General features: G+C 63.1%; 54 protein-coding genes and 1 pseudogene (1 of these 55 running past the window's edge). 21 read left to right on the top strand and 34 right to left on the bottom strand.

The genetic code is table 11. The features are described 5' to 3' along the window. Positions 1-870 carry the 5' portion of a glycosyltransferase gene (locus AC54T3_RS05840; protein WP_496623137.1) on the bottom strand. 240 nt of this gene lie to the left of the window's left edge, so only the first 870 of its 1,110 coding nucleotides appear in the window; the start codon lies at positions 868-870; its stop codon lies beyond the left edge, outside the window. A 236-nt stretch (positions 871-1,106) separates the two neighbouring features. On the opposite strand from AC54T3_RS05840, the gene sat reads away from it, so the two are divergent. The 6 genes from sat to AC54T3_RS05810 all read left to right on the top strand — a co-directional run bounded on the left by sat (position 1,107) and on the right by AC54T3_RS05810 (position 6,690). Beyond that, complete coding sequence (gene sat, locus AC54T3_RS05835; RefSeq protein WP_496623135.1) at positions 1,107-2,294, top strand: sulfate adenylyltransferase; 1,188 nt, start codon at positions 1,107-1,109, stop codon at positions 2,292-2,294. A gap of 202 nt (positions 2,295-2,496) precedes the next feature. Continuing rightward, positions 2,497-3,348, top strand: a complete 852-nt coding sequence (locus tag AC54T3_RS05830) for an adenylyl-sulfate reductase (protein WP_496623134.1) — start codon at positions 2,497-2,499, stop codon at positions 3,346-3,348. A 39-nt stretch (positions 3,349-3,387) separates the two neighbouring features. Beyond that, positions 3,388-3,873 (top strand): adenylyl-sulfate reductase subunit beta, encoded by a 486-nt coding sequence (gene aprB, locus AC54T3_RS05825; RefSeq protein WP_496623133.1) that lies wholly within the window; start codon positions 3,388-3,390, stop codon positions 3,871-3,873. Further along, positions 3,873-5,735, top strand: coding sequence for an adenylyl-sulfate reductase subunit alpha (aprA, locus tag AC54T3_RS05820; RefSeq protein ID WP_496623131.1), 1,863 nt, complete (start codon positions 3,873-3,875; stop codon positions 5,733-5,735). The genes aprB and aprA overlap by 1 nt, the downstream gene beginning before the upstream one ends. A gap of 72 nt (positions 5,736-5,807) precedes the next feature. Next, positions 5,808-6,158, top strand: a complete 351-nt coding sequence (locus AC54T3_RS05815) for a hypothetical protein (RefSeq protein WP_496623129.1) — start codon at positions 5,808-5,810, stop codon at positions 6,156-6,158. Between the two features lie 4 nt (positions 6,159-6,162). Continuing rightward, positions 6,163-6,690 carry an FKBP-type peptidyl-prolyl cis-trans isomerase gene (locus AC54T3_RS05810; RefSeq protein WP_496623127.1) on the top strand — a complete coding sequence of 176 codons (528 nt, stop codon included), beginning with the start codon at positions 6,163-6,165 and terminating at the stop codon, positions 6,688-6,690. Here the strand turns inward: AC54T3_RS05810 and AC54T3_RS05805 are convergent. The 4 genes from AC54T3_RS05805 to cysC all read right to left on the bottom strand — a co-directional run bounded on the left by AC54T3_RS05805 (position 6,665) and on the right by cysC (position 8,655). Continuing rightward, positions 6,665-6,994 (bottom strand): hypothetical protein, encoded by a 330-nt coding sequence (locus tag AC54T3_RS05805; RefSeq protein ID WP_496623125.1) that lies wholly within the window; start codon positions 6,992-6,994, stop codon positions 6,665-6,667. The two genes, AC54T3_RS05810 and AC54T3_RS05805, sit on opposite strands and share 26 nt — an antisense overlap. 136 nt (positions 6,995-7,130) lie before the next feature. Further along, positions 7,131-7,292, bottom strand: a complete 162-nt coding sequence (locus AC54T3_RS05800; RefSeq protein ID WP_496623123.1) for a hypothetical protein — start codon at positions 7,290-7,292, stop codon at positions 7,131-7,133. Between the two features lie 161 nt (positions 7,293-7,453). Continuing rightward, positions 7,454-7,969, bottom strand: coding sequence for a metallophosphoesterase family protein (locus AC54T3_RS05795; protein WP_496623208.1), 516 nt, complete (start codon positions 7,967-7,969; stop codon positions 7,454-7,456). Positions 7,970-7,992: 23 nt separating this feature from the next. Beyond that, the gene (cysC, locus tag AC54T3_RS05790) at positions 7,993-8,655 is read right to left on the bottom strand and encodes an adenylyl-sulfate kinase (RefSeq protein WP_496623122.1); all 663 of its coding nucleotides are present in this window, start codon (positions 8,653-8,655) and stop codon (positions 7,993-7,995) included. A 229-nt stretch (positions 8,656-8,884) separates the two neighbouring features. On the opposite strand from cysC, the gene AC54T3_RS05785 reads away from it, so the two are divergent. Continuing rightward, a complete protein-coding gene (locus AC54T3_RS05785; RefSeq protein WP_496623121.1) occupies positions 8,885-9,109 on the top strand; it encodes a hypothetical protein in 225 nt (74 codons plus the stop codon). A 20-nt stretch (positions 9,110-9,129) separates the two neighbouring features. Here AC54T3_RS05785 and AC54T3_RS05780 read toward each other — a convergent pair whose 3' ends face one another. The 7 genes from AC54T3_RS05780 to uvrC all read right to left on the bottom strand — a co-directional run bounded on the left by AC54T3_RS05780 (position 9,130) and on the right by uvrC (position 19,431). Continuing rightward, positions 9,130-10,023 (bottom strand): prephenate dehydrogenase, encoded by an 894-nt coding sequence (locus AC54T3_RS05780; RefSeq protein ID WP_496623120.1) that lies wholly within the window; start codon positions 10,021-10,023, stop codon positions 9,130-9,132. 88 nt (positions 10,024-10,111) lie between these two features. After that, positions 10,112-11,230, bottom strand: coding sequence for a histidinol-phosphate transaminase (hisC, locus tag AC54T3_RS05775; RefSeq protein ID WP_496623119.1), 1,119 nt, complete (start codon positions 11,228-11,230; stop codon positions 10,112-10,114). After that, a complete protein-coding gene (gene pheA, locus AC54T3_RS05770) occupies positions 11,230-12,315 on the bottom strand; it encodes a prephenate dehydratase (protein ID WP_496623117.1) in 1,086 nt (361 codons plus the stop codon). The genes hisC and pheA overlap by 1 nt, the downstream gene beginning before the upstream one ends. A 56-nt stretch (positions 12,316-12,371) precedes the next feature. Beyond that, on the bottom strand, positions 12,372-13,553 hold the full coding sequence (locus tag AC54T3_RS05765) for a phosphoglycerate dehydrogenase (RefSeq protein ID WP_496623207.1): 1,182 nt from the start codon (positions 13,551-13,553) through the stop codon (positions 12,372-12,374). A 5-nt stretch (positions 13,554-13,558) separates the two neighbouring features. Next, entirely contained in the window at positions 13,559-14,638 is a 1,080-nt protein-coding gene (gene serC, locus AC54T3_RS05760) for a 3-phosphoserine/phosphohydroxythreonine transaminase (RefSeq protein WP_496623115.1), read from the bottom strand. Between the two features lie 46 nt (positions 14,639-14,684). After that, positions 14,685-17,366 carry a DNA gyrase subunit A gene (gene gyrA, locus AC54T3_RS05755; protein ID WP_496623113.1) on the bottom strand — a complete coding sequence of 894 codons (2,682 nt, stop codon included), beginning with the start codon at positions 17,364-17,366 and terminating at the stop codon, positions 14,685-14,687. Between the two features lie 217 nt (positions 17,367-17,583). Next, positions 17,584-19,431, bottom strand: coding sequence for an excinuclease ABC subunit UvrC (gene uvrC / locus AC54T3_RS05750; protein WP_496623111.1), 1,848 nt, complete (start codon positions 19,429-19,431; stop codon positions 17,584-17,586). 87 nt (positions 19,432-19,518) lie between these two features. On the opposite strand from uvrC, the gene AC54T3_RS05745 reads away from it, so the two are divergent. Beyond that, the gene (locus AC54T3_RS05745) at positions 19,519-20,688 is read left to right on the top strand and encodes an alkaline phosphatase family protein (RefSeq protein WP_496623109.1); all 1,170 of its coding nucleotides are present in this window, start codon (positions 19,519-19,521) and stop codon (positions 20,686-20,688) included. 65 nt (positions 20,689-20,753) lie between these two features. Further along, positions 20,754-21,569: an undecaprenyl-diphosphate phosphatase gene (locus tag AC54T3_RS05740; protein ID WP_496623107.1), complete on the top strand. Its 816-nt coding sequence runs from the start codon at positions 20,754-20,756 to the stop codon at positions 21,567-21,569. Positions 21,570-21,694: 125 nt separating this feature from the next. Here AC54T3_RS05740 and pufA (AC54T3_RS05735) read toward each other — a convergent pair whose 3' ends face one another. From pufA (AC54T3_RS05735) to AC54T3_RS05665, 15 genes are all read right to left on the bottom strand, one after another. Then, a complete protein-coding gene (gene pufA, locus AC54T3_RS05735) occupies positions 21,695-21,874 on the bottom strand; it encodes a light-harvesting antenna LH1, alpha subunit (RefSeq protein ID WP_496623106.1) in 180 nt (59 codons plus the stop codon). 87 nt (positions 21,875-21,961) lie between these two features. After that, positions 21,962-22,105: a light-harvesting antenna LH1, beta subunit gene (pufB, locus tag AC54T3_RS05730; protein WP_496623104.1), complete on the bottom strand. Its 144-nt coding sequence runs from the start codon at positions 22,103-22,105 to the stop codon at positions 21,962-21,964. Between the two features lie 174 nt (positions 22,106-22,279). Further along, positions 22,280-22,471 carry a light-harvesting antenna LH1, alpha subunit gene (pufA, locus tag AC54T3_RS05725; protein WP_496623102.1) on the bottom strand — a complete coding sequence of 64 codons (192 nt, stop codon included), beginning with the start codon at positions 22,469-22,471 and terminating at the stop codon, positions 22,280-22,282. A gap of 101 nt (positions 22,472-22,572) precedes the next feature. Then, positions 22,573-22,716 carry a light-harvesting antenna LH1, beta subunit gene (gene pufB / locus AC54T3_RS05720; protein WP_496623205.1) on the bottom strand — a complete coding sequence of 48 codons (144 nt, stop codon included), beginning with the start codon at positions 22,714-22,716 and terminating at the stop codon, positions 22,573-22,575. Between the two features lie 87 nt (positions 22,717-22,803). After that, entirely contained in the window at positions 22,804-24,204 is a 1,401-nt protein-coding gene (pufC, locus tag AC54T3_RS05715) for a photosynthetic reaction center cytochrome PufC (RefSeq protein ID WP_496623100.1), read from the bottom strand. Continuing rightward, the gene (gene pufM, locus AC54T3_RS05710) at positions 24,201-25,175 is read right to left on the bottom strand and encodes a photosynthetic reaction center subunit M (protein ID WP_496623098.1); all 975 of its coding nucleotides are present in this window, start codon (positions 25,173-25,175) and stop codon (positions 24,201-24,203) included. Before pufM ends, pufC begins: the two co-directional genes overlap by 4 nt. Positions 25,176-25,187: 12 nt before the next feature. Beyond that, positions 25,188-26,012 (bottom strand): photosynthetic reaction center subunit L, encoded by an 825-nt coding sequence (gene pufL, locus AC54T3_RS05705; protein ID WP_496623096.1) that lies wholly within the window; start codon positions 26,010-26,012, stop codon positions 25,188-25,190. A 110-nt stretch (positions 26,013-26,122) separates the two neighbouring features. Then, positions 26,123-26,317, bottom strand: coding sequence for a light-harvesting antenna LH1, alpha subunit (pufA, locus tag AC54T3_RS05700; protein WP_496623094.1), 195 nt, complete (start codon positions 26,315-26,317; stop codon positions 26,123-26,125). Between the two features lie 94 nt (positions 26,318-26,411). Beyond that, on the bottom strand, positions 26,412-26,555 hold the full coding sequence (pufB, locus tag AC54T3_RS05695) for a light-harvesting antenna LH1, beta subunit (RefSeq protein ID WP_496623092.1): 144 nt from the start codon (positions 26,553-26,555) through the stop codon (positions 26,412-26,414). 908 nt (positions 26,556-27,463) lie between these two features. Further along, positions 27,464-28,933, bottom strand: coding sequence for a chlorophyllide a reductase subunit Z (bchZ, locus tag AC54T3_RS05690; protein ID WP_496623091.1), 1,470 nt, complete (start codon positions 28,931-28,933; stop codon positions 27,464-27,466). Next, positions 28,933-30,555, bottom strand: a complete 1,623-nt coding sequence (bchY, locus tag AC54T3_RS05685; protein ID WP_496623089.1) for a chlorophyllide a reductase subunit Y — start codon at positions 30,553-30,555, stop codon at positions 28,933-28,935. Before bchY ends, bchZ begins: the two co-directional genes overlap by 1 nt. 13 nt (positions 30,556-30,568) lie before the next feature. Then, positions 30,569-31,561: a chlorophyllide a reductase iron protein subunit X gene (locus AC54T3_RS05680; protein WP_496623088.1), complete on the bottom strand. Its 993-nt coding sequence runs from the start codon at positions 31,559-31,561 to the stop codon at positions 30,569-30,571. Further along, on the bottom strand, positions 31,554-32,516 hold the full coding sequence (bchC, locus tag AC54T3_RS05675) for a chlorophyll synthesis pathway protein BchC (protein ID WP_496623086.1): 963 nt from the start codon (positions 32,514-32,516) through the stop codon (positions 31,554-31,556). Before bchC ends, AC54T3_RS05680 begins: the two co-directional genes overlap by 8 nt. A 134-nt stretch (positions 32,517-32,650) precedes the next feature. After that, on the bottom strand, positions 32,651-33,778 hold the full coding sequence (locus tag AC54T3_RS05670; protein ID WP_496623084.1) for a methyltransferase: 1,128 nt from the start codon (positions 33,776-33,778) through the stop codon (positions 32,651-32,653). A gap of 9 nt (positions 33,779-33,787) precedes the next feature. After that, a complete protein-coding gene (locus AC54T3_RS05665) occupies positions 33,788-34,681 on the bottom strand; it encodes a polyprenyl synthetase family protein (RefSeq protein ID WP_496623082.1) in 894 nt (297 codons plus the stop codon). 177 nt (positions 34,682-34,858) lie between these two features. Here AC54T3_RS05665 and crtD point away from each other — a divergent pair, with 177 nt between their 5' ends. After that, a complete protein-coding gene (crtD, locus tag AC54T3_RS05660; protein WP_496623080.1) occupies positions 34,859-36,343 on the top strand; it encodes a 1-hydroxycarotenoid 3,4-desaturase CrtD in 1,485 nt (494 codons plus the stop codon). Continuing rightward, positions 36,340-37,254 (top strand): carotenoid 1,2-hydratase family protein, encoded by a 915-nt coding sequence (locus tag AC54T3_RS05655; protein ID WP_496623204.1) that lies wholly within the window; start codon positions 36,340-36,342, stop codon positions 37,252-37,254. Before crtD ends, AC54T3_RS05655 begins: the two co-directional genes overlap by 4 nt. On the opposite strand, the gene AC54T3_RS05650 is transcribed toward AC54T3_RS05655, so the two are convergent. After that, on the bottom strand, positions 37,255-37,590 hold the full coding sequence (locus AC54T3_RS05650; RefSeq protein WP_496623078.1) for a hypothetical protein: 336 nt from the start codon (positions 37,588-37,590) through the stop codon (positions 37,255-37,257). Positions 37,591-37,692: 102 nt separating this feature from the next. Here AC54T3_RS05650 and AC54T3_RS05645 point away from each other — a divergent pair, with 102 nt between their 5' ends. After that, positions 37,693-38,988, top strand: coding sequence for a dicarboxylate/amino acid:cation symporter (locus tag AC54T3_RS05645; protein ID WP_496623076.1), 1,296 nt, complete (start codon positions 37,693-37,695; stop codon positions 38,986-38,988). 59 nt (positions 38,989-39,047) lie between these two features. Here AC54T3_RS05645 and birA read toward each other — a convergent pair whose 3' ends face one another. From birA to AC54T3_RS05625, 4 genes are all read right to left on the bottom strand, one after another. Then, positions 39,048-40,064 (bottom strand): bifunctional biotin--[acetyl-CoA-carboxylase] ligase/biotin operon repressor BirA, encoded by a 1,017-nt coding sequence (gene birA, locus AC54T3_RS05640; protein WP_496623074.1) that lies wholly within the window; start codon positions 40,062-40,064, stop codon positions 39,048-39,050. A 72-nt stretch (positions 40,065-40,136) separates the two neighbouring features. Continuing rightward, the gene (locus AC54T3_RS05635; protein WP_496623072.1) at positions 40,137-42,044 is read right to left on the bottom strand and encodes a M61 family metallopeptidase; all 1,908 of its coding nucleotides are present in this window, start codon (positions 42,042-42,044) and stop codon (positions 40,137-40,139) included. A gap of 231 nt (positions 42,045-42,275) precedes the next feature. Then, positions 42,276-44,735, bottom strand: coding sequence for a PAS domain-containing hybrid sensor histidine kinase/response regulator (locus tag AC54T3_RS05630; RefSeq protein ID WP_496623070.1), 2,460 nt, complete (start codon positions 44,733-44,735; stop codon positions 42,276-42,278). A 62-nt stretch (positions 44,736-44,797) separates the two neighbouring features. Next, entirely contained in the window at positions 44,798-46,024 is a 1,227-nt protein-coding gene (locus AC54T3_RS05625) for an EAL domain-containing response regulator (protein ID WP_496623069.1), read from the bottom strand. 235 nt (positions 46,025-46,259) lie between these two features. On the opposite strand from AC54T3_RS05625, the gene AC54T3_RS05620 reads away from it, so the two are divergent. Beyond that, positions 46,260-46,940 carry a hypothetical protein gene (locus tag AC54T3_RS05620; protein WP_496623067.1) on the top strand — a complete coding sequence of 227 codons (681 nt, stop codon included), beginning with the start codon at positions 46,260-46,262 and terminating at the stop codon, positions 46,938-46,940. A gap of 28 nt (positions 46,941-46,968) precedes the next feature. Further along, positions 46,969-47,493 (top strand): annotated as a pseudogene (locus AC54T3_RS05615) (SanA/YdcF family protein); the annotation flags it as partial. Positions 47,494-47,685: 192 nt separating this feature from the next. Here AC54T3_RS05615 and AC54T3_RS05610 read toward each other — a convergent pair. Continuing rightward, the gene (locus tag AC54T3_RS05610; RefSeq protein ID WP_496623203.1) at positions 47,686-47,814 is read right to left on the bottom strand and encodes a PLDc N-terminal domain-containing protein; all 129 of its coding nucleotides are present in this window, start codon (positions 47,812-47,814) and stop codon (positions 47,686-47,688) included. Positions 47,815-48,064: 250 nt separating this feature from the next. On the opposite strand from AC54T3_RS05610, the gene sthA reads away from it, so the two are divergent. After that, positions 48,065-49,462 (top strand): Si-specific NAD(P)(+) transhydrogenase, encoded by a 1,398-nt coding sequence (gene sthA, locus AC54T3_RS05605; RefSeq protein WP_496623065.1) that lies wholly within the window; start codon positions 48,065-48,067, stop codon positions 49,460-49,462. A gap of 9 nt (positions 49,463-49,471) precedes the next feature. Next, positions 49,472-50,968, top strand: a complete 1,497-nt coding sequence (locus AC54T3_RS05600; RefSeq protein WP_496623063.1) for a 2Fe-2S iron-sulfur cluster-binding protein — start codon at positions 49,472-49,474, stop codon at positions 50,966-50,968. 111 nt (positions 50,969-51,079) lie between these two features. Here the strand turns inward: AC54T3_RS05600 and AC54T3_RS05595 are convergent, their stop codons facing one another. Beyond that, positions 51,080-51,268 carry a hypothetical protein gene (locus AC54T3_RS05595; RefSeq protein WP_496623061.1) on the bottom strand — a complete coding sequence of 63 codons (189 nt, stop codon included), beginning with the start codon at positions 51,266-51,268 and terminating at the stop codon, positions 51,080-51,082. Positions 51,269-51,417: 149 nt separating this feature from the next. Here AC54T3_RS05595 and AC54T3_RS05590 point away from each other — a divergent pair, with 149 nt between their 5' ends. The 5 genes from AC54T3_RS05590 to AC54T3_RS05570 all read left to right on the top strand — a co-directional run bounded on the left by AC54T3_RS05590 (position 51,418) and on the right by AC54T3_RS05570 (position 56,723). Then, positions 51,418-51,609 (top strand): hypothetical protein, encoded by a 192-nt coding sequence (locus AC54T3_RS05590; RefSeq protein WP_496623059.1) that lies wholly within the window; start codon positions 51,418-51,420, stop codon positions 51,607-51,609. 88 nt (positions 51,610-51,697) lie between these two features. After that, positions 51,698-54,850 carry a type I restriction endonuclease subunit R gene (locus tag AC54T3_RS05585; RefSeq protein ID WP_496623058.1) on the top strand — a complete coding sequence of 1,051 codons (3,153 nt, stop codon included), beginning with the start codon at positions 51,698-51,700 and terminating at the stop codon, positions 54,848-54,850. Further along, entirely contained in the window at positions 54,843-56,078 is a 1,236-nt protein-coding gene (locus AC54T3_RS05580) for a restriction endonuclease subunit S (RefSeq protein ID WP_496623056.1), read from the top strand. The genes AC54T3_RS05585 and AC54T3_RS05580 overlap by 8 nt, the downstream gene beginning before the upstream one ends. 1 nt (position 56,079) lies before the next feature. Continuing rightward, positions 56,080-56,514, top strand: a complete 435-nt coding sequence (locus AC54T3_RS05575; protein ID WP_496623055.1) for a PIN domain protein — start codon at positions 56,080-56,082, stop codon at positions 56,512-56,514. After that, positions 56,511-56,723 (top strand): hypothetical protein, encoded by a 213-nt coding sequence (locus AC54T3_RS05570; RefSeq protein WP_496623053.1) that lies wholly within the window; start codon positions 56,511-56,513, stop codon positions 56,721-56,723. The genes AC54T3_RS05575 and AC54T3_RS05570 overlap by 4 nt, the downstream gene beginning before the upstream one ends. The last annotated feature ends 45 nt before the right edge of the window (positions 56,724-56,768 follow it).

Raw genomic sequence — 56,768 nt, 5'->3', positions numbered from 1 at the left:
GAAGAAATTGGTCGTCATCGCGACCAAGGTCGCCACGCTCTGACCGACGAGGAAACTGGTATCGGCCAGCTTAAAGCTGGTCCAAAGCACCAGCATGTGCACCAGCACACCGCTGGCGCCGATCAACGAAAAGGCGATGAAACGCACCGGCAGCATCGGGCCGACCCATTTCTGGATCAGCATCAGCAGATATTCCCAGACCACAGCCTCGTCGAGCTTGCTCTCCCCGGCATGGCGCGGGCGAAACCGATAGGGCAGCTCGCGGAAACGCAGCGGCCCGGGATGGGTCGCGAACAGGTCGAGCAGGAGCTTATAGCCGACCCCGCTCAGCTCGCGCGCATCGTCTTGCAACACCTCGGCGCGCAGCATGAAGAAGCCGCTCATCGGGTCCTTCAGGTCAGCCTTGATCAGGCGCTGTCCCAAGCGGGTCGCGAAGCGGCTCATCGAGGCGCGCTGATCGTTCCAATCGCCGACGCCGCCACCGGCGACATAGCGGCTGCCGATCACGATCTCCAAGGGCTCGGTCTGTAACTGCCGCAGCATCGTCGGCAACAGCGTCTCGTCGTGCTGCAGATCGGCATCCATCACCGCGACATAGGGGGCCGAGGTCGCCAGCATGCCCTCGATACAGGCCGACGAGAGCCCCCGGCGGCCGATCCGCTGCAGCACGCGGACCTGCGGGTGCGCGCGGGCGATGGCGCGAATACGCCGCGCGGTCTCGTCCGGCGAGTCGTCATCGACGAAGATCAGCTCCCAGTCGATCCCCGCCAGTACAGTCCGCAGACGCTCGACAATCACAGGAACATTCTCGGCTTCGTTATAGGTCGGAATCACGACCGCAAGGGTCGGCGCACGACATGGGCTCGACAAGGCAGCCTCCGGCATGATGGGCATCGGGTGAATGGCGCTCGCGGCGGCACCGCGCGCCGCCAGCCATAAACACGGACAGTCCTGGAATAAAAAGAAACGTTGGGCAAAACCCCATGGGATTTGGTAGTTTATCAGATTGACCGTCGTCGCGCGCGTTTTTGCGTCGATTTCCATCGACTTAACAAAGGCTTAGACAGACCGTCCAAGACGTTCCTCATGCTATGGGAGGCCAACTGATGATCAAGCCAATCGGCTCCGACGAGCTTCAACCGCGGTTTGTCTACGACCCCAAACGCCACCACCAGTTGACCCATGAGGCCGAATCGCTGCCCTCGGTCATGATCAGCTCCCAGGCTGCCGCAAATGCCGTGATGATGGGCGCGGGCTATTTCAACCCGCTCGAAGGCTTCATGAACGTGGCCGACGCGCTCAGTGTCGCCGAGACCATGCGCACGGTCGAAGGACGCTTCTTCCCGGTCCCGGTGCTGTGCCTCATCGAGTCCGCAGAGGCCATCGCGGGCGCCGAACGGATCGCCCTGCGCGACCCCAACGTCGAGGGCAACCCGGTGCTGGCGGTGATGGACGTCGCGGCCATCGAGACGGTCTCCGACGCGCAGATGACCGCGATGACGCAGCAGGTCTATGGCACCCAGGATACCGAACACCCCGGTGTGAAGACCTTCAACAGCCAGGGCCAAACGGCCCTCTCGGGGCCGATCGAGGTTCTGAATTTCTCCTATTTCCAGAACGACTTCCCGGACACCTTCCGCACCGCCGTCGAGATCCGCCATGAGATCCAGGAGCGCGGATGGCGCACGGTCGTCGCCTTTCAGACGCGCAACCCGATGCACCGCGCGCACGAGGAGCTGTGCAAGATGGCCATGGAGGCCGTTAGCGCCGATGGCGTCGTCATCCACATGCTGCTCGGCCAACTCAAGCCCGGCGACATCCCGGCCCCGGTGCGCGATGCCGCGATCCGCAAGATGGCCGAACACTACTTCCCGCCGAACACGGTCATGATCACCGGCTATGGCTTCGACATGCTCTACGCCGGCCCGCGCGAAGCGGTGCTGCACGCCTATTTCCGCCAGAATATGGGCGCGACCCATTTCATTATTGGACGCGATCATGCCGGCGTCGGCGATTACTACGGGGCGTTTGAGGCGCAGACCGTGTTCGATGAGGCGGTGCCGGAAGACGCGCTCGCGATCGAGATCTTTCGCGCCGATCACACCGCTTACTCGAAAAAGCTCAATCGCGTCGTGATGATGTGCGACGCCCCGGATCACAGCAAGGACGACTTCGTGCTGCTCTCGGGCACCAAGGTGCGGGAGATGCTCGGTCGCGGAGAAGCCCCGCCGCCGGAGTTCTCCCGCCCCGAGGTCGCGCGGATTCTGATGGACTACTATCAATCGATCGCGTGACGGCAGCCGTTAGCAATCACGGCCAAGGAGCTAGCGACGCGCTACTGGCCATTGATGCGAGATGGCTGTTATCCGACGAGAGATCGCCTGTTTAGGCGAGCCTCGTGACGAGGCCTTTTATTGATCTCCGTCGATAGCTATTTCGTTAAATCGTAATACGATTATATCGCGACACACTCGCACATATCGGAGGTCAATGATAATGATTTTCAGCAACCCGTTCTCGGAGCTGTCGGCTCTCATCTCCCCTGCCGTGATGCAGGCCTACGTCGTTCTGATGATCTTGCTGGTCATCGGCGGCACCCTGCTCGATGTCAAGCATAAGAAGAGCGCCAAATACTTCTTCGAGAAAGGACAAGCGCTGAAGAAGCTCGCCAAGCGTGAGCCCAGCAGCGCCGAGAGAATGCGCATTGCCGCCAGCACGCTCACCCACGAAGTGCTCGCCTCCGGCGAGTTCGATAATGTGGATCGGCGTAAGTCGCATCTGCTGATGATGTATGGCTTCATCCTCTTCGTGGTCTCGACCGCACTCTTGATCTTCGGTCTGCCAGTCGCCGAGGGTGGGGGCTTCAGCTTCTTACCCCTGCTGTGGCACCTCGGCGCGCTGATGATCTGCGTCGGCGGCTACTGGTTCTGGCTCAAGATCCGCGTCGACGTGCGGGCCGAAGGCCACCAGTGGTATGAGGTGGAGCGCCGCGATCTGTTCATCGTTTCATTGTTGCTCATGGCAACGTCCGCGCTGGTGTGGTCATTCCTTGAGGCGATGGGCGGTGGCTTGCTCGCCGGTCTCGCCCTGTTTGTCTTCATCGTCGCGGCCACCACGCTGTTCAGCACCGTCTTCTGGTCCAAGTTTGCTCACATGTTCTACAAGCCTGCGGCGGCGTTCCAGAAAAAGATGGCCGTGGCGGATGGCTCAAGGGACAGGCTGCCCGATCTCCCCGAACTGACCGATCCTGCTGTCAGGCAGCGGTATCCGGATATCCCGGAGTACATGGGCGACAACCCGCCCTACATGGGGCTTGGTATCAAGAGTGAGCCGCCTACCCATTACTGATCTTGATTCGATCCATCGAATCATGAGGAGGAATAGAAGATGCCGACATTCGTCTATATGACCCGCTGCGATGGCTGTGGCCAATGTGTTGATATCTGTCCTTCGGACATTCTGCACATCGATCCCGTCACCCGGCGCGCCTACAACATCGAGCCCAATATGTGCTGGGAGTGCCTGCCCTGCGTCAAGGCTTGCCCGCAAAATGCCATCGACGTGCGTGGCTACGCGGACTTCGCCCCCTTGGGCCACTCGGTTCGGGTACGCCGTGACGAGGAAAAAGGCGTCATCGCCTGGCGGATCATCTTCCGCAACGGCCGCAAGGACATGGAGTTGCTGGCGCCGATCACCACCAAGCCCTGGCGGGAGCACATTCCAAAGCTCGCCGATGTGCCAGCACCCAGCCAAGAGATGCGCGATAGCCATCTGTTGTTCAACGAACCCAAGTACATTCGCATGGATGATGGCGGCTTGCACACGCTCAAGTCCAATGGGTTAAAGATGGTCGCCGGGGTGGAGAGTTACTAATGGCTTTCAAGACAATCATCGAAGACGACATCGACATCCTGGTCGCCGGTGCTGGCCTAGGCGGCACGGGCGCCGCGTTCGAGGCCCGGTATTGGGGCCAGAACAAGAAGATCGTCATCGCCGAAAAAGCAAACATCATGCGTTCCGGGGCCGTCTCGCAGGGCCTGTACGCGATCAATTGCTACATGGGAACCCGTTTCGGGGAAAACAATCCCGAAGATCACGTCCGCTACGCACGTATCGACCTGATGGGCATGGTCCGTGAGGATCTGCTGTTCGATATGGCCCGTCATGTCGACTCGACCGTGCATCAGTTCGAGGAATGGGGTCTGCCGCTGATGCGCGACCCGAAGACCGGCGCCTATCAGCGTGAAGGCCGCTGGCAGATCATGATTCACGGTGAGTCCTATAAGCCGATCGTCGCGGATGCGGCGAAAAAGTCGGCCGACAAGGTCTTCAACCGCATCTGTGTCACCCATCTGCTCATGGATGAAAGCAACCCGAACCGCGTTGCGGGCGCTGTCGGTTTCAATGTGCGCACCGGCAACTACCATGTCTTCAAGTCGAAGACCGTGATCTGCGGTGCGGGTGGTGCGTCTAACATCTTCAAGCCACGCTCGGTTGGCGAGGGTGCGGGCCGCGTTTGGTACGCGCCTTGGTCTTCCGGCTCCGCGTACGGCCTGATGATCGGCGCCGGCGCCAAGATGACACAGATGGAAAACCGCATCGTGCTGGCGCGCTTCAAGGACGGTTACGGCCCCGTGGGCGCCTACTTCCTGCACCTCAAGACCTACACCCAGAACGGCTATGGTGAGGAATACGAGTCCAAGTGGTTCCCAGCGCTCGAGGAGATGGTTGGCAAGCGCTATCTGGACATCGAGGCGTCACACCTAACCCATCGCCCGATTCCGACCTGCCTGCGCAACCATGCGTTGATCAATGAGGTCAATGCCGGTCGCGGCCCGATCCACATGGTGACCATGGAGGCGTTCCAAGACCCGCATCTCGAAGAGATCGGCTGGCACAACTTCTTAGGGATGACCGTCGGCCAGGCCGTCCTGTGGGCGGCCACCGATGTCGATCCCAAGCATGAGAATCCGGAGCTGACGACCTCCGAGCCCTATGTGATGGGCTCTCACGCGACCGGCTGCGGCGCCTGGTGCTCGGGCCCGGAGGATGTCTCACCGCCCGAGTACTTCTGGGGCTACAACCGCATGACCACGGTCGAAGGGCTGTTCGGGGCCGGCGACGCCGTCGGCGGCACACCGCACGCCTTCTCGTCTGGCTCCTTCACCGAGGGGCGTCTTGCCGCCAAGGCCGCCTGCCAATATATCGACGACGGCAAGGCCGAAGGCATCGTCGTCTCCGACGAGCAAATCAACCGGCGCAAGGAAGAGATCTACAAGCCGATGGAGCATTACAAGGTCTATCGCAATGAGATCACGGCCGGATCGGTCAACCCGAACTACATCAACCCACGCCAGGGTCTTGACCGTCTGCAAAAGTTGATGGACGAGTACTGTGGCGGTGTCACGGTCAGCTACATGACCAACGACAAGCTGCTGAACATCGGCTTGAAGAAGATGAAGGTCATGGAAGAGGACCTGGAGAAACTGGCCGCAGAGAATATCCACGAGCTGCTGCGGGCCTGGGAACTGAAGCACCGCCACATGACCGCCGAGGCTGTCTTTCAACACACCCTGTTCCGCGAAGAGACCCGTTGGCCGGGCTACTACTATCGCGGCGACCACATGAAGGTGGACGACGAGAACTGGCATGTGCTGACGGTGTCTCGCCGTGATCCCGAGACCGGTGAATACACCATGGAAAAGGCGCCTTGTTACCACCTGGTAGACGCGTAGGATTAGGCTCATCTGGAGGCGTGGGTGCTCGCTTCGCGGGCTCCACGCCGTTTTGCACAAGAATCCCTGTGAATGAATATCAACGATCTGACTGACGAAGAGGTACTTGAGATCGCGCATCCCCTGTGGGATGACCTGATCAAGTATTCCAATGAGGGTGCTTACGGCAAATTCATCAAGAAATTCTCGTATGGCTTGTTACTTGGCCTCAATGAGGTGGAGCTGGGTAAACAGTTTGCGCACAGTGAGCTGGCCCGCAACCTGGTTGAGGAGAGAGACTTTCTTGGGCTGATCAGGCGTGGCGAGCATGTCACGGCCCTCTACCGAGTGCGCAGCCAAGCACGCGAAGGCGAGTGGCTGGGACGCATGGTCCTCGGTTACGAGAATGGAGACGTGAAGATCTTTGCCGCTTCGATTTTCTAACGCGATGAAACAGGCCAACCCACAACGCATTGAGGACGACAAATTTGTCGAGCTGACCTATCGGGTCATCGATCAGAAGACCGAGGACGTGCTGACGACCGTGGACTTTCCGTTGGGTTATGTTCAGGGTCGTAACGCGGTGCTAGCGCCACAGGTGATGGCCGAACTCGATGGCCGATCGGCGGGAGAGACGATCAGGATTCCGATCGATTGCACGGATCTCTACGGTCCGCGCGACGAATCCTTGGTCATCACCGACCGGATCGACAACGTTCCCGTCGAGTACCGGGAAGTCGGGACCGAGATCCTCATGGAAAACAACAAGGGCGAGACCAAGCGCTTCTTCGTCACCCGCATGGATGAAAAGACGCTGACCATCGATGGCAACCATCCGATGTGCGGCAGACAGGTCGTGTTCGAGCTTGAAATCCTAAGTGTGCGGGATGCGACTGAAGAAGAACTCATCGCAGGCGGCAAGGTGGACAGAGGCGCGGACACCGGCGGCCTCACGACCCGGCCGATCTGGGAGTAGGAAACAGTTTGCGCATCGCACCATAGACGTGCTCGTAGGTATTGGCGTTTTCACCGCAATGGATGAGTTCGTCGGCATCGGTGCGGAATGTCAAATAGGGATGCACCTCGCGACCATCAACCTCGATCCCCGCAACATCATCGATGACACCGGTGATGCTCAACGCGATGCTAGCGGTGAGGTCTTCTAGCTTCTCCTGCTCGACGCCCCCTTCTTGAAGCTTGATCTTGATTCTTTCGACGATCTCATTGACGAAGATCGCCTGCTGCTCGTCAAATTGCGCACCCGCCAACGTCAGTTTCACGTTTTATACCTTGGTGATCCCCTGTATCGGGCATCCCGATGCCAGTTTCGACCCCGTCATCCAATGTTCATCGCGTAAGCGAGCGGCCTAGCGAACGTTTCAGTTCACACGGCCGCCATGTTTCATGGGCGGCGTCTCAGGGTTTCTTTGGGGTCTGATAGGCGACCTCTTTCTGGAACTTTTCCCAAATCACCTCGTATCCAACATAGCCCTTTTCATTCGGCTGCATCTGACGGGTCACGCAAAATCGGCTGTGGCCGTCGGGAACCTTGGGGCGCGTCTTCTTTTGATCGCTCATCAATGACCTCTCTGTGTAGAAGGCTAGTCCGGCTTATGCACGAGACAGCAATAAGAAGCTATCCCGGCGGAACACGTCTGTCAAGCCGCCGCAAGGCAATGCAGCCTCGACAGAAACGGCTCGCTTCTCGCGGGTACACAGCGCTCAGCTCAGCGAGCTGATCAGCGCTCGAGTTCCTGGATCTCGAAGCACATCGTCTCGAGATCGCCAATCGCCCAGGTCGCCGCAGGCGCGCCAAGCCCCGCGACCGTGCCCGGATTGACCAACCAGGTCTGCCCGCCTTTTACAGTCTCTTCAAGGCTCACGAGCGGCTCGTGGCTATGACCGCAGCAGACCAGGTCGTGATCGCCGGCACGGGCAAAGGCCTGGCCGATGTGAGGATAATGCGTCATGAAAATCTTGCGGCCCCCGAGCTCCAGGCTCGCATCGTTGCCGTAGTACTGGAGCAGATCCTCGGACTCGCAAGCCAGACGCGAGATGGAGACCGGATCGCCCAGGTTGTTGCCGTGGATCACGTGAATCGGCAGCCCGAGCTTGAGCGAAGCGCGCAGGGTGTTGGTGCCGATCAGATCGCCACAGTGCAGCACGCATTCGGCGCCGCGCATCTTGGCCTCGGCGATCGCAGTGGCGAGCATGGGGCCGCGATCATGGCTGTCTGAGACGATACAGATCTTCATCATGAAAGCCCGGGGCGTTGGTGTTAACGGGTGGCGGATAGGATTCCACGCCTGATTAGGTCGTCGATGACCTCGCCGGCGAGATCCTCCGGCGTTCCCTTGCCCGCATGCAGGATGAGTTCAGGCGTTTCCGGTGCCTCGTAAGGATCATCGATGCCGGTGAAATGCTTGATCTCCCCGGCACGCGCCTTCTTGTACAGGCCCTTGGGATCACGCTGTTCGCAGATCGCGAGGGGGGTGTCGACGAAGACCTCGATGAAGTCACCCTCGCGCATCATCGCCCGCACCCGATCGCGATCCAAGCGATAAGGGCTGATGAAGGCGGTCAGCGCAATGGTGCCGGAGTCGCAGAACAGTTGCGCGACGGCACCGATGCGGCGAATATTTTCTTCCCGATCGATGGCGGAAAACCCGAGCCCGAAACGCTCGGCATAGGCCTCGCCATGGGTCTCCCGGAGCATGCCAGGGCCGGCGTTGAGCCCGTGTCGCACATTGTCGCCATCGAGCACCGCACTCTTCACACCCCGGGCCGCGAGCATATGATCCACCACATTGGCAATCGTGCTCTTGCCCGAGCCGCTAAGGCCGGTAAACCAGATCACACAACCACGATGGCCGTGCAAACGCTCGCGCTCCTCACGCGAGACCCGGTGATCGTGCCAAGTGACATTCGTATCGTTCGCCATGAAGAGATCTCGATGCAAGAAGGCTGTAGCGATGACATGGAACGGGGAAGGTTAAGGGACCAACGCGATCCTGGCAATGTTCTGGCAGCGCCCGCTTACAGCGACGGGCTCGCTTGGACCGCCCCCTGATCGGGCACGCAAACGCGCACGCAAAAAGACGCCGCGATCTAGACAAAATCCGGATGGTGTATTAGAATTTAATTATTCTCTAATTTATCGGAGTCTGGCCATGTTGTTCAATTGCCGCACCATGCGTTCCGCCGTCATCCTCTCGGGCCTGATGCTTGCCGCTGGCTTGCTGCTCGGGATGATCGCCATCTTCACGGGTCTCTCGATCGCCACCAGCCAGCTCGCGCTGGTCCTGGTACTCGGCGCCGTCTTCCTGCTCGCCGTCGTCTTCCTGGTCGCGCTGCTTCCAGGCGTCGCACGGCAGATGGATGAGTGTCGTCACTAAGCCATTAGTCGGGCGTTTTATCAGCACCGCCTGGTGCCATCACCCTCGGGCCCAACCCCATCGACATAGCGATCACGCGCCGCCCTCGCCCGCTCGAAGATCCGCAATAACGCCTCGCCATCCTCGCGTCGGATGGTCTCGGAGAGGGTCCCCATTTCAGCGCCAAAACGCGCCAGCATCGTACTCAGGGCATCGGCATTGGCGAGACAGATATCCCGCCACATCTCCGGGCTCGACGAGGCAATGCGCGTGAAATCACGGAAACCGCCGGCGGCATAACGAAAGATCTCGTCATTGCTGCGCATCCGGGACAAGGCATCGACCAGCCCGAAGGCCAGCATGTGCGGCAGGTGACTGGTCGCCGCCAAGACTTCATCGTGATGGGCGACACTCATCTCGGTGACCTCGGCGCCGACCTGTTCCCACATCGCCCGCACCCGCGCACGCGCACCGGCATCGGTCTGCGCCAGCGGGGTCAGGATCACCCGACGATGGCGATACAGCTCCGGGAACGAGGATGCAACGCCACTGTGCTCGGTGCCGGCGATCGGATGCCCAGGCACCAGCCAGGGTGGAATCTCGCCGAACACCCGCTCGGCATCGGCGACTACGCTGCCCTTGACGCTACCGCCATCGGTGACCACGGCGGTCTCGGACAACTGCCCGTGGATCCGCTCGAAGACCTTGGCGATGGCGCCCAAGGGCACCGCGATGAACACCATGTCGGCATCACGCACCGCCTCAGCGGGATCACAGCTGAAGCCATCGATCACCCCCAGCTCAAGGGCGAGTTCCAGATTCTCGCGCGAACGACCGCAGCCGATCACCTCGCCGACCGCCTCGGCCGACTTCAACGCCCGCGCCAAGGAGCCGCCGATGAGGCCGACGCCGATCACTGCAAGCCGTTCAATCATGAAGCAATCACCTGTGACAGCGTCTCAGCCGCTATGCTGGACCCGTTATTCTGGACCCGTATGCTGGCCCATCTCACTCGCCGCCTGGCTAACCCGTTCGCTTCAGCACGGCGGCAAGCGCGCTGAGCAGGCGATCGTTTTCGGCCGCCAGGCCAATACTGATGCGCAGATGCTGCGGCAGGCCATAATTGGCCACCGGACGACAGATGACCCCCTCGCGCAGCAGGGCCTGATCGATCGGCCCAGCGGGACGGCCGAGATCGACGGTCACGAAGTTGCCCACCGACGGGATCAGCGCCAATCCCAGCGCCCGCAGCCCGTCGCAGACGCGCGCCAATTCGGCCCGATTGTGTGCCAACGAGCGGCGCACATGCTCGCGATCGGCCAGGGCCGCAACGGCCGCCGCCTGTGCCGGCGCATTGACGTTAAACGGCTGTCGAACCCGGTTCAGCAACTCGGCCAGCGCCGGATGGCTCAACCCATACCCCACCCGCAAGGCCGCCAGACCATGGATCTTGGCAAAGGTACGGGTGACGATCAGGTTTGGAAAGTGGTCGAGCCAGGTCGAGGTATCCGGATACTCGGGCTCCTCGACATAATCGAAATAGGCCTCGTCGATCACCGCGATGCACTGCTCGGGCAGCGCCGAGAGAAAGGCCCGCAAGGGGTCGGCCGCGAGCCAGGTACCGGTCGGATTATTCGGGTTCGCGATCCAGACCACGCCGGTGCGCTCGCTCACCAGCGCCGCCATCGCCTCCAGATCATGCCCATAGTCACGCGCCGGCGCCACGCACGGGGTCGCGCCCACGGCGGTCGTCGCGATCGGATAGACGGCAAAAGCATGCTCGGAGAACAGCGACTCGCGTCCTGGATAGAGGAACACCCGCGCGATCTGATCCAACACATCGTTCGAACCATTGCCGAGCGTGACCTGTTCCGCCGCGAGCCCATGATGGGCGGCGATCGCCGCGCGCAGCGCGAACCCACCACCGTCCGGGTAGCGACCGAGTTCCCCCGCCTCGGCCAGGTAGGCCGCACGCGCCGCCTCGCCACAGCCGAGGGGATTCTCGTTCGAGGCCAACTTCACTGAGCCCGTAATACCAAGCTCTCGTTCCAGCTCGGAGATCGGCTTACCGGGCAGATAAGGCTTGAGCCCACCGATCTGCGGCGCCGCGAGCGCCAGATAGCGGTTGGTTGGTTCAGTCATCAAAGCACCGCCTCGGGATAGGAGCCGAGCACCTTGCACAGATTGGCCGCCTCCTTGAGTTCAGCCAGGGCCGCCGCGACCTGCGGCGATTGCCGGTGACCACAGACGTCGACAAAGAAGACATAGTCCCACACGCCTTGGCGCGAGGGCCGCGACTCGATCCGGGTCAGACTGATGCCCTGCTTGGCGAAGGGCGTCAGCAACCGATTCAAGCCGCCCGCCTCGTTGCGGCAGGACAGCAGCATGCTGGTCTTATCGTGGCCGCTTGGCGGCGAATCCTCCGGCCCGATCACCAGGAAGCGGGTGGTATTCCCCGGCTCATCCTCGATGCGCTGGGCCAGCACGCGCAGCGCATAGAGTTCGGCGGCCGCCTCGCTCGCCACCGCTGCGGTCTCCTCGGACGCCGCAGCCAACTTCGCCGCATCGGCATTGGTACTGACGGCCACGCGCTCGGCGTTGGGTAGATAGCGATCGAGCCAGCTGCGGCATTGCGCGAGCGATTGCTGGTGCGAGTAGACGCGCCGGATTGCACTCAGCTCGTCCGCCTTCGACAACAGATGATGATGGATACGCAGGGTCACCTCGCCGGCGATTTGCAGCAGCGAGCGCATGAACATATCCAAGGTGTGATTGACCACGCCTTCGGTCGAGTTCTCGACCGGGACCACGCCATAATCGCAGGCATCCGCTTCCACCTCGCGAAAGATATCGCCGATCGCGCCGAACGACTGCGCATGCACCGAGTGACCGAAATGCTTCAGTGCCGCCGCCTGGGTGAAGGTGCCCTCGGGGCCGAGATAACCGACCTTGAGCGGTTTCTCGAGCGCCAGGCAGGCGGACATGATCTCGCGAAATAGCCGCGCGATCTCCTCGTCATCGAGCGGCCCCGGGTTGCGCGCCTTGATCCGGCGCAGGATCTCGGCCTCGCGCTCGGGCCGATAGTACTTGACCGACTCGCCGCGCGCGTCCTTGATCTTGGCGACATCCTGGGCACAGGCGGCACGCTCCGAGATCAGCCGCAACAGCTCGGCATCGATCGTGTTGATGCGCGCGCGCACCTGCTGGAGCTGTTCGTCACTGGTCATGGGTACAGGCAACGCATACTCATCGCGGGAACCTCGGCTCGGCGGGCTCAGCCTCTTCAGGCCGGCGTGAATCCAGGCAGGCCACGCACCGAGAGCACGCCATCGATGTCGGCGATGCGCTGCAGGATCTCGTCGGGACAAGGCTTGTCGATATCGATCAGGGTCACGGCCAGATCATCCCGCGAGCGGTTCAGCATATCGATGATATTGAGCCCGCCTTCGGCCAGATCGGTCGAGATCTGCCCGACCATATTGGGCACATTGCGATTGACCACCACCATCCGATGGCCGTCGTTGCGCGGCAGATGGATCTCGGGGAAATTCACCGAATTGCTGATATTGCCATCCTCGAGATAGGCGCGCACCTGATCGGCCACCATCACCGCGCAATTCTCCTCGGCCTCGCGGGTCGACGCACCGAGATGCGGCAGCACGACCACGCGCGGATGCCCCTTCAGCAGATTGCTCGGGAAGTCGCAGACATACGCATAGAGCTTGCCGGCGTCGAGCGCCGTCACCGCCGCATCGTCGTCGATGATGCCGTCGCGCGAAAAGTTCAGTAAGACCGCGCCATCGGGCATCTCCTGGATGCGCTCGGCGTTGATCATGTGACGGGTCTTGTCGGTCAAGGGCACGTGGAAGCTGATGAAATCCGAGCGCGAGACCAGATCGTCGATCGACAACGCGCGCTCGACGTCGGCCTCCAGCTTCCAGGCACTGCGCACGGTGATGCTCGGATCATAGCCGATCACCTTCATGCCGAGCGCCCGCGCGGCATTAGCGACCAACACGCCGATCGCGCCGAGCCCGATCACGCCCAGGGTCCGGCCCGGCAGCTCGAAACCGGCGAATTGCTTCTTGCCGGTCTCCACGGCCTTACCGATCGCCGCATCATCGCCCTCGAGTTCGCGCGCGAACTGCCAGCCCTGCGCAAGATTGCGCGCCGCGATCAGCATCCCGGCCAGCACCAGCTCCTTGACCGCGTTGGCGTTGGCGCCCGGGGCGTTGAACACGGCGATGCCGCGCTCGGTCATGGCCGGCACCGGGATGTTGTTCACGCCCGCGCCGGCGCGTCCAACCGCCTTCAGCCGAGCGGGCACCGGCAGATCGTGCATCTTCGCCGAGCGCACCAGGATCGCATCCGGGTTGCTGAGTTCAGAGGCGATCTCATAGCGTTCACGCGGCAGCCGATTGAGGCCAGCCACGGAGATATTGTTCAGCGTCTGGATCTTGAACACTGGGCTCACCCTTTGGTCCGCTCGAACTCGGCCATGAACGCGATCAGCGCATCGACGCCTGCCTCCGGCATCGCATTGTAGATGCTCGCGCGCATGCCACCGACCGAGCGATGCCCCTTGAGCGTGAGCAGGCCGGCGTCCTTGGCGCCGGCAAGGAAGTCAGCATCGAGTTCGGGATTGGCCAATGTGAAGGGCACATTCATCCAGGAGCGCGACGCCGGCTCGACCGGGTTGGCGTAGAAACTCGAGCCGTCGATCGCGGCATAGAGCTTCTCGGCCTTGCGCCGGTTGATCTCGCCCATGGCCTCGAGACCACCGAGATCCTTCAACCATTGGAACACCAGTCCAGCCAGGTACCAGCCATAGGTCGGAGGTGTGTTGTACATCGAGCCGCTGTCGGCGTGGACACGATAGTCGAACATGGTCGGGGTGCCACTGAGCGGCTCGCCGAGCAGATCCTCGCGAACGACCACGATCGTCAGCCCGGCCGGGCCGATATTCTTCTGCGCGCCGGCGTAGATCATCCCATAGCGCGCGACATCGATCGGCCGCGAGAGCAGCGTCGAGGACATATCGGCCACCAGCGGCGCCGAGGTCTCGGGGATATAGGGGAACTCGACACCCTCGATGGTCTCGTTCGGGGTGTAGTGCAGATAGGCCGCCTCCTCGGACAGCGCCAGCTCCGCCTGCGTCGGTGCGCGCACGAACCGCTCGGGCTGGGTGCTGGCGGCAATGTGCACGGCGCAGAAGCGGTGCGCCTCGGCGATGGCCTTCTTCGACCAGCTCCCGGTATTGAGGTAATCGGCCTTGCCGGTGCGCCCCGACAGGTTCATCGGCACCATCGCGAACTGACTCGAGGCCCCGCCCTGCAGGAAGAGCACCCGATAGCCCTCTGGCACCGCCAGCAGCTCGCGCAGATCGCGCTCGGCCTGCTCGGCGATGCTCATGAACTCCTTGCCGCGGTGGCTCATCTCGGCCACGCACATCCCACTCCCGTTCCAGTCCAGCATCTCTTCCTGGGCTTGACGGAGCACCGGCTCCGGCAACATCGCCGGGCCCGCGCTGAAGTTATAGGGTCGAGACATCAGCTATACCTTTTTCTAGATTGGATCGATTAGATGTGGATGCGCTTCAGTCGACGGCGTCCCCGCCATCTGAACCAGCGTCACCCGGGCCAGCGTCACCCGGTTTAGTCTCATCCAGACCAGTCTCTTCTGGGCCGACGCCCCCAGAGCCGTCTCCTCCAGCGCCATCTCCGCTGGCGTCATCCTCGTCATCGTCGCCATTGAGAGCAATGATGCGCTCGAGGCCGGCCAAGCGTTGGTTGTCGCCGAGATTGATCAGCTTCACGCCCCAAGTGTTGCGACCGAGGATCGAGATATCATCGACGCCGGTGCGCACCAGGGTACCGGCCTCGGTGATCAGCATGATCTCATCGCCGGGCCGCACCAGCACCGCGCCGACCTGCTCGGCATTGCGCTCGCCGATGCGCATCGAGATCACGCCCTTGGTGCCACGGCCCTTGGTCGGGAACTCCTCGATCGGCGTGCGCTTGCCCTGACCATTGGCGCCGACCGTGAGGACCGTACCAGGCTCGGCTACCAGCAGCGAGATCACGCGCTGGCCCTCGCCGAGCGAGATACCACGCACGCCATGCGCGGTGCGACCCATCGAGCGCACCTCGGATTCGTTGAAGCGCACGGCCTTACCGGCAGAGCTGAACAGCATCATGTCTTGACGGCCATCGGTGACCGCGACGCCGATCAGATGTTCGTCCTCGTGCAGATCAATCGCAATGATGCCGCGTGACAGCGGACGCGAAAAGTCCGATAACGGCGTCTTCTTGACCGTACCTTTACTGGTCGCCATGAAGACGAAGCTACCCTCCTCGTACTCCGGCACTGGCAGGGTTGCGTTGATGCGCTCGTCCTTCTCCAGCGGCAGCAGATTGACGATCGGTCGTCCGCGCCCGCCATAGCTGGCCTGTGGCAGCTCGTAGACCTTGAGCCAATAGACCTTACCGTGACTCGAGAAACAGAGCACGGTGTCGTGCGAGTTGGCAACGAAGAGCCGGTCGATGAAGTCCTCGTCCTTCAGGTTCGAGGCGCTGCGACCCTTGCCGCCACGGCGCTGGGCCTGATACTCGGCGATCGGCTGTGCCTTCACATAGCCGGCATGCGAGAGCGTCACCACCACGTCTTCCGGCGCAATCAGGTCCAACAGCGAGATATCGGCCTGATCCTCGGTGATCTCGGTGCGCCGCTGATCGGCGTATTGATCGCGAATCGCGGTCAGCTCCTCGCGGATCACCTGCATCAGCCGATCCGGATCACGCAGGATCGCCAGCAGCTCGGCGATGGTCTCGAGGATGGCCTCGAACTCTTTGATGATCTTGTCTTGCTCGAGCCCGGTCAGGCGCTGCAACTGCAGGTCGAGGATCGCCCGCGCCTGACGCTCGCTGAGTCGATACAGACCATCGTCGCGCAGGCCAAACCCCGCGTCGAGGTCATCCGGACGGGTCTCATCGGCGCCGGCGCGCTCGAGCATCCCGGCCACCTCGCCAGCGGCCCAATCGCGCGCCATCAGCCCTTCGCGGGCATCAGCTGGGCTGGCCGAGGCCTTGATCAGCGCGATGACCTCATCAATGTTGGCGAGCGCGACCGTGTAGCCTTCCAGCAGATGGGCACGGTCGCGCGCCTTGCGCAGCTCATAGATGGTGCGACGGGTGACGACATCGCGGCGATGGCGCAGGAAGTACTCAAGCATCTGCTTGAGATTCAAGGTGCGCGGCTGACCGTCGACCAAGGCGACCATGTTGATGCCGAACACGGTCTGCATGTTGGTGTGCTGATAGAGGTTATTCAGCACCACATCGGGGTAATGATCGCGCTTGATCTCGATCACCACGCGCATGCCGTCCTTGTCCGACTCGTCGCGCAGCTCGGCGATACCCTCGAGCTTCTTCTCGCGCACCAGCTCGGCCATCTTCTCGAGCATGCGAGCCTTATTCACCTGATACGGCAGCTCGGTGATGACGATCGCCTCGCGCTTGCTGCGCGACTCGGTCTCCTGATGGGTGCGCGCGCGCAACCGGATGCGACCACGGCCAGTGCGATAGGCCTCGCGGATACCGCGAATGCCGTTGATGCTGGCGGCGGTCGGGAAGTCCGGGCCGGGCACGATTTCCATCAAGCGCTCGATCTCGACCAGGGGATCTTCGATGATCGCCAGACAGGCGTCGATGATCTCGCCGAGATTGTGCGGCGGGATATTGGTCGCCATGCCGACCGCGATGCCGGAGGAACCGTTGACCAGCAAGTTCGGGAAGCGCGCCGGCAGGACCGTCGGCTCCTGCTCGGACTCGTCGTAGTTGGGGATGAAGTCGACTGTCTCCTTGTCGAGATCATCGAGCAGCGAGTGCGCAATGCGCGCCATGCGCACCTCGGTATACCGCATCGCAGCCGGGGAGTCGCCGTCGACCGAGCCGAAGTTGCCCTGGCCGTCGATCAGCATGTAGCGCATCGAAAACGGTTGCGCCATCCGCACGATGGTGTCGTAGACGGCGGTGTCACCATGCGGATGGTATTTACCGATGACATCACCGACCACGCGCGCCGACTTCTTGTACGGCTTGTTCCAGTCGTTACCGAGCACGTTCATCGCGAACAGCACGCGCCGATGCACGGGCTTGAGGCCATCGCGCACATCCGGCAGCGCGCGGCCGACGATCACGCTCATCGCGTAATCGAGGTAGGACTGGCGCATCTCGTCTTCGAGATTGACCGGGAGGATCTCTTTGGCGAAGTCGGCCATCGCTTTCGTGTGTACTTCCTGAAACGGGGGATGTAAGGCGCTCGGCGAAGGGCCATCGAGCGGTATCGGCAAGCGCGGAAACGCGCGCGACATCGCCGTGATTGGCGCCACTGATGCCTGGGCGGCCGGACCAAGCGGGCCGGCGTCGCGGTCTTCCGCCGCGATCAATAAAAGCCCGTGATTATAGCACTGAGAGGAGTCAGTATCACAGAGAGAGCTAGGCGCGCTCGCGCTGCGCGTGCAGCGCATCGTGGATCTGTTGCGCCAGGGCCTGGCTGATGCCGTCGACGCGGGCAATCTCATCTGGCGCCGCGCGCACCAGCCCACGCAATCCGCCGAAGGCCCGCAGCAGGCTTTGCCGGCGCTTAGGACCGACGCCGGGGATGTCTTCCAGCATCGAGGTCTTGCGCGCCTTGTCGCGGCGCTGGCGGTGACCGGTGATCGCGAAGCGGTGCGCCTCATCGCGGATCTGTTGCACCAGGTGTAGCGCCGGCGAGTCGGCACCGGTGACGATCGGCGCCCCGCCTTTGGCCAGGCCCTCGCCCACCCCCTCGGCGAGCCAAAGCTGCTCAGCACCGGCCTTGCGATCCGGCCCCTTGGACACGCCAACCAGCTTGACCCCGTCGATGCCAAGCGCGTCGAGCACACCGGCGACCGCGCCCAGCTGGCCCTTGCCGCCGTCGATGAAGAGCAGGTCCGGCAACGGGACTTCGCCAGTCCGCACCCGCCGGTAACGCCGCAACAGCGCCTGCTCCAGCGCCGCATAGTCATCGCCCGGGGTGATGCCCTCGATATTGAAGCGGCGATAGTCCGACGTGCGCGGCCCCTCGTCGTCGAAGACGACACAGGAGGCAACCGTCAGCTCACCCCCGGTATGGCTGATATCGAAGCATTCCATGCGGCGCGGCAGAGCCTCGAGGTCGAGGAGATCGCGCAGCGCCTCCAGCCGGCGCGTATAACCGGCGCGGCTGCCGAGTCTTGTCTTCAGCGCGAAGGCGGCATTCTTGAGCGCCATCTCGACCAAGCGCGCGCGCTCGCCGCGCAGCCGATGCTTGAGCGCCACGCGCCGTCCGGCACGCTCGCTCAGCGCCGTGGTCAGGAACTCGGCCTCGTCTGGCTCGGCATTGAGCAGCACCTCGGGCGGGATCTCCTTGTCGACATAGAACTGCGCCAGGAAGCCCGCGAGCACCGCCGCTTGATCGGCATAGGCCGGCACCTGCGGGAAAAAGGCCCGGTTGCCGAGATTGCGTCCGGCGCGAATGAAGAAGACCTGCACGCAGACGGTGCCGGCCTCCTCGACCGCAGCGATGATGTCGACGTCACCGCCATCGGCGCTGATGGACTGGCGCTGTTGTATCCGCTGCAGGGTCGTGATCTGATCGCGCAGCACCGCCGCGCGCTCGAACTCCAGCGCATCTGCGGCCTGCTCCATGCGCTCGCCAAGCTCGGCGATGACCTCGCCGGTGCGCCCCTCAAGGAACTTGATGCTGTGGGCGACATCGACCGCATAGTCTTGCGGGCTGATTAAGTCGACACAGGGGCCGGTACAGCGCTTGATCTGATATTGCAGACAGGCGCGGGTACGGCTTTGGTAGAAGCTGTCGCGGCATTGGCGCACCGGGAACAGCTTCTGCAGCAGGTGCAGCGTCTCGCGCACCGCCCACGCGCTCGGGTACGGCCCGAAGTAGCGCCCCTTGCTCTTGCGCGGACCGCGATAGAACGACAGGCGCGGGAACGCATCCTGGATGCTGAGATAGATGTACGGATAGCTCTTGTCATCGCGCAGCAGCACATTGAAGCGTGGCCGATGGGTCTTGATCAGATCGCTCTCGAGCAGTAGCGCCTCGCCCTCGGTACGGGTCACCGTAACCTGGATATCGGCGATCCGCGCGACCATCAGCTGCAGGCGACGATTGAGCGCGCGCCCAAAGTAGCTGCTGACCCGGCGTTTCAGGTTCTTGGCCTTGCCGATGTAGAGCGGCGTACCATCGGCATCGAGCATGCGGTACACGCCCGGCTCGGTCGGGATCTGCAGCAGTGCGGTGCGATGATCGAAGGACGCCATAACGAGCGGTGCTAGATGCCTGAGGATTGGATGCGGCGGTGGAGCGCGAGGCTGGTCGCCACCGAACCGCTCCCGTATCCTGATTGGATGCACTCTCCAGACTATCAAGGCGGCAGCATCGTCAACCTGATGCAGTCGCTGATCCGAGCGCGCGGGCATCAGCCCGCCGATGCCGAACCCTATCCCGAGGCCAGGCTGCTGCCGGCGAGCGAGATCGCCAAAGCTCGGCATGTCGTGCTGCTGGTCATCGATGGGCTCGGCGACGATTGGCTACAACGGCACGCGCCGGACGGCCCCTTAGCGCGACATCGACTCGGCGCACTGACCTCGGTCTTTCCGCCCACTACCGCCTCGGCGATCACCACCTACCTCACCGGCGACGCGCCGCAACAGCACGGCATGACCGGCTGGCACATGTGGCTGGGAGAACTCGGCTCCGTGCTCGCGGTGCTGCCCGGCACCCCGAGGCACGGCGGCAGCGGCTACAAACAGGCGGGTATCGACCTCCGGCAACTCTATGGCCACCGCTCGCTGTTCGCCGCCCTGCACAGGCCATCGGTGGTGGTGTCGCCGCGCAAGATCGCGCGCTCGGACTACAACCTAGCCCATCTTGGGCCGGCGAGCCTGCAGCCCTACGAGGGACTCGATGGGTTGTTTCGCGCGGTCGCCAAGGCGCTGAAACGGGCTCGGGAGCCGACCACCGTCTACGCATATTGGCCGGGCCTCGATACGATCGGCCATGAACACGGGATCGAGAGTCCCGAGGCACTGGCTCATCTTGATGCGATCGAGCAGGCGCTCGGCTGGTTGCGGCAGTGCCTCGCGGGCAGCGACAGCCTGCTGTTGCTCTGCGCCGATCATGGCCAGTTGGATGTCCAGCCGGGCCAACTGCTCGAGCTTGGCAACCTACCCGAACTCGCCGACTGTCTGCGCATCCCGCTCTGTGGCGAGCCGCGCGCGGCCTATTGCTACATCCGCCCAGATCAGACCAAACGCTTCGAGCGCCTTTGCGTCGATCAGCTTGGCGTGGATTTCGAGCTGTTGCACAGTAGCACGCTCATCGAACGCGGCCTCTTCGGGCATGGCCCGCCCCATCCCCGGCTGCATGAGCGGATCGGCGATTACTGTCTGCTCGCGCGCGATCGGGCCGCCCTGCACCAACAACTGCTCTGCGATCAGCCGTTCAAGCAGATCGGCGTGCACGGTGGCCTGAGTTCAGCCGAGCTGATGGTGCCGCTGTGCTGCTTCGAGTTGTAACCTAACAGGCTTATACTCGCGCGCCCCTAGCCAGCTTCATTGGCCGCTGTTGAGGAACCCGCTGAATGGACCCCGTCCAGATCCTTCTGCTCGCCTCCGTGCAGGGCTTCACCGAATTCCTACCCATCTCGAGTTCGGCCCATCTGATCCTGACGCCGAGCCTGCTCGGCTATGCGCTGCAAAGCCTGGCCTTCGATGTCGCCGTCCACCTTGGCACGCTCGCGGCAGTGTTGCTCTATTTCCGGCTTGAATTGCTGAACATGGCGCTCGCTGTCGGAGGCTCGATTCGCCACCGCTCGCTCGATGATCCCAATGCACACCTGGGATGGATGATCCTGCTTGCAACCTTGCCGATCTTGGTCTTGGGCTTTCCACTCAAGTCCCTGCTCGAATTCATCCGCGATGACACCCGGCTGGTGGCGTTGGTGATCGCCAGCACCACGGTCGGCTTCGGGCTCCTGCTCTGGCTCGCCGATCAGCTGGGCACGCGCGAGCGCGACGAGTACAGCCTAGGCTGGGGAACCGCGCTGCTGATCGGGCTCTTCCAGGCCATCGCGATCATCCCTGGCACCTCGCGCTCCGGCATCACCATGACTGCTGGACTCTTCCTCGGACTGACACGCAAGGCCGCCTCACGCTTCTCTTTCTTGCTGTCGATCCCGACCATCCTGATCGCGGGCCTCATGGAGACCAACGATCTCATGGCGTCTCCTGAGCCGGTGGCCTGGGGTGAGCTGTGGCTGGGCGCCTTGCTCTCGTTCATCGTCGCCTATCTGACCATCCATGTCTTCCTGCGCTTCATCGAGCGTATGAGCATGCTGCCCTTCGTCCTCTATCGGCTCGTCCTGGGACTGCTGATCTATTGGATCGTCTTGTTTTAAGAGGACTCGCGATCATCCTGATTCACGCATAAAAAAAGCAGCTAATAGCTGCTTTTCGCGCCGCCCTAGGTCACCCGCGATGACGCGTGACCCAGGGCTCCATCCCGAGATAGTTGCCTCAACCGTTAAACGAGGCCGATCTGCTGGGAAGCGATCTGAGCGACGGGCGGGATGCCGTCGCCGAGCCAGTTGAAGTCCACACTGCTGAGCAGGATAAAGTGGATCAACAGCCCGAGAACGAACAAGAACACGGCGATTGCCACAAGAACACCACGCGGATCGATCATTTGCCAGAGCTTATGCATATTGAGATTCCTCTCTTCTTTAATCTGTAAGTGCGAGCACCAAGTAAAATGGTGCTCGCAATGTCAGGGTCACGCGCGCTTCAGCCTTTACAGCCAAGGACGGTAGAGCCAAGCCAGCACATGCGCGAACACGACAAGACCAAAAAAGGCGGTCATGCTGGACATGAAGATACCGTGGAACTCTTGGGCCTCTTCTTCGGTCAGGCCGGTCAGACTTTTAGTGTCAGCCATGGATTTAACCTCCGGTTTTCTAAAAGGGCCTCTCGGCCTTTGACCGCGTACACCCCCGCGGCGGGGTTGCCCCATTCGGGCTTACCGCACCAAGCGTTTCACTCGATGTCGGCACGCACCGGTAGTCGGTGCTTCGATAACAGCTCATCAATGGCTGTCATCGATCACGTCTCTTCAGTTCATCGTCCGAGCCGGCGGCATCGCCGACATGTTCGTTGCAGGTGCCTGAATGGCTTTGCTTGCAAGCCAGTTGGTATCCGGAGACGCCAACACGACGAAGTGAATCAAAAAGCCCAGCGCAGTCAGAAAAGCAAACAAGGCGACTAGCGTACGGCGTGGATCGAAAAGCTGCCAAATACGATACATCAGGTCTCTCCTCTAGAAAGGTCGGGTGAGGTGAGCAGCATGCTGCTCGAATATCCATCACCCATTCGTTCGCATTAGGGCTCTAAGCCCCAATTGGCCGCTTAGAGCCAAGGGCGGTAGAGCCATGCCAGCACATGCGCGAACACGACGAGACCGAAAAAAGCGGTCATGCTGGACATGAAGATACCGTGGAACTCTTGGGCTTCCTCTTCGGTCATGCCGGTCAGGCTTTTATTGTCAGCCATGGAAATCACCTCTGTGTTGTTCAGGTTGAAACTGTCGGTCATTGGTTCCGCCCAACTGGGCGGGGTGATCCATCACCCTGGATAGTCCTACCGAGTCTGTGGTGCCGGCGGATACTGCAGTGGGGCCGGCGGATAGCGCATCATCGACGGCGGTGGATACTGCAGCTGCGGCGGTTGCTGTTGTGGCTGCGGCTCCGTCGTGGCTTCGGCCTGAGCCTCAGCCGTGGGTGCCGATGTGTCCGCCGCTGCTTGCTCATCGGTCGCCGCTGCTTCTTCCGCTGGCGCGGCTTCTTCAGCCGGTGCAGCTTCTGCTGGTGCGGCTTCTGCTGGCGTAGCTTCCTCAGCCGGTGCAGCTTCCTCGGTTACTTCCTCAGCCGGTGCAGCTTCCGCTGGTGCGGCTTCTTCGGTTGCTTCCTCAGCCGGTGCGGCTTCTGCTTCCGCAGGCTCTTCGGCAGCCTTGGCGGCGGCTAGTCCACCTTCGGGCACTGGCCCCTGCAGCGAGGGATAGTCCTTCACCATCGGCGCACCATAGAGCGGCTTATAGGCGCCCTGATGGCAGGTGGTGCAGTACACCTTATAGACGTCACCCAAGGGGCCTTTCCGTGATTCCGGCAAGACATCGGAGAGTGGCACGACCCAATCGTTGTTCAGCGCTCTGACGTGACGGAGGGCGTACCAAGCGGTGGTCCGCTGAGGCGTACTCTGATCCCAAGCGTAGAACGAACGTGTGTTATGGCAATAGGTGCAGTTGACGCCCAGGGCATCGGACATGTGCATCATCAAGCCATAGGTCCATTCCGCCTGCTTGATCGAGCGCCGATTCCCTTGCGGCAACGCGGTCTCGCCAATGACGCGAATGTCATTGTCTTGCAGTAGGAAAGGCGTGAACGGATCATAAGGAAGTGCCGCGTAAGCCACCGTCTTCGAGCCGATGTTCTGACCCGTCGGCGCTAAGGCCGAAGGCTGCCCCGGACCTGGATCCGAGGTCCAGACGTACTCCGGCACCGGATTGCCGCGGTGACAGGTGTAGCAGGTCACGCCAGTGTCGGCGACGTGGTCTTTCCAATTGGCATTGGTGTCCTGCGTCATCTGCAGCATCTTGCGCGACGCGATCTTGGTGTAGATCCCGTCTTCCTCGAACCCGCCGTCATTGACGTGGCAGTAGTAGCAGCCTTCCTCGGGGGAGACCCAATTGGTCAGTGCAACCATCAAGCGGTTGAACTCATTGACCGTGAGATCACCGAGGACCTGGACGTTTTTGTAGACGTCTTTCGCCATCGGTCCACCCTCGGCTGCCGCCGGGATCGGATCTGGTGGCACATTGGCCTCAAGCGAGCGCTCCAGCAGCTTAGGATTGTATACCGTCTGCATGCCCAGACCACGGTAGCCGTTTTGGATGCTTTCGGGCGGTGGAGCCTCGCATCCGGCCAGGATCGCCGAAGCGCCTAAGGCCGCGAGGATCACCGTCTTACGGTTTAGGAACTTCATTGCGATACCCCCTGCAGCAGGGCCGGATCCTGGATCGTCAATTCGGACGGATACGGAGGCACGATGCCGTGCTTCATCCCCCAGAGATACCAGTTCTCGACCACCGTGCCTGTCAGCAGAATGCCGAGACCTGCGGTAATGACCGTCAGGACCGCGAACCACCAAGCCCAGCGATGGATGGATTCCATGGTGGCGTTGAAGCCCATGGTCCAGCGCCAGAACAGCATTGCACGCTCGGCCGCAGTACCACGACTGGTGATCTGGTCGATCTCACGATCGCCACCGTAGCGCGACACACCTAGGATGGTGCCACCGTGCATGGCGAACAGCACTGCCGAACCGTAGAGGAAGGCAATGGAGAGCGCGTGGAACGGGTTGTAGTAGAAGTTGCCGTACCGGATTGAGATCGCCGCTGTCCAGTCCAGATGCGGGAAGATTCCGAACGGAACCGCCTCACCCCAGCTACCCATCATCACCGGGCGAATGAAGCCCAGCACCAGGTAGAAGAAGATGGCCGCAGCAAAGGCCCAAGACACATGCGTACCGGTGCCAAGGTCGATGGCGCGCCGGTACGTCCTGACCCACCAGAGTAGGATCGATACAGTCAGGAAGAAACCGGCCATCAGCCACCAGCCACCATCACCCAAGGGCGGAATGCTCAGCCCATAGGCCGGCGGTGGCGGCTCGAGCGCGAGCCAGAAAAAGTTCTTGAAGAACTCGATCAGGCTCCAGTTCACCGAGGCCAGCATATTGAAGCCGATGATCTCGATGGCGATGAAGCCGAAGATCAGCGATGCCACGCCGGTAAAGCCTAGATAGATAGGACCGATCTGCGCGTCGCCGATCTTACCAATCCAGTAACTGAAGATCGGCTTACCGAGCCGCGCGAGACTGCCGGGTGGCAGGTCGACGCCGGGATAGGCCGGCTCGCGGACCTGAACCCGCGTAAAGATGTTTTGATACTCAGCCATGTTGGTGTCCTCTTATGACCAGAACGGCAACTCGAGCCACCAGTTCCACCACTCTGGCCAGCCACGCGTCCAGAATGGGCCACTGATCACGATACACACGGCACTCCAGAAGGCCGCATTGATCGCAAGGAACAGACCCAAACGGTGGATGCCCAGCGCGCCGATGGAGTAACCGACGAGATCGCGAAAGAAGGAGTTCTCATGCTCACCCGTCTTCACGGGCTCGCCCTTTTGCGGATTCGTCATCGACAGGATCAACGAACCGTGCAGGCCCAGCGCGAGCGCGTTGGTGAAGAAGAACGTGATCGCCAACATGTGGGCTGGGTTGTAGTGGAAGTGCAGGTATTGGTAACCTACATTCGACACCCAGTCGAGATGGCTGAAGATACCGTAGGGGAAACCATGCCCCCAGGCGCCCATCAGCACCGGCCGAACCACAGTCAGCGTGATGTAGGCAAGGATCGCAAAGCTGAAGGCGATCGGGACATGCAGCCCCATACCCAGCTTGCGAGCAATTTCAACTTGACGCAGCGCCCAGGAAACAAAGGCGCCAATCGCACAGATGGTGATGAATTGCCACAAGCCACCTTCCGTGAGTGGCGCCATCGTGAGCCCATAGCTCAGATCTGGCGGGGCAATAGAGATTTGCCAAAGGTTCCAGGTCGGGCCGATGGCCGCGCCCCAGACGATTAGCAGTGTACCTAAAGTCGCGAAGAAGACCGCCGAAACTCCGAAGAAGCCGACATAAAACGGCCCCACCCAAAAGTCGAACGTGTCCCCCCCGAGCAAGTTACCGCCGCGTACGCGGTATTTTTTCTCGAAACTCAGCATGGCCATTGAAGATTTCCTCTGCTGGGGAGGTCGTGCGAAAACGCCCTCCTCGTAGCAAGATCAACGGCAGGCGGTGCCATGCTGGCACCCGCGCTGCCGTCATCCGATAGGCCCTTTTACTGCTGCTGCGGGACGACCTGAGCAGTCTTCGCGCCTTCAATAGGAGGAATACCATCGTCGAGCCAGTTGAGCTCGGTGCTGAGCACGATCATGTGGATCGCCAGGCCAAGAAAGGTCAAGAACACCATAAGTGCGTACAGCGCGGTCACTGGATTGACTAACAGCCAGATTTTGTAGAGTTTCTCGTTCATTTCTCATTTCTCCAATATTCGGGTAGAAGGTGTGGATCAAGGGAAGCGATATCGCCGCATGATCCAAACGAAGCATTAACCTGACAACGCCGGCTTAGAGCCAGGGGCGGTAGAGCCATGCCAGGACATGTGCAAACACGACGAGGCCGAAAAAGGCGATCATGCTAGACATGAAAATGCCGTGAAACTCTTGAGCCTCTTCTTCCGTCAAACCAGTCAAACTCTTGTTGTCTGCCATGGGGTTACCCTCCGGTTCAGCTAATTAGGCCATTTGGCCATTGGCGCATGATATATGCGTCACCAGGAAGCGCCGTGACTGCGTGTGCCGCAGCGCTTTTGGACATCCGCTTAACGCGGATACTGACTTGGCTTTCACGACAGGAAGCATTCGCCCGGTGTCGCGCAAGCCCGAAAAAAAGTCTGGACTAGGCAATAAGCGACCTAGCCAAGCGAAACCACTGATGATCCGCGCGGCGCCATCCGTTCCGCTACCCGATGTCAACGCAAGGCGCGTGACCGATAACGGCCGCAGCTGGTCGAGGACGAGCGTGAAGGTGGACATGTCAGGCGAGGTGATCACGATTTGAGGTGCGTTTGGTCTTCGCTCATCCGCTGTGTGGGGGCGGCTTCGTGCCTGCTGCTGAAGGCGCCCAACGATTAAGTGTCAGTTTAGCCTGACCACACCTAATGTCAAGGCTCATTTACACACGGACTGTCAACGCAGGTTGGCAGTCTGTGTTTTGATTGACTTATCGCAGGATGAAGCTGCGGAGGTGGCCTAGAGCGGGTCATCAAGCACCGCAACGACAACGCAAAGGACGCGCGGAGCACGCGCCGGAGCCCAGACGAATAGGCAAGAGGCAGGATGAGAGCACAGGGTCGCGACCCGGAAACGAGCCCGCACCGGACAACGGGTTCGCTGCCGCTGAACGCGCGCGTCAGCCGTGTCGACGACGGCCCGTTGCGCTAGCGGATAGACGGATAGCGCCAGCAAGGGGCGATGACTAGGAGAGACGGATCAACCCGCAGCCGTAACATGCAGCGGGCTAGAGGGCGCACATTCTCTATCGGTTCAATCGGCCCTCGGGATCGGGGCCAATGTCCGATTTCATGGCAGTCGGAAGGGAGGGAGCATGAAGCGTAAAATCAGGCAGATCGCCCACGCGCGAGCTGTGCCTGGGTCTCGCGCAAGGTTGCGGCCGTGACCTGATCCTCGCCAGCCATCCGCGCCGCGCGCTCGGCTGCGTCGCGCAACCGCTTGGCGGCGGAGATGCGGGTCAGGATCGGGGTTGTCTCGAGGATCTCCTCGAGCAAGCGTTGCGCGTCCGTGTCCCAAGGCAACTCCCGGTGCATTCGCGAGGGGGTTGCCTCGACCTGATCGAGGTCGGTGCCGAGCGGCAGGATATTGAACAGCGCGTCGAAGAGCGCGTTACAGACCTCTTGGATCAGATAGGTCGCCCCCGAATAGCCCATGAACGGCGTGCCGGTGTGGCGCCGAATAATAGTCCCAGGCAGCGAGGCCGGAATAAACGCCGCGCGTCCGCCAATCTCGGCCAGGTACATGCGCTCGTTGTAGCCACCGAACAGGATCAGCGGCGTCTTCGTGTGCACGGCCTCGCGCACCGCATCGTTGTCCGGCTTCTTCCCCGGTCGACGCGGGACGGCGAAGTTGCAGGGCAAGCCCATCTCATCCTCGAGGAAATGGCGCACACCACGGGTATAGGTCTCGGTCGCGGCGATGCCGAAGCTGGCGGTGCCAAAGAAATCCTGCGTCACCGAGCGCCACAGATCCCAGATCGGCTTGATCGTGGTGTGCTTCTCGCGCTCGATGAAGGGCTCCGGGTCCAGCCCAAGCAATTCGCCAAGCGCACGCAGGAAGTTCGTCGTGCTGTGCAATCCGATCGGCGCCTGCAGATAGGGCTTCTCGAGCGCCTCGCACAGCTTGCGGCCAAACTCACGGTAGAGGCAGACATTCACCTTGGCATCGGCCAAGCGCGGCACATCGTCGAGGTGGGTACCGAGCGGGAAGGTCAGATTGACCTCGGCACCGATACCCTCGATCAGCCGACGGATCTCGGCGAGATCCGACCAGGTGTTGAACATCCCGTAGATCGGGCCGATGAGATTGACCAGCGGCTTGTCCCCCTCCTTGCGCGCCTTCGCCTTCGCCGTCTTGGCCCGCCGCTTCGCGCCGGCGGCGCCATACTGATTCCACAGCCAGACGATCGCGCGATCGGCGCTCTGCCACTGATCCTCGTCGATGGTGCGCGGCAGGAAGCGCTGGATCGGCGTGCCGGAGGGGGTCACGCCCCCGCCGATCATCTCGGCAATGCTGCCAGTGACGACCACCGCCGGTTGCTCGGGATCAAGGGTCGAGAAGGCACGACGCATCGCGTTCTCGGTGCCATCCTGCCCCAGCTCCTGCTCGCCGAGCCCCGTGACCACCACCGGCAGTTCATGCGGCGGAAGCGCATCGGTGTAATGCAACACCGCAGTGACCGGCAGGTTTTCACAGCCGACCGGCCCGTCGATGATCACCGACAGGCCCTTGACTGCCGTGAACACATAGACCGAGCCCCAATAGCCGCCCGCGCGATCGAGATCCTGAATCAGCATCAGCCCTGGCCTCCCGAGCGGGCCATCTTACGCGCGGGCTTGTTACCTGGCTTGTTCGCTGGTTTGTTCACTGTTGGGCTCGGTCGAGGGGTCGGCTGCTGATCCCAGACCCCGGCGGCGTCGCCCTCGCCAACTCCGGCGAAGAAGGCCGTCATCCGGTCGAAACGCGCCTGGTTGGCGAGCGCGGCATTGACCACCTGCGCCAGGGAGCCGGCCCCGGCCGGCCCCATCAGCGGTCGCGCCGATATCAGATTGGTGAAATAGAGCGCCGGAATCGACTGCTCCTTCGCATGTTGCACGACCGGCGTGGTGCCGATGGCCAGATCCGGCTTCACCGCGTCGACCGCCGCCTTGTCCTGCTCCAGCGTGGCGCGGAATTGGACCACGACGCCCTTGGCCTCGAGCCAGTCGCGGTCGGCCTCGGACCAGGGTGTGCGTGGTGTGGCGGTGCCGACATAGGGCACGCGGGCGCCGCTCTCGATCAGCAGGCGCGCGACCAGCAGCTCCGAGCCCTCGTAGCCGGAGACGATAATGGTGCCATCGATCGGCGCCTTCGCCATGGCCCCTTGGATCGCGGGCAGGAAGGTATTCTTGGCTGTGGCGATCCGCTCCTCGGCGACGTTGCAGGCCCTGCCGATCGCCTCGAGCCAGGCGGCGGTGCCATCGTAGCCCACCGGCGCCGAGCCGACCACAGCGCGCCCGGCCTGCTGGAACTCGCGGATCGACGCGGTGTAATAAGGATGGATGGCGGCGACGGCGGCGCAGTCTAGCGCGGCATAGAGTTCCCGCCACTCGCGCGTCGGCACCACTGGCCCGGTGGCCAGCCCCAGCGGCGCGAGCATGGCGCCGATGCCGACTGGATCGGCTGGGAACATCTCGCCGAGCAGCGTCACCGTCGGCTGCTCGCTGCGCCCACCGCGCGGCGCCTGCACCGGACCCTGCTCCGCCTCGCCGCGCGCATAGCGCAACATGGCGCTGGCCAACACATCCTTGGCCTCAGCATGGGTCGGTACCCCGAACCCTGGGACGTCGATGCCGATGATGCGCACGCCATTCTGCGCCTTCGGCAGCAAGCGCAGCGGCACGCCGGAGGCGGTCGGCACGCACAGGTTCATCACCACAACGGCATCGTACTTGTCCGGATCAGAGAGCTGCTGGACGGCCTCACGCACATCCTCGAACAGCTTGCCGGTGACCAGCGTCTCGGAATCGAAGGGGACATAGCCGACGCTGCGCCGCGCACCATAGAAGTGCGAGGTGAAGCTCAGCCCATAAACACAGCAGGCCGAGCCGCAGAGGACGGAGGCGGTGCGACGCATACGCAGACCGACGCGAAGAGACCCAAAGGCCGGACACATGGTTTGGGGCTGATCATGGGGTCCGGTGGGATAGTCGGTCGCCAAGCGCTCGAGCACTTCGCTCTTACCCGCCGCTTCTGCGGCTCGGCGCAGTTCATCGCTGCCCGCGTGGCAGCCGTGACCCTCGTCGCCGAGCGCTGCGTCGTCGCTCGGCACCGAGATCGAAGTTTGTTCCGGAGAGCGCGTGCCTGACCCGCTCTCTCGCGCGTCGCCTTCGCTGCCCGCCATCGAGAACGGAGTTGCTTGCTGGTGCACTGATTGCATCGGAGTCGCTATCTCAGGCCTCGTCGTAGACCACTTCGAGGGACGGCTTATTGAGGTTCGCCGCATTGCACATATCCTCGATGGTCGCGGGCTCGAGCACGACATCGCGCCCCACGGCATCGCTGGCGAACAGGTTGAGCAGTTCATCTTGAGTGAGCGGTTTGGCGCGCAATGGCGGCGCTTCGGCCGCATTCACGCCCAACTCCTCGAACAGCGGCGCCCAGGTCCCACCAGGCACGCCCACGATCTGATAAGCCGCGCTCTTGCGACGGATGTCGTCATCCGCCGGGATCGAGGCCAAGACCGGAATCCCGGCCTTCTGCGCCCAGGCCTGGGCCTCGCCAGTGCCGTCATCCTTGTTGATGACGATGCCGGCGACGCCGACGTTACCGCCGAGCCCACGAAAATATTCGACCGCAGAGCAGACGTTGTTGGCGACGTAGAGCGATTGCAGATCGTTGGAGCCGACGACGATGACCTTCTGGCACATATCGCGCGCGATCGGCAGACCGAAGCCACCGCAGACCACATCGCCAAGGAAATCGAGCAAGACGTAGTCGAAGTCCCATTCGTGGAAACCGAGCCCCTCGAGGATCTCGAAGCCGTGAATGATCCCACGCCCACCGCAGCCGCGGCCAACCTCGGGGCCGCCCAGCTCCATCGCGAACACCCCATCGCGCTTGAAGCAGACGTCGCCGATGGCGACCTCCTCGCCAGCGGCCTTCTTCTTCGACGAGGTCTCGATGATGGTGGGGCAGGCCTTGCCACCGAACAGCAGCGTGGTGGTATCGCTCTTCGGATCACAGCCGATCAGCAGCACCTTCTTGCCCTGCTGCGCGAGCATGTAGGAGAGATTGGCGAGGGTGAAGCTCTTGCCGATACCACCCTTACCATAGATCGCGATGATCTGGGTCTGCTTGATCGCGGGCGCCGCGCTCGACAAGGCGGCGGGCTGCTCGGGCAGACCGATGTTCACAGCGCCAGCTGTGGCGGGGGCGTTAGCCATGCATTCCTCTCCAATCGAGAACCATCTTCAGGCAGGTGGGATCATCGAAGGCCGTCTCGTAGGCAGCAGCGGCCTCGGCGGCGTCATAGCGATGGGTAATCAAGCCATCAAGCGACAGCGTGCCGGTTTCGATCAGCGTGCGCACGGCGCTCAAATCGGCATCGCGGAACTCGGCTGCGACGCGCAAGCGCAACTCGCGCATGAAGGCGGGCGGGAAGTCGAACGAGAGCGGCGCCTCGTAGAACCCAGCGAGCACAATCTCGCCACCGCGTGCCAGCCGACCGATGAGCGTATCGAGCAGCGCGCTGTCGCCGCTGACATCGCAGATCACCGCATAGTCGAGCCGCTCGTCGGTTTGGGGATCGATCACAGCGTAACCCGCCGCACCGCTCGCGCGTGTCGGGTTGGTCTCCCAGACCACCGGCGGCGGCGCCCCGAGCGCAAGCGCGACCCGCGCCAGCAGCCGACCGAGGACACCATGGCCGACGATCAGATCCGGGCAGGTCTTGCCCTCGCCGGCGATGGCATGATGGGCGGTGGCGGCAAGCGCCATCAACACGCCCTGCTCGCCCAGCGTAGCGGGGATCGGCAGCAACCGCGCACCGGGCACCACGACCCGGGCTGCGGCGCCGCCGAACAGGCCGTTGACGTCGCTATAGCAGCGCGCGCCGGGCACGAACACGAGTTCGCCCTCGCTGCGACCGCTGTCGACGCCGGCCTGTGTGACACGTCCAACCGACTCATAACCCGGCACCAGCGGGTAGCCCATGCCGGGAAACACCGGCATGCGCCCGGTCCACAGCAACCGCTCGGTGCCGGTACTGATGCCGCTGTAGTCGATCTCGACCACGCAATCGGCCTCGCCCGCCGGGGTCAGCGCGACGCGTCTGACTGCGAGCTGCCGTGGTTCATCGAGGACGACGGCTAAGGTAGAGAGTTCGGACGAGGCGTTCACGGTGTGCGTTACAGTCTATAAAGTTATAGTGTCAGTCTAGCTTGACTCGGTGCTATGTCAAGCCTGATTTACACCCTGACTGTCAACCTAGGTTGGCAGTCAGGGCTCTGATTGACGTATCGCAAGCGCGCACCTCAAACCGCCGTCGCGACCAGGAGACGGGTCTGCATCGGACGGCGGGTTGGGCGCAGTTGGATGCCGCCAAAGCCCGCCTCGCGCAGCATCGCCTCGAGTTCATGGGGCGGGCGCGGTCGGCCACTGCCCATCGCCAGCAGATAGAGGCCGAAATAAGCATCGCCGATCGGCTCGGCCCCCGGCGTCTCGGCCATGGGCTCGGCCAGCAGCAGGGTCGCGCCGCGCTCCAGCGACGCCCGCACCGCCTGCAGGATCCGCAGCGCCTGGTCGTCGTCGTGGTCATGCACCACCCGCACCAGCGAGCAGATATCCGCCCCTTGCGGTAAGGGCGTGCGCAGCAGATCGCCGCCGACGGCCTCGGCGCGCTCACCGAGCCCGAGTGCTTCAAAGCGCTGTTGGGCGCGCTCGGCAACCGCTGGCAGGTCGAACAGTCGAAGCTTGAGATGCGGCCAACGCTCGGCCACAGCAAGCAGGAAGTTGCCCTGACCGCCGCCGACATCCATCAAGCAGCGATGCGCCTGCAAGGAATAGGCATCGAGCACATCGCCAGCGACGAAGGCGTTGGACACGCTCATCAGCTCGCTGTATTCGCGCACCGAGGCATCGGCCTCCTGCGCCGGGTCGAGCGAGCTGGCATAGGCCCAATAGCGGCCCAGCTCGGTCTGCGCCTTCTCGCCGCGCAGTAGCGCCAGCGGGTTCTCGAGGTCGCGATAGAGCATCTGGTGATGCTTGACCATGGCGGCGATGCCTGGGTTAGCAAGCATCGCCGCGCCATGATTACCCAGACCGAAGCACGGCGAGCCCTCGGCATCGGCACCCCGACGCTCCAGAAGATCCAGTGCCACCGCCGCGCGCAGGAGCCGATCCGCCTGCGGCTCGGTCATCCCCATGCGGGGCGCCAGCGCGGACAGCGCCAGCGGCCCCTCGGCCAACTGGTCGACCAGCTCGAGTTCGACACAGGCATAGAGGATCTGCGAGTAGACGAAACCTGCGGTGATGTCGAAGAGCGAGCGCGCCCGGCGCCGCGCGATCGGGCGCGTGAGCGGAAAACCGGCCGCCCAACGCTGGAAACCAGGACGCGCAATCAGGCGATTACGCCATTCGCGCCAATCGAAGCGTAGTCCCATGCGTGCTGCTCAGCCGCCCGTGGCGGCCAGTCGCCGCGCGAAATCATCGGCGATTGGCGACGGCAGCAGGCGCTGCATCTCGCCGACCACCAGCGCCCGCAGCTTGTCGGCGCCCGGACAGGTCGGGATCGAGTCCAGCGCCTCGCGGATCAGGCCGACCAGGCGCTCGAGGGCGCCATCGACGCCCAGCGCCGCGACCGCGCTCGGACGCGCATGCGCCGCATCCTGCCCCACCGGCTTGCCGAGTTCCTCGGCATCGCCGGCAACATCGCGCAGATCATCGGCCACCTGATAGGCCTCGCCCAGGTTCGCTCCCAAGGTACGCCACTCGGCCGGATTGCGTCCCGCTGCGGCGGCGCCGGCCTCGGTCGCGGCCGCGAACAACGCCGCAGTCTTCTGGCGGTGATACTCGCTCAGATCGACCTGCTCCTCGCACTCCCAGGCCTGACCGGCAACGATACCATCCTTGAGGCCAACCGCCCGACCCACGATCATCAACAATGGGGCCAGACGCTCCGGATGGCGCAAGGTATGCCAGGCCAGATTCTCGAACGCGAGCACGATCAACCCATCCCCGGCCAGCACCGCGAGCCGTTCGCCATAGGCACGATGCACCGAGGGTTGTCCGCGACGCATGTCGGCATCATCAAAGCAGGGCAGATCATCGTGGACCAGCGAGGCACAATGCAGCAGCTCCAATGACGCGGCGGCCGCATCGGTCACGGCCGGCACATCGTCGCCGCAGGCCAGGGCAACAGCAAGGCAAAGACGAGGACGCACCCGTGAGGCTGGCGTCAGCACGGCATGACGCACGGCTTGGCGCAGCAGCGGCGGTGAATCATCGCCCATGCCCTTGGCGATGGCGGCCTCTAGGGCCTGCTCGATCCGCTGCAAGGCATCCATTGGTGTGTCCTCGTGATGAGTGGGTTGATCGTGATGGTGTCGGTCGGTCACACCGAGAGGTCATGTAAGATAGACAGCTCCCCAAGGAGCGTCAAACGACCGGGATCAACTCTCGCGTCAATAACACCCCAAGACAGCTGATCGGATGCGAGGTAGAAGGTGGCAACGGAGCGAGTCGTGATCGTAGGGGCCGGCATCGGCGGACTGACCTCGGCCATCGAGCTTGCCGCACGCGGGCTCGATGTGACCGTCCTCGAGCGCTCGGATGCCCCCGGCGGCAAGATGCGCGAAGTGCGGGTCGGCGAGGTGCCGATCGATGCCGGCCCGACCGTGTTCACCATGCGCTGGGTCTTCGAGGCGATCTGCGAAGCCGCCGGCAGCTCGCTCGCCGCCGAGGTCGAACTCGAACGGGCCGAGGTCTTGGCGCGCCACGCCTGGAGCGCCACCGAGCGCCTGGATCTCTTCGCCGACCTCGAACGCTCCGCCGACGCCATCGCCGCCTTCTCCGGTCCGGCCGAGCGACAGCGCTTCCTCGCCTTCAGCGAGGATGCCAAGGCGATCTATCGCACCCTCAAGGAGCCCTTCATCAGCGCCACGCGACCCAGCCCGGTCGGTTTGGTGCGACGGATCGGCCCCGGCGGCCTCGGTGGCCTGATCGATATCAAGCCCTTCGCGACCCTGTGGTCGGCGCTCGGCGAGCATTTTCGCGACCCCAGGCTGCGCCAACTGTTCGGACGCTACGCGACCTATTGCGGCTCCTCGCCCTACGCCGCGCCGGCCACGCTGATGCTCGTCGCCCATGTCGAGCAGGATGGCGTCTGGCTGGTCAAGGGCGGCATGCACCAGCTCGCGCAGGCCTTTGCCGGACTCGCGCAGCGCCTCGGTGCCACCTTCCGCTACCAGGCCGAGGTCAGCGAGATCAGGCTCGAGCGCGGCCGGGTCAATGGGGTCACACTGGCCAGCGGCGAGCGCATCCCTGCTGATGCGGTCATCATCAACGGTGACACCAATGCCGTGGCCTCCGGCCTCTTCGGCAAGCGGGTCAGTCGCGCCGTGCCGCCGACGCCACCGGCGGATCGCTCGCTTTCGGCGATCACCTGGAATCTGCTCGCCAAGGCCGAGGGCTTCCCGTTGAGCCGGCATACGGTGTTCTTCTCCCATGATTATCAGGCGGAGTTCGACGACATCCTCCAGCACCAACGCATCCCGCGCGCACCGACGGTCTACGTCTGCGCGCAGGACCGCGACGCTCATGACGGCCCCCCACCCGAGGGCCCGGAGCGCTTGCTGTGCCTCGTCAACGCGCCGGCCATCGGCGACACCCATTCCTTCCATCGTTCAGAGATCGAGCAATGCGCCCAGAGCACCTTTGGCCTCCTGGAACGCTGTGGTCTGCACATCCAGCAGGACCCCATGCATGCCCAGGTGACGACCCCCACGGCCTTCGAGCAGCTGTTCCCAGCCACGGGCGGGGCGCTGTACGGCCGCGCCTCCCATGGCTGGATGGCCTCGTTCTCGCGGCCGGGGGCGCGCACCAAGATCCCGGGGCTGTATCTGGCGGGGGGCAGCACGCATCCGGGGCCGGGCGTGCCGATGGCGGCGCTCTCGGGCCGGCTCGCGGCCGCCAGTTTGACGGCGGACCGCGTTTCGACCAAGCGCTGAGGCCGAACGGCTACCATTGGTGGTACGTCGATGCGCTGAGCGATGACGGCGACTATGGCATCACCCTCATCGCCTTCATCGGCAGCGTCTTCTCGCCCTACTACGCCTGGGCCCGCCGCCGTGGCCGTGGTGACCCGGAGCACTTCTGCGCGCTCAATGTCGCGCTCTACGGCAAGGACCGCACCGCCTGGGCGATGACCGAGCGCGGACGCGGTCAGTTACAGCGCGACGCGCACAGGCTGATGATCGGCCCGAGCCGCATCGAGTGGGACGGCGCCGCGTTGACCTTCCACATCGACGAGCGCGCCGCGCCGCTGCCTCGGCGCATTCGCGGCCGCGTGCGCGTGCATCCGCGCGCGCTCACCCCGGGACCGATCAGCCTCGACCCTGCAGGCCGTCATCACTGGTGGCCGATCGGTCCCGAGTCGCGCGTCGAGGTGGCGTTGGAACAACCGGCCCTACGCTGGTCCGGCCCCGGCTATCTGGACAGCAACCAGGGTGACGAACCGCTCGAAGCCGGTTTTCGCCAATGGGATTGGTCGCGTGCCAAACTGCGCCAGGGCTCGGCCGTGCTCTATGACATGACCTTTGTGGATGGCGCTCGCCGCTCGCTCGCCTTACGGTTCAATGGCAACGGTGACGCCGAACCGTTCGAACCAGCACCGCCCGCGCCCCTACCCCGCACCTTCTGGTGGCGCATCCCTCGCGCCATCCAAAGCGAGGCGAACGCCCACACCAAGGTGCTCGAGACGCTCGAGGATACGCCCTTCTACGCGCGCTCGACCATCCGCGCCAAACTCCTCGGCGAGCCGGTCACGGCCTTTCACGAAAGCCTGTCGCTGACCCGCTTCGAGACGCGCTGGGCGCAACTGCTGTTGCCGTTTCGGATGCCGCGCATCGCCGCTGGCTGATCACCAGGGCCGGTAGGTCAACCCGGGGATGCTGCGCTCATTGATCCGCGCGGGCAGCTCATGGATGAGCGCTTCGAGTTCGGCGCGGTTGACGTAACGGCCGAAGGAGGCCTTGGCGGCATCGAGCGGGACCTCGACGTAATAACGCTGCTGATCCGGCTCTGGAAGAACCTGCAGCGTGTTGTCCTCGGCATCCAAGATCCCGAGGTAGTCATCCTCGGATTGCAGGCGATCGAGCATCTGCTCGCAGATCGCCTTGGTGGTCATCTCCACCGCGCTTGCCGACGACACGCGCTCGCCAGAACGGTTGATCAAATAGAAGACACGAAAATGCATGCTGGTGTTCTCTCGCGACGCCGATCGCCCAATCGACACCCAAGCCTTTCATAGTATCATCAGAATGCCTTTGCTGAATATCAGCGGTTGCGGAGCATCCTCATGGCGTTTCTCAAGCTCAAGCTGCACTGGCAGATCCTGATCGCCCTGGCGCTGGCCATCATCATCGGCCTGCTCGTCGGCGAGGACGGCAACCTGTTCGGGGTGACGTTCACGGCCATCTTCGACTTCATCGGCCAGCTCTTCCTGAACGCGCTGAAGATGCTCATCGTGCCGTTGATCGTCTCCTCGATCATCGTCGGCTTGGCCAGCATCGGCGACTCCGACAATCTGGGGCGGCTCGGCGCCAAGACCATCGGTTACTACGCGCTGACCAGCTTCCTGGCCATCGTGGTCGGCCTGGCGATGGTCAACCTGATTCAGCCCGGCGTCGTTGAAGGCAGCGCGCAAGAGGTGTTTGGACTCAGCGCCGAGGCGTCCGAACTCGAGACCCAATTCGCCGATAAGGGCGCCGATGACATCGTCGCCATCTTCCTGCGCATGATACCGACAAACATCGTCGCCGCCGCCGCCAATACCCAGATGCTCGGGCTGATCTTCTTCAGCCTCCTGTATGGGTTCTTCATGACCCGCGTCGCCAACCCCTATGCCGAGGCGCAATACCACTTCTTCAACGGCATGTTCCAGATTATGATGAAGATCACTGATCTGGTGATGCGCTTCGCCCCGCTCGGCGTCTTCGCACTGGTGGCCAAGACGGTCGCCAGCACCGGCCTTGATGCCTTCATCCCGCTGGCGCAATTCTTCTTCACCGTAGTGCTGGCGCTTGGACTGCATTTCCTTGTCACCTTGCCGCTGCTGCTGCGCTTCCTGGGTGGCGTCAGCCCGCTGCGCCACTATCGCGCCGTCAGCCCGGCGCTGCTGACCGCCTTCTCGACCGCGTCCTCTTCGGCCACCCTGCCGCTGACCATGGAATGCGTCGAGAAAAACGCCGGCGTGTCGAACAAAACGACGAGCTTCGTGCTGCCACTCGGCGCGACCATCAACATGGACGGCACCGCGCTCTACGAATGCGTCGCGGTGATGTTCATCGCCCAGGCCTATGGCATCGAACTCGGGCTCGCCACGCAATTCAGTGTGGTGCTGCTGGCGCTGATGACCTCGATTGGCGTCGCCGGCATCCCGGCTGCAAGCCTGGTCGCGATCGCCATCATCCTCTCGGCGGTGGGCCTGCCGCTCGAGGGGCTGGGACTGATCCTCGCGGTCGACCGCATCCTGGATATGATGCGCACGGCGGTGAACGTCACGAGCGACTCCGCCGGTGCCGTCATCATCGCCACCTCGGAGGGCGAGCAAGGCATCCTCGAGAAGGCGCCCCTACCAAAGACCGGTACCTGAGAGCAGGCGCTGCGGCGAATGACGCGCAGCGGCGAGCCGTCACGGGACGGGAAACGGGCTCAAGCCGACGACGCTGGCGCGCACCGTGCTCTCAAGCTGACGTCGCCAGCGGCGAAGGTGCGCTGACCCTCGGCGGTCTCGAGTCGGAGATTGCCCTGGCGATCGATGCCGCGATACCGCCCCTCAATGCGCTGCCGGCCAGTGATCAAGGTCACCGGCTCGCCTCGATAGGCGTCGAGCTGACGCCAGTCGGCGAGAAACGGCGCGAGCCCGACCTCCGCATAGTGCGACAAGCTCGCGGTCAGGGTCTCGATCAGCGCGGCGGCTAGGGCCGTGCGGCTGGGCGCCTGACCGCCGCAGACCTCGGTCAGGTCCACCCAAGGCTGATCGATGGCCTCGGCATCCGCAGCGCGCAGCCCCAAGTTGATGCCGACGCCGACCACGACCCGGCTTGGCCCCTGTGCCTCGCCGGCCACCTCCAGCAACAGACCCGCCAGCTTGCGCTGCTGCCAATGGACATCGTTCGGCCACTTGAGCCCGATGCCCTCGACGCCGAGCCGCTGCAACGCCCGCGCGACCGCGACCCCGCAGGCCAGACTGAGGCCGCCGAGCTGCGCCGGCGCCAGCGCATAGCGCCACAGGATCGAGAGGTAGATGTTGCGCCCGAACGGAGACACCCAGCGCCGCCCCAGCCGCCCGCGCCCGGCGGTCTGGCGCTCGGCCAGGCAGATCTCCCCGGCGCCGAGCCCAACGCCGGCGCCTGCGTTCAGATCCTCGAGCAGATAGGCATTGGTCGAGTCGACCTGATCGAGAATCTCAAGCACGGCGACGCGTTGCCGTGCCGTCGCAGCGAGTTTGGCGTGGATGGTCGCCGGCGACAGCAGCTCGATCGGCGCCGACAGCCGATAGCCCTGCCCACGGACGGCCTCGATGCCGAGACCGAGTTCGCTGTCGAGCTGATGCAGGATCTTCCACACCGCCGTGCGGCTGATCCCCACCGCTGCGGCGATCGCCTCCCCCGAGTGGGTTTCCCCGTCCGCGAGCAGCTGAACGAGCGCGCGCTCGCGTGGCGTCATGGCGGTCATCTCGCCAGCCAAACCGCTCGGCTCGCGATCTGCGGTCGCACGATGAGCGTCAACACGCGAGACTCAGACTGCCCGCGCCTGTTCCGCTGATGACGTGAGCCAGGCCGCGCGCCGGGCACGCGCATGATCAGGCGCCTCCTCGTCCAAGCGCAGCTCGCAGGTCTCGGCCGGCGCCGGCTTCGGCAGCACCTGGGTCTCCAACAGCTCATCGCGGCGGAAGGCATGCACCCGGACCGGTCCCGTGCCGGCGGCGCGGGTGATCAGCGCATCCAGGTTGCCGGCGGTCGCCCGCAGTCCGTCGACGGCGATGATCAGATCACCCGCCGAGAGCCCCGCGCGCTGCGCTGGCCGGCCGTCGAGCACCACTCCGAGCCGCGCCTCGGCCGTGTCCGGCGCCAGGCGCACGCCGATATCAGGCCGTGGCGACGCCGGCTCGAAGCGCTCGACGCAGCCGCCGTTGTCCTTGGCGCCGGTCGCCGGGCGCAGACGCAGCTCGACCGCAACTGTGGCGAGCAAGCGCGCCAGGTCCAGGTCCTCGGTCGAATCCAGTGCCTGATCGAAGAAGCCGGTGAGATCGAGGCCGCTGACCTCGGCGGCGACCCGCTCGACATCGCGCTCACCAACGCCGATGCCAGTGCGCCCGTAGCCCTGCCAAAGGGCGCGCATCACATCGTCCAGGCTTTTCTGGCCTTCGGTGCCCTCGCGAATGGTCAGATCCAAGGCCAGCGCAATCAGCGCGCCTTTGGCGTAGTAGCTGACGATCGCGTTCGGCGCGTTCTCGTCCTGCTTGTAGAACCGCGTCCAGGCATCGAAACTGGACTCCGTCACGCTCTGGCGCAGGCGCCCGGGATTGCGCATCACGCGCGTGATCAGCTCGGCGAGCAGGGCCAGATAGGCTGTCGCGTCGATGACCCCGCTGCGCACCAGCGCCAGATCATCGTAATAGGAGGTGATGCCTTCGAACGCCCACAGCAGGCGCGTATGCACCTCGCGCTCGAGCCCCTGCTCGGCGAAGGCGCGCGGGCGAATCCGCTTCACGTTCCAGAGATGGAAATACTCGTGGCTGCAGAGGCCGAGAAAGCGCCGGTAGCCTTCCGAGGGCTGCTCGGGAGCCTGCATCGCCGGCTGCGCCATCGTCTGCGTCCGCGCCTGAGCGCTCTTACTCGGCCAGGCCGGCGCCGGCAGATCGTCACGATTGGCCAGCAGGCTGGTCGAAAAGCGATGTTCGAGACCGCCATAGCCATCGCCGACGAGTTGGGTCAGGAACAGGTAGCGGTCGATCGGCAGCTCGCCAAACAGTGCCGCATGCTCGGTGCAGATGCGCGGCAAGTCCAGCGTCAGGCGGCGCAGATCGGCGCGATGGCGGCCGCTGATGGTCATCCAGTGCGGCACCCCTTCGACCTTGAAGGCGATTCGATCGAAGACACCCATCTCGACCGGATGATCGATCAAGTCGGCATAGTCATCGGCCCGATAGCGTCCGAATCCCCAGGCCGGCGCACCATCGCGCGCGAGGCTAGTCGCGACCTGCCACTGGCCTTCCTCAAGCCCGGGCGGTGGCAACAGTTCGACCGCGCAGGGTCGATCCTCGGCCCCGGCCACGCAGAGGAACAGGCTGGTGCCGTTGAAGTAGCCGTGATGCTGGTCCAGATGCGCCGAGCGCACGGTCAACTCCCAGGCATAGACCTCGTAGTGCAGCTGCACCGGGCCGGCCTGCGCCGAGAGCCCGGAGATCTGCCAGGTCTGCTTGTCCAGCTTCTCGATCGCGATCGGGCGTCCGGCCTGCTCGGCCTCGATGCTCAGCAGATTGCGCGCGAAATCCCGAATCATGTAGCTGCCGGGAATCCAGGCCGGTAACGAGACCTGCAAGCGGGGCGATTCCGGCTCGGGAATCTCGAGCGAGACCTCGAAGCAGTGGGCCTCGGGACGCCGGGGGGTGACGCGGTACTTCAATGGAGCCGATTCGGACATACGGGTGAGGCCCTCTCTCTGACGATCTGTGCGGACGATTGCGCTCTACGGTAGCAAATCGGTGCGATGAGCCGCCCCGCCAAGTGCCCCGGTCGCCAAGCGCCAGGCTATCCTCGCTTGTGCTGCCGCGATTATTGGGCCGTTCAACTTGACCGCCGGACAACATCGACCGGAAAAGCCCAGGAACCATGGGCTCGCTGGCTTTGGGAGCCGGGAGTGAGGCGCGAATGGCTATAAGTCATCGAGCAGGGCCTCAATCGCGGCTTGGGCGCGACGCTGCTCGCCATCGAAGCGGTCCATCAGCCCTCGCACTCGCAGCACATGGGCCTCGATCGCGTCCATCTCGATGCGCTCGCAGAGCGCGGCCAACGCCAGCGCACCCACTGCCCGCGATGAGGATTTGAGCCGATGGCTGGCGGCGGCAATCGCTGCGGCTTCGCCCGCGTTGCAGCCGCGATCGATCTCTGTTGCGAGACTTTGGGCCGACTTCAGATACTCGGCGAGCAGCCCCCGCAAGGTCGCATCATCGTCACCGACCAAGGCCCGCAGCTTGTCGGCATCGAGCACTGGCGGCTCCGGCTTGGCAGCCCGTTCAGGCGCTGGTTCAACGGCTGGCTCCGGCGCCCTATTCGGCGCTCGTTCCATGGGCGCCAACCAGCGCTCTAGGGTCTGGTGCAGCTGCGCGAGTTGCAGCGGTTTCGTGAGGTAGTCGTCGAGACCGCGTGTGCGCGCCTGCTCGGCCGCGCCACGCAGCGCATTCGCGCTGAGCGCGAGGATCGGCACTCGCCGCTGCCCGGCAGCAGCCGACTCCTCGCGCCGAATCTGCTCGGTCAGGCCATAGCCGTCCATCTCAGGCATGTGCAGATCGGTGAGCACGGCAGCATAACGACCACGGTGCCACAGCTCCAGGGCCTCGCGTCCGTTCGTGGCCAGATCGGCCTGGTAGCCGAGCAGCTCGAGCTGGTGGCGCAGCAGCCGACGATTGATCGCATCATCCTCGACCACCAGCACGCGGTCGCCAGCGCCAATACCAGCACCGATGCCAGTGCCGACACCAGTGCCGACCTGCCCGTCTTCAGCATGGGGCGCGCCGTCCTGAGTCGTTGCGCGAGCCAACGCCTCCGGCAGCGCGGAGTCAGCTGGGGTCGCGATCGCCTGCCAGTGGCGCTGCTCAGATTGGTGTTCGGAACCCTGCTCAGCGCGTTGCGCAGAGGGCTGGGCATCGGTCGCCGCCGCAGCACGCGCGAGCGGCAGTCGAACCTCGAAGGTCGAGCCTTGGCCGAGCGTGCTCTGGACCTCGATCCGCCCACCCATGAGTTCGACCAGACGTCGACAGATGCTGAGCCCAAGACCGGTGCCGCCGAAGCGACGCGTCGTCGAGGCCTCGGCCTGCACGAACGGTGTAAACAGCGCTGCCAGCGTCTCCGTGGACATGCCGATGCCGTGATCGACGACGCACAGACGGAGACGGAAGGCATTCGGCCCAGCGGCTGCCATTTCCTCCGCGCTCAGGGGCTCGGCGGCGTCGAGTTCGAGGCTGACCTGGACGCGCTCGCGCTGCTCGGGATCGCCGCCCGAGAACTTGATCGCATTGCCGGCCAGGTTGTAGATCAGCTGCCGCAGGCGCATCGCATCGGCGTCGACCCAGCGCGGAACCTGCTCGGCGATGGAACACTCCAGGTCCAGATTGCGCCGCGAGGCGAGCGGCGCGAGCACCGCGCGGAACCTGGCGAGCAATGCGCCGAGATCCAGCGGCGCGCGCTCCAGGGTCATGCGCCCGGCTTCGATCTTGGAGAAGTCGAGGATGTCGTCGATCAGCTGCGTGAGCGCGCTGCCAGACTCATGGATGGTCGCGACCATCTCGGCTTGATCCGCGTTCAGCGGCGTGTGCCCGAGCAGCTCCACCATGCCGAGCACGCCGTTCATCGGCGTGCGCAGCTCGTGGCTCATGTTGGCCAGGAAGTGGCTCTTGGCCTGACTCGCGGCCTCCGCTTGCCGACGCGCTTCGGCAAGCTCAGCGGTACGCCGCGCCACCAGCTCCTCGAGCTGGTTCCGATGTTGCTCGAGTTCGGCACTGATCGCCTTCATCGCGGTCACATCCTGCTTCACCGCGACATAGTGCGTGATGCGCCCATCCGCTTGCCGCAGCGGTGCCACATGCGCGATCTCGACGTACTCACTGCCGTCCTTGCGCCGATTATAGAATTCGCCTTTCCAGGGCTCGCCGCAGGTCAAGGCCGCCCACAGGCCCTCGTAATGGTCAGGCGGGGTCTTGCCGGACTGCAGGATGCGCGGGTTCTGTCCGATGACCTCGTCGCGCGCATAACCGGTGGTGCGGTGAAAGGCCGTGTTGACGTATTCGATCTTGGCCTCGAGATCAGTGATCAAGATGCTCTCCGGGCTCTGCTCGATGGCCAGCGTAAGCTGGCGCAGGCGACCCTCGCGCTCTGCCAGAACGGCCCTGGCCTGCCGATCCGCCGTCTCAAGCTGCCGTTTCCAAGAGGTCAGCCAGAGGTAGAGGAACGTGCTGGTTATCGCAACGAAGCCAAGCCCCTTGACGATTTCGAGCAGGCCGAGGAGCCTTGGATCAGCGACGAGTGCGTTCAGCGCATAGCCGGAGAGCAGAATCCAGAGTCCCGCCACCAGCGCATAGCGGCCGACGATCCGAGCCGGAGTCAAGCGCGTCGTCATAGCGAAGTTCTCCACCGGGCTGGGCCGGGTCAAGGCTAGTTGCGCACGCGGTGCCCAAGCGCTCAGTCCGGATGCTGGCCGATGAGTTCGCCGCAGCGCTGTTGCCAATCGCGCTCCCAGTCCGGCAGCGCCGCCGCCGGCATCGGCCGAGCGATGAAGTAGCCCTGGGCTTGAATACAGCCAAGCGCGGAGAGGAAGTCCCAATCGATCCGGTCCTCGATCCCCTCGGCGACGCTGCTCATACCGAGACGCTTGGCCATGCCGAGGCTGGCTCCGAGAATCGCGCGCAGCAGCCGGTCGGTGCTCGCGCCATGCACGAACCCGCGGTCGATCTTCAACTCGTCGAACGGGATATCCCGCAGCTGGGCCAAGGACGCATTACCAGTGCCAAAATCGTCGATCGAGAGGCCAACGCGCTTCAGGCGCATCCGATTCAGAATATCCAGTGGTACGCGCGGGTCTTGCATCAACGCCGTCTCGGTCACTTCCAACACCAGCGCCGAGGGCGGCACCTGGCTGCGGGACAGCGCGTCCATCACCACATCGGCGAAGTCCAAGCTCGCCAGGCTCTGCATGGAGATATTGACCGCCACCTTGAAGCAGCGCCCCTGCTCGCGCCACTGAGCGGCCTGCTGCATGGCTGCAGCCAACACGACCTGGGTCAGTGCATCGATCTGCCCCGAGCGCTCGGCCACCGGCACGAAGCGATCGGGGGCCACCAGGCCATCGCTCGGATGCTGCCAGCGCACCAGGGTTTCGACCCCGGTCACCAGGCCATGCCGCAGCGAGACCTTGGGCTGGTAATAGTTGATCAGCTCGCCCTTGGCGATCGCTTCGGCCACCTGCTCCGGGGTATAGCTTGGCGCTGAAGGGCGCTGCGGGGAGGCGGAGGCCGCGATGCCGCGCTCGGCACCACTGGGAAGGCGTTTCAGGACGCTCTGCAAACGCTCCAGCTCGACCGGCTTGCAGAGCACGCCGAGCACTTGCAGTCCATGCGAGCGCGCCAACCGCTCGACGCTGCGCAGGATGCGTTCATCCTCACCGCTGACCAGCACCAAGGCACCGCCATAGTCGAGCAGTTGCAGATGGCGGATCAGCTCGACGCCATCGAGGCCCGGCATCTGAAGATCGCAGAAGATCAGCTCGATGCCGCCATCCGGGGCTCGCACCTGCTCGAGACCCGCGCGGGCATCCTGACAGGCCAGAATCTGCTCGAAGCCAAGGCGTCGCAGCTGCTGCTCTAAGAGCTGCAGCTCGAAAGGCTCATCATCGAGCAGGAGGAGCTTCATAGATTCACCCGAAACGATGCATGTGAGACCAGTCGATCGCGTGCGACCAGTCGGATCGCGGATGAGTCGCCTCCATCGCCAGACCGCGCTTGCCTTCCTTCAAGGTCGCCGCCGAGCGCGGCAGCCTCCAGGAGCAGTCGCAGAGCGACAAGACATCGCTCGATCCTAACAGATGTCGTTACAATGCGGCATGAAACAGCACGAAGACTGCGGCACAACCGCACAAGGAGCACCGATGCCTCAACCACAGCGCCAGCGCCTTCAGCCAAGCGACGCCCTCCAGCAGCGCGGTGGGTTCCTGGCCCGACGCGCGCGGGATATCATCTCCCGCCGAGCGCGCCATTTCTCTTGGCTGTTGCAGCCGACCGCGCTCCTCGCCATTCGAGCCGCAGCCGGGTTCAGCGTTGGACTCAGCGTCGCGCTCGGCGGCTGCGCGACCGATGGCAAGGTCACCGATCCGTCGGTCTACCTGGGCAATCCCTTCCATCGCCCCACCGAATCGGGCTTTCGGGACATGGCGCGCGCCGGCTGTGGCTCGATGAGTGTCGGCGACAGCACGGTCGGCGCGCAGCTCGGCGAGAACCCGGCCTTCGACACGTTGATCACCGCACTCTATCAGGGTGACATCTCCAACGATGAGTTCATGAATCAGGTCTTGCTTCAGCATCCGGCCGCCGATGCCAACATCCACGCCACGGGCTGCATCATGGACCAGCTCGCCCAATGCTTCGCCGAGACCTGCAAGGCGGAAGCTGCGGTTGAACGCGAGACGCAGGAGACGGAAAACGCCGAGGACGCCGATGAGATCCGCAGCGCGGTCACGATCGATCCCAGCGAGCTGCCGAGTGAAGACCTGCCGCAGATCGATGCCATGATCGAGCGGTCCGAGAAAGACGGCCCGACACCGCTGCCCTAGTTCCAGCGCTCGCTGATCACTGCCACGCATGCCCGAGCATGGGTCTCTCGCTCAACCGGTAAAGGGTTGGCGCCACTGGCTGCGTCGCGGCCTGCTGGTTCTCGTGCTCGGGCTCGTCGTCACGCTGACGGCGCTTGTGTTGATCGATCTCAGGATCTCACTCGCGACCCGCGACGCGATCACCGAGACCCTTGAGGAGGTCGAGCCGACCGAGGTCGCGTTGATCCTGGGCACCTCGCGCGGCCCGCGCGGCAAACCGAACCGCTTCTATCAGGCGCGTATCGAGGCCGCAGCCGCGCTCTACCACAGCGGGCGGGTGCGCGGCATCCTGGTCAGCGGCGACAACGCGACCCGCTACTACAACGAGCCGATCGCCATGCAGAAGGATCTGATGGCGCTCGGCGTGCCCGGCGAGCACGTCACGCTCGATTATGCCGGCTTCCGCACCCTGGATTCGATGGTGCGGGCCAAGGAGGTCTTCGGCTTGGATCGGGTGCTGGTGGTCAGTCAGCGCTTTCACGCAGCGCGCGCGATTTTCCTGGCGCGGCGCTTCGGGCTCGACGCACGCGGCTTCGCCGCAGCCGACCCACCGCATCTCGGTTATGTCAGGGTGCGCGCCCGCGAGATCCTAGCCCGCGCCGCTGCGGTGCTCGATCTCCTCACCGGCCAAGGCCCACGGTTTCTCGGTGCGCGCGAAACGGTCCGTCTCCATGACACAGCGCAGCAAGACCTCCCGGCCAGGGGCTCAACTCGGCCCGAACAGCAACCAGATGATCAGGCCGAGGAGCGGCAGCAAGAGGATCACGACGATCCACAGCACCTTGGCCAAGGTGCCGGCGCCGCTCTGGACGATCTTGATGAAGGCGTAGATCACGACGATTAGATGTAACAACCCAAGCAGGCCACCAATTTCAATTCCAAGCACCAGTCTGTCTCCAGTCGAGTTAAGAGCCCAGGCGCATTACACCATGTCCCAGGCCCTCATCGGAACGATGGCGAGCGCCCGTGACTCAAGACCCCGCTCCTGGAGGAGCGTCGGTCCGTCGCTCTGCCAAGCCAATCGCCTGTGCTAACCTGAGCGTTTCCGGCAGGCCGCGCCCCGAAGGCGCCGAGGTAGAGGCAAGATGGCAGTGCGAACCTTCGACAGCATCGTGATCGGCACCGGCCCAGGCGGCGAAGGCGCGGCGATGAAGCTGGCCAAGGCCGAGCAGCGCGTCGCCGTGGTCGAGGCCTATGCTCAGGTCGGCGGCGGCTGCACGCATTGGGGCACCATCCCCAGCAAGGCCCTGCGGCATTCGATCCAGATGCTCGCCGACTATCGCCGCAATCCGCTGTTCCTGCAGACGCGTGACCAGGTCGAGGTCGCCTTCCCGGACCTGCTGCGCGCGGCCGATTCGGTCATCGACCATCAGGTGCAGACCCGCTACCGCTACTATCAACGCAATCGCGTCGAGTTGCTGTTCGGCCACGCGCGCTTCGTCGACCCACACCGGGTCGAGGTGCGCCGCCCGGATGGCGTCCTCGAGCTGGTCGAGGCCGAGCACATCGTCATCGCCACCGGCTCGCGCCCCTATCATCCGCCGGACGTCGACTTCAGCCATCCGCGCGTGCTCGACAGCGACTCGATCCTGCGCCTGCCGTATACGCCGCGCAGCCTGACCATCTATGGCGCCGGCGTCATTGGCTGCGAATACGCCTCGATCATGGCCTGCCTGGATGTCAAGGTGAACCTGGTCGATACTCGGGAACGGCTGCTGTCGTTCCTCGACAACGAGATCACCGACGCGCTCAGCTATCACCTGCGCGAGCAAGGCGTGGTGATTCGCCATAACGAGGCCTACGAGCGCGTCGAGCCCAGCGACGACGGCGTGGTCTTGCATTGCCAGTCCGGCAAGAAGCTCAAGACCGACGCCCTGCTCTGGGCCAATGGCCGCAGCGGCAACACCGAGGATCTGGGCCTGGATGCGATCGGCCTGACACCCAACAGCCGTGGCCAGATCGAGGTCGATCAGTCCTATCACACTGAGATCGCGCATATCTTCGCGGTCGGCGACGTGGCCGGTCCACCGGCGCTGGCCAGCGCCAGCTATGATCAGGGCCGCTTTGTCGGCGCTGTAATCGCCGACGGCGACTGCGATTGGTCGCTGATCGACGAGTTCCCGACCGGCATCTACACCGTGCCCGAGATCAGCTCGATCGGCCGCACCGAGCGCGAGCTGACCGCCGAGAAGGTACCCTACGAGGTCGCCCAAGCTCATTTCAAGAGCATCGCCCGCGCCCAGATCACCGGTCACACGGTCGGCATGCTCAAGCTCCTGTTCCATCGTGAGACCAAGGCCATCCTCGGCATCCACTGCTTCGGCGAGCAGGCCTCGGAGATCGTCCACATCGGCCAGGCGATCATGTCGCAGCCCGGCGGCGCCAATAGCCTCGAGTATTTCGCCGAGACCACCTTCAACTATCCGACCATGGCCGAGGCCTATCGGGTCGCGGCCCTGAACGGACTCAACCGGTTGTTCTAAGATTCTCAGATGACCGAACTGCTCAGCCTCTCGCGCGCCGCGCGCCTCGCCGGTGTCACCCGCGCCGAGATCCAAAAGCGCATCCGCAATGGCGACATGCAGACCTTCGAGGGTCAGGTCGCGATCAACGATCTGCTGCGCGTCTACCCCAGCGTCAGCCTCGAAAAGAGTGGTGATCTCGAGCGGGTCGAGCAGATCAAGGCCAATGCCTTGCCGCAACACCATGACAAGGACACACGCCTGCCGAGTCAGCAGGTGCTGATCACCCGCATCAAGGCGCTGGCCGAGGCGTTGGTGCAGCGTGTCGCCCGCGTCGAGGCCCTGGAACAACTGCTCGATGAGGTGCGCGCGCGGCTCGACGAGCTTGCGCGCGGCACCGGCGATCAGGGTGGCACGGACAGCACTCCAGCTGTCCCGGCTGAGGCCCTGCGCGACCTTGGCGCCTGGCTACAAACACGCCGCACGGCCCTGGCCGAGAACCCGCTCGAGGCGGCACAGACCCAACTGCTTGCGAAAGACAGCTTCCTGCGCATCATGTCAGCCAGCGTCAAGATAATCCCGTCCGGGCACGAATTCTTCGTCGACGGCAATGAATCCATCCTCGAGGCTGCGGTGCGCTCGGGTCTGCGGCTCAGCTACGGTTGTGCCAGCGGCAACTGCGGCGAATGCAAGGCGCGGCTGGTCACCGGCGAGGTCTATCGGCTGCGCGAGCATGATTATGTGCTGAGCGAGCGCGAGAAGCAGATGGGCTATCTGCTCACCTGCTCGCACACGGCGGTGACCGACCTGCAGCTCGAGGCCGCCGAGGCGCATTCGCCAGACGATCTGCCGGAGCAGGAGATCCAGGCCCAGATCCGCAAACTCGAACCGCAATCCGGCGGCCTGATGCTGCTGCATGTGCAGACACCGCGCACCAATACCCTGAGGTTCATGGCCGGTCAGCGCGCCCGGCTACAGCTTGCGAATGGCCTGCAGCGGGAGCTGCCGATCGCCAGCTGCCCCTGCAACGGGCGTAACCTGCTGTTCACCGTGCGGCAGGACGACGATGCCTTCAACCAAGCGGTGTTCGAGACGGTGACGCCGCGCCAGCCGGTGACGCTGACCGGCCCCTATGGGGACTTCGTGCTTGCCGAGGACGCCACCGAACCTGCGGTATTCATCGCCCTCGAGGACGGGATCGCACCGATCAAGAGCCTGATCGAGCACGCGGTCTCGATCGATAGCATCGAGGCCTTCCATCTGTATTGGTCGGTGCCGGCGCTGAGGATGCACGACCACCAGCCCTGGTGTCGGGCGCTGCGTGAGACGCTGGATAATTTCGCCTTCACGCCGCTGGTCGATGCCGCCTGTGACGATCTGCTGGCGCTGCTGGAATCCGATCTCGAGGCGCTGCCAGGCAACCGCTACTACGTCGCTGGTCCGAGCAGCGCGGTGCAGGCCGTCGTCTCGGCGCTGCTCGAGGCGGGGGTGCCTCAAGCGCGCATCGCCAGCGAGGAGTTGAACTGAGCCCTCGGGGCTCGATAGGACTCAGCGCGGGGTTCGGCGGGGATGAGGCGGGGCGCGGTCAGATGCTGGATGGGCTCTGGCTGGATGGGCTCTGGCCGCATGCTACCCGGCTCAGGCTGCGGCGCTATCGAGCATCCGGTTCTGGCGGGGCGGCAGGAACACGGTGCCCTTGCCGAAGCGGTTGACCGCCTCGTTGCGGACCCAAGCCGGCGCATCGGCGTAGAAGCGGACATAGGTAAAGCCGCAATCACCCCGCTCGATGCTGGCGACCCACTCGTTGAAGCTGCTCGTTTCGTTCATTTGTACTCCTTCTCGGCCCGTTGACGGGCTCGCGTGTCACCTGAGCCAGGCGGCTCCGTGACCTGTTGTTGTGAGGATGCGATCGCGTTGGATCGATCCTGGTTATTGTGGTCCAAACGCCTTGGGGGTTGCTTTCCTTGCGATTCCTCATGGACATTGATACATCGAAATCGATACCAACCGACTCTACCGCCGATCCGAGGCCGAATGCAACTTCCGTTCCGACAGTCGAGGATCGAGAAAGTGCCATCGAGACAGCGGGATCTTTTGAACTCGCCGAGCACGAAGCGGGAGAAAACGAGGAGCTGCGGCGGCTGATCGCCGGACTGGCCCAGCCCTAACGACGAGCGCCCCGCGCTCGCCCAGCGCCTCAACAGGCATCGTAGCCGCCGACCAGCCGCGCGCAACAGGAAAAGGAGCACCGAACGGATGACCCTAAAAGAAGCGGACATCGAACAAAAGCTCATCGCCAAGCTCGACGAGCTGAAATACCGCTATCGCCCCGACATCCGCGACAAAACCGCGCTCGAGGCCAACTTCCGCGCCAAGTTCGAGGCGCTGAACCACTGTCAGCTCACCGACGCCGAGTTCGCCCGCCTACGCGACGACATCATCACCGCCGATGTCTACCAAGCCGCCAAGCGCCTGCGCGAATACGGCTATTTTCAGCGCGAGGACGGCACCCCGCTGCATTACATGCTGGTCAACCTCAAGGACTGGTGCAAAAACCACTTCGAGGTTATCCACCAACTGCGCATCAACAGCGACAGCAGCCACCACCGCTATGACGTGATCCTGCTGCTCAATGGCCTGCCGCTGGTGCAGATCGAGCTGAAGACGCTCGGCATCAACCCACGCCGCGCCATGGAGCAGATCGTTGATTACCGCAACGACCTCGGCAACGGCTACAGCAACACCTTGCTGTGCTTCATGCAGTTGTTCATCGTCAGCAATCGCAACAATACCTACTACTTCGCCAACAACCACAGCCAGCACTTCGCCTTCAACGCCGACGAGCGCTTCCTGCCCATCTACCAGTGGGCCGAGGAGGATAACCGCAAGATCACCCATCTGGATGACTTCGCCGAGGCCTTCCTCGCCAAATGCAGCCTCGCCCGGATGCTCAGCCGCTACATGGTCCTGGTCGCCAGCGAGCAGAAGCTCATGATCATGCGGCCCTATCAGATCTATGCCGTGCAGGCCCTCATCGACTGCATCCACCAAGACCGCAGCAACGGTTACATCTGGCACACCACCGGCAGCGGCAAGACCCTGACCTCGTTCAAGGCCGCGACCTTGCTCAAGGACAACCCCGACATCGAGAAATGCCTGTTCGTGGTCGATCGCAAGGATCTCGATCGCCAGACCCGGCTCGAGTTCAACAAGTTTCAGGAAGGCTGCGTCGAGGAGAACACCAACACCGAGACCCTGGTTCGGCGCCTGCTCTCCGAGGACTACGCCGACAAGGTCATCGTCACCACCATCCAAAAGCTCGGCCTGGCGCTGGATGAGACCAGCAAGAAGGCCCAGCAGACCAAAGACACCGGCCGGCTCACCTACAAAGCGCGCCTCGCGCCGCTGCGCGACAAGCGCATCGTCATCATCTTCGACGAGTGCCACCGCTCCCAATTCGGCGACAACCACAAGGCCATCAAGGCCTTCTTCCCCAAGGCGCAGCTGTTCGGCTTCACCGGCACGCCGATCTTTGAGGACAACGCCAGCTACGAAAAGATCGACGGCACCGTTGGCACCTACAAGACCACCGAAGACATTTTTCAACAGCAGCTGCACGCCTACACCATCACCCACGCCATCGATGACCGCAACGTGCTGCGCTTCCATATCGACTACTTCAAGCCGGAGGTGAAGCTCGTCGCCAGTCCCACCGCCGTCAGCCCAGCCGACGCCGGCGCCACATCGACCCCGGCCCCGGCCCCGGACTCGAACCCCGATCAGGACCAAGACCCGGCCAAGACCAGCAGCGCCAAGCCCGGCCCGCAGCCCGGCGCCCAGACCAGCGTCAAGCCCAACCAGCTCCTCACGCAACAGGCCGTCGCCGAGGCCATCCTCGCCAAGCATGACGCCGCCACCAACCAGCGCCGCTTCAACGCCTTGCTGGCCACCGGCTCGATCAACGACGCCATCGCCTACTACAACCGCTTCAAGCAGCTGCAGGCCGAGCGCCAAGCCGAAGACCCCGACGTCCGACCGCTCAACATCGCCTGCGTCTTCTCGCCTCCCGCCGAGGGCAACCGCGATGTGAAGCAACTCCAAGAGGATCTGCCGCAAGAGAAGGCCGACAACCAGCAGCAGCCCGAGCAGAAGAAGGCCGCCCTGGCGCAGATCATCGCGGACTACAACGCCCAATACGGCACCAATCACGCCTTAAGCGAGTTTGATCTGTACTACCAAGACGTCCAGCAGCGCATCAAAGACCAGAAGTATCCCAACAGCGATGTGCCGCACCGCGCCAAGATCGACCTCACCATCGTCGTCGACATGCTGCTGACCGGCTTCGACTCGCAGTATCTCAACACCCTGTACGTCGACAAGAACCTCAAGCACCACGGCCTGATCCAAGCCTTCTCGCGCACCAACCGGGTGCTCAACGACACCAAGCCCTACGGCAACATCCTCGACTTCCGCGCCCAGAAGCAGGCCGTCGATGCCGCCATCGCGCTGTTCTCCGGCGAAGACGCCAGCCGCTCGCGCGAGATCTGGCTGGTCGATCCCGCGCCCAAGGTCATCGCCAAGCTCGACGCCGCCGTGCAGCAGCTCGAGCAGTTCATGGCCGCCCAGGGCCAGCCCTGCACCCCCGAGGCGGTCAACAACCTGCGGGGCGACACCGCCCGCGCCGCGTTCATCGAACGCTTTAAGGAGGTGCAACGGCTCAAGACCCAGCTCGACCAATACACCGACCTCAGCGACACCCAGCGCGCACAGATCGAGCAACGCCTGCCCACCGAGACCCATCGCGGCTTCAAGGGCATGTACCTGGAGACCGCGCAACGGCTCAAGCAGCAGGGCGGCCACCCCGGCGATCCGTCTCCCGCGCCCAATGACGTCATCGATCAACTCGACTTCGAGTTCGTGCTGTTCTCCTCCGCGCTCATTGATTACGACTACATCATCGATCTACTTGCCCGCTACAGCCAGGAACCGCCCGGCAAGCAGACCATGAACCGCGACCAGCTCATCAGCCTGCTCTCCGCCAGCAGCAACCTGATGGACGAGCGCGACGACATCATCGCCTTCATCAACACCCTGGAGGCCGGCAAGGGCCTGAGCGAGAGCGCTATCCGCAACGGTTATCAAGACTTCAAGACCCAGAAGGCCGAGGATGCACTGAGCGCCATCGCCGACCAGCACGGGCTTGCGCATGCCGCCCTGCAAGGCTTTGTCGATGGGGTGCTCGATCGGCTGATCTTCGACGGTGAGGCACTCAGCGACCTGTTCGCGCCGCTGGAACTGGGCTGGAAGGCGCGCGGTCAGGCCGAGACGGCACTGATGGCGGAACTGCTGCCGGTGCTCAAAAAGCAAGCCGGCGGGCGGGAGATTTCAGGATTGGCGGCGTATGAGTGAGGACAGCATGAGCGAGCAGACGACAGGGTTGGTGCCGAGGTTGCGGTTTCCGGAGTTTCGGGAGGCTGGGGAGTGGGAAATAATCTCATTTGGAAAATTAGCCAAATTCGTTTCAGGAGGAACCCCTTCGAAAGATGTTCCTGATTACTGGAACGGTAACATTCCTTGGATAAGTGCATCTTCAATGCACGATACAGTTATAAAAACATCAGATTTCAGCATTACTGAAGCGGCTGTAAAAGCGGGCACACGAATAGCAAAAAAAGGAACGTTATTATTGTTGGTTCGTGGAAGCATGCTGCACAAAAGAATTCCGATTGGAATAGCCGCGCTTGATGTCGCATTCAATCAAGACGTAAAGGCGATAAAACTGAAAGGTGATATAAAGGAAAATTACTTACTCTATTTCTTGTCAGCACATGAATCACTACTACTAGGACAAGTAACGAGCACCGGCATCGGTGCCGGAAAGCTCGATACGAGCAATCTGAATGAGTTCCCCATAACAGTTTCAACGCCGGAAGAACAACAAAAAATCGCCGCCTGCCTCTCCTCCCTCGACGCCCTGATCGCCGCCCAGGTGGACAAACTCGACGCCCTCAAGATCCACAAGCAAGGGCTGATGCAGCAACTCTTCCCCCGCGAGGGCGAAACCGTCCCCCGCCTGCGCTTCCCCGAATTTCGGGAGGTGGGGGAGTGGGAGGTAAAAGCGGTTGGCGAAATGTTTAGGGTCACACGTGGGGAAGTGCTCGCCATGCCCTTGGTGAGTGAAGATCCGACACCTGATAAACCATACCCTGTCTACTCGTCGCAGACCAAAAATAGCGGACTTGCTGGTTATTATTCCGAATATTTATATGAAGACGCCATCACATGGACTACTGACGGCGCAAATGCCGGAGATACGAATTACCGGCCTGGGCGATTCTATTGCACCAATGTTTGCGGTGTCCTGATTAGCAAAGAAGGGTATGCGAATAGATGTATTGCAGCAATGATTAACCAAGTCGCAAAGAATCATGTTTCATACGTCGGAAACCCAAAGCTAATGAATGGAGTGATGGCAAAAATTCAGTTGAGCGTGCCGTCTCTCCAAGAACAACAAAAAATAGCCGCCTGCCTCTCCTCCCTCGACGCCCTGATCGTCGCCCAGGCGGACAAACTCGATGCCATCAAGACCCACAAGAAAGGGCTGATGCAGCAACTCTTTCCGCGTCCGAAGGCGTGATATGAGACTCTATCTCGACAACTGCCTCTTTAACCGACCGTACGATGACCAGAGTCAGATCCTCATTCGGCTGGAAACGGAAGCCAAACTCCAGATACAACAACTCATTCGTAGCGGCCAGCACCCATTGATCTGGTCATACATCCTCGACTACGAGAATGCCAGAAATCCCTACGAAGAGCGCAGCACGCAGATCGGCACTTGGAAGCGTTACGCCGAGATTGATATCGCCGAATCTGCCGAGCTTCTCCAGCGAGCCAAGGAGTTCAACCAACTGGGTCTGAAAAAGATGGATGCCCTGCATCTTGCTTGTGCGGTCGCCGCTGAAGCCGGCGCGTTCTTGACGACCGACAAAGGCATTCTCAAAAAGGCGCCTGTGGTGAAGTCTGTTCGTATCCAAGACCCCATCGACTTTCTCAGAGAACAATCCTTATGATGACCGATAGCGAAATCCGCCAAAAAGGCGTGCAACTGCTGGCTCAGCATCTCGGCGATATCGAGATGGAGCGGTTCATCGCCGTCATCCAGCGTGAACCCTTCGACTATACCCGCTGGCGGCAACAGTGGGTTGCTGAGTGCGAAGCCGTGGCCATAGAATCGATTAGTCAACAAGCGATGGCGCTCAGGGAAAAGCGCCAACCCTGATCGCCGCCCAAGCCGACAAACTCGACGCCCTCAAGACCCACAAGA

The sequence above is a fragment of the Halochromatium sp. NSM3 genome, assembly GCF_059621085.1.
The sequence above is the reverse complement of the archived record's forward strand: the minus strand, read 5'-3'. Positions and strand labels throughout refer to the sequence as shown.

Bases quoted from the DNA above. Each gene is read 5' to 3' on its own strand.
- uvrC (WP_496623111.1), bottom strand. From the start codon at position 19,431: ATGGCGTCCTTCGATCATCGCACCGCACTGCTGCAGATCCCGACCGAG.
- aprA (WP_496623131.1), top strand. From the start codon at position 3,873: ATGGCTTTCAAGACAATCATCGAAGACGACATCGACATCCTGGTCGCC.
- serC (WP_496623115.1), bottom strand. From the start codon at position 14,638: ATGTCTCGACCCTATAACTTCAGCGCGGGCCCGGCGATGTTGCCGGAG.
- AC54T3_RS05595 (WP_496623061.1), bottom strand. From the start codon at position 51,268: ATGAACGAAACGAGCAGCTTCAACGAGTGGGTCGCCAGCATCGAGCGG.
- pufA (WP_496623094.1), bottom strand. From the start codon at position 26,317: ATGAACGAGAAACTCTACAAAATCTGGCTGTTAGTCAATCCAGTGACC.
- cysC (WP_496623122.1), bottom strand. From the start codon at position 8,655: ATGGCGAACGATACGAATGTCACTTGGCACGATCACCGGGTCTCGCGT.
- pufL (WP_496623096.1), bottom strand. From the start codon at position 26,012: ATGGCCATGCTGAGTTTCGAGAAAAAATACCGCGTACGCGGCGGTAAC.
- AC54T3_RS05665 (WP_496623082.1), bottom strand. From the start codon at position 34,681: ATGGATGCCTTGCAGCGGATCGAGCAGGCCCTAGAGGCCGCCATCGCC.
- AC54T3_RS05580 (WP_496623056.1), top strand. From the start codon at position 54,843: ATGAGTGAGGACAGCATGAGCGAGCAGACGACAGGGTTGGTGCCGAGG.
- AC54T3_RS05585 (WP_496623058.1), top strand. From the start codon at position 51,698: ATGACCCTAAAAGAAGCGGACATCGAACAAAAGCTCATCGCCAAGCTC.
- bchZ (WP_496623091.1), bottom strand. From the start codon at position 28,933: ATGCTGATTCAGGATCTCGATCGCGCGGGCGGCTATTGGGGCTCGGTC.
- pufM (WP_496623098.1), bottom strand. From the start codon at position 25,175: ATGGCTGAGTATCAAAACATCTTTACGCGGGTTCAGGTCCGCGAGCCG.
- AC54T3_RS05630 (WP_496623070.1), bottom strand. From the start codon at position 44,735: ATGACGACGCGCTTGACTCCGGCTCGGATCGTCGGCCGCTATGCGCTG.
- AC54T3_RS05575 (WP_496623055.1), top strand. From the start codon at position 56,080: ATGAGACTCTATCTCGACAACTGCCTCTTTAACCGACCGTACGATGAC.
- gyrA (WP_496623113.1), bottom strand. From the start codon at position 17,366: ATGGCCGACTTCGCCAAAGAGATCCTCCCGGTCAATCTCGAAGACGAG.
- AC54T3_RS05650 (WP_496623078.1), bottom strand. From the start codon at position 37,590: ATGCATTTTCGTGTCTTCTATTTGATCAACCGTTCTGGCGAGCGCGTG.
- AC54T3_RS05815 (WP_496623129.1), top strand. From the start codon at position 5,808: ATGAATATCAACGATCTGACTGACGAAGAGGTACTTGAGATCGCGCAT.
- pufA (WP_496623102.1), bottom strand. From the start codon at position 22,471: ATGTATCGTATTTGGCAGCTTTTCGATCCACGCCGTACGCTAGTCGCC.
- pufB (WP_496623092.1), bottom strand. From the start codon at position 26,555: ATGGCAGACAACAAGAGTTTGACTGGTTTGACGGAAGAAGAGGCTCAA.
- AC54T3_RS05795 (WP_496623208.1), bottom strand. From the start codon at position 7,969: ATGAAGATCTGTATCGTCTCAGACAGCCATGATCGCGGCCCCATGCTC.
- AC54T3_RS05780 (WP_496623120.1), bottom strand. From the start codon at position 10,023: ATGATTGAACGGCTTGCAGTGATCGGCGTCGGCCTCATCGGCGGCTCC.
- pheA (WP_496623117.1), bottom strand. From the start codon at position 12,315: ATGACCAGTGACGAACAGCTCCAGCAGGTGCGCGCGCGCATCAACACG.
- AC54T3_RS05670 (WP_496623084.1), bottom strand. From the start codon at position 33,778: ATGGGACTACGCTTCGATTGGCGCGAATGGCGTAATCGCCTGATTGCG.
- pufB (WP_496623205.1), bottom strand. From the start codon at position 22,716: ATGGCTGACAATAAAAGCCTGACCGGCATGACCGAAGAGGAAGCCCAA.
- AC54T3_RS05635 (WP_496623072.1), bottom strand. From the start codon at position 42,044: ATGTCCGAATCGGCTCCATTGAAGTACCGCGTCACCCCCCGGCGTCCC.
- AC54T3_RS05830 (WP_496623134.1), top strand. From the start codon at position 2,497: ATGATTTTCAGCAACCCGTTCTCGGAGCTGTCGGCTCTCATCTCCCCT.
- AC54T3_RS05600 (WP_496623063.1), top strand. From the start codon at position 49,472: ATGACCGAACTGCTCAGCCTCTCGCGCGCCGCGCGCCTCGCCGGTGTC.
- sthA (WP_496623065.1), top strand. From the start codon at position 48,065: ATGGCAGTGCGAACCTTCGACAGCATCGTGATCGGCACCGGCCCAGGC.
- birA (WP_496623074.1), bottom strand. From the start codon at position 40,064: ATGACGCCACGCGAGCGCGCGCTCGTTCAGCTGCTCGCGGACGGGGAA.
- pufC (WP_496623100.1), bottom strand. From the start codon at position 24,204: ATGAAGTTCCTAAACCGTAAGACGGTGATCCTCGCGGCCTTAGGCGCT.
- pufA (WP_496623106.1), bottom strand. From the start codon at position 21,874: ATGCATAAGCTCTGGCAAATGATCGATCCGCGTGGTGTTCTTGTGGCA.
- AC54T3_RS05785 (WP_496623121.1), top strand. From the start codon at position 8,885: ATGTTGTTCAATTGCCGCACCATGCGTTCCGCCGTCATCCTCTCGGGC.
- AC54T3_RS05745 (WP_496623109.1), top strand. From the start codon at position 19,519: ATGCACTCTCCAGACTATCAAGGCGGCAGCATCGTCAACCTGATGCAG.
- aprB (WP_496623133.1), top strand. From the start codon at position 3,388: ATGCCGACATTCGTCTATATGACCCGCTGCGATGGCTGTGGCCAATGT.
- AC54T3_RS05645 (WP_496623076.1), top strand. From the start codon at position 37,693: ATGGCGTTTCTCAAGCTCAAGCTGCACTGGCAGATCCTGATCGCCCTG.
- pufB (WP_496623104.1), bottom strand. From the start codon at position 22,105: ATGGCTGACACTAAAAGTCTGACCGGCCTGACCGAAGAAGAGGCCCAA.
- AC54T3_RS05800 (WP_496623123.1), bottom strand. From the start codon at position 7,292: ATGAGCGATCAAAAGAAGACGCGCCCCAAGGTTCCCGACGGCCACAGC.
- AC54T3_RS05570 (WP_496623053.1), top strand. From the start codon at position 56,511: ATGATGACCGATAGCGAAATCCGCCAAAAAGGCGTGCAACTGCTGGCT.
- AC54T3_RS05590 (WP_496623059.1), top strand. From the start codon at position 51,418: ATGGACATTGATACATCGAAATCGATACCAACCGACTCTACCGCCGAT.
- bchY (WP_496623089.1), bottom strand. From the start codon at position 30,555: ATGCAATCAGTGCACCAGCAAGCAACTCCGTTCTCGATGGCGGGCAGC.
- AC54T3_RS05740 (WP_496623107.1), top strand. From the start codon at position 20,754: ATGGACCCCGTCCAGATCCTTCTGCTCGCCTCCGTGCAGGGCTTCACC.
- AC54T3_RS05620 (WP_496623067.1), top strand. From the start codon at position 46,260: ATGCCTCAACCACAGCGCCAGCGCCTTCAGCCAAGCGACGCCCTCCAG.
- AC54T3_RS05680 (WP_496623088.1), bottom strand. From the start codon at position 31,561: ATGGCTAACGCCCCCGCCACAGCTGGCGCTGTGAACATCGGTCTGCCC.
- AC54T3_RS05625 (WP_496623069.1), bottom strand. From the start codon at position 46,024: ATGAAGCTCCTCCTGCTCGATGATGAGCCTTTCGAGCTGCAGCTCTTA.
- sat (WP_496623135.1), top strand. From the start codon at position 1,107: ATGATCAAGCCAATCGGCTCCGACGAGCTTCAACCGCGGTTTGTCTAC.
- AC54T3_RS05810 (WP_496623127.1), top strand. From the start codon at position 6,163: ATGAAACAGGCCAACCCACAACGCATTGAGGACGACAAATTTGTCGAG.
- hisC (WP_496623119.1), bottom strand. From the start codon at position 11,230: ATGACTGAACCAACCAACCGCTATCTGGCGCTCGCGGCGCCGCAGATC.